The sequence below is a fragment of the Nissabacter sp. SGAir0207 genome (genome assembly GCF_005491205.1).
GTDB lineage: Bacteria > Pseudomonadota > Gammaproteobacteria > Enterobacterales > Enterobacteriaceae > Chimaeribacter.
Window position 1 is genome coordinate 3,829,499 of sequence record NZ_CP028035.1, and the last position, 57,671, is coordinate 3,887,169.

At 57.1% G+C, this 57,671-nt stretch carries 49 protein-coding genes, 1 tRNA gene and 3 rRNA genes (2 of these 53 running past the window's edge); 27 read left to right on the forward strand and 26 right to left on the reverse strand.

Translation table 11 applies throughout. The annotated features are described in order from the left end of the window. The 4 genes from C1N62_RS17220 to C1N62_RS17235 form a co-directional block, all read left to right on the forward strand. A protein-coding gene (locus tag C1N62_RS17220; RefSeq protein WP_137764770.1) for a YicC/YloC family endoribonuclease crosses the window boundary here: on the forward strand, positions 1 to 19 show its final stretch. 845 nt of this gene lie to the left of the window's left edge; only the last 19 of its 864 coding nucleotides appear in the window; the start codon falls outside the window, past its left edge; it ends in the stop codon at positions 17 to 19. Positions 20 to 188: 169 nt separating this feature from the next. Then, the gene (locus C1N62_RS17225; protein ID WP_105630449.1) at positions 189 to 1,409 is read left to right on the forward strand and encodes a site-specific integrase; all 1,221 of its coding nucleotides are present in this window, start codon (positions 189 to 191) and stop codon (positions 1,407 to 1,409) included. Further along, complete coding sequence (locus C1N62_RS17230) at positions 1,409 to 2,119, forward strand: hypothetical protein (RefSeq protein ID WP_137764771.1); 711 nt, start codon at positions 1,409 to 1,411, stop codon at positions 2,117 to 2,119. Before C1N62_RS17225 ends, C1N62_RS17230 begins: the two co-directional genes overlap by 1 nt. 385 nt (positions 2,120 to 2,504) lie before the next feature. Further along, the gene (locus tag C1N62_RS17235) at positions 2,505 to 2,711 is read left to right on the forward strand and encodes an AlpA family transcriptional regulator (protein ID WP_137764772.1); all 207 of its coding nucleotides are present in this window, start codon (positions 2,505 to 2,507) and stop codon (positions 2,709 to 2,711) included. Between the two features lie 31 nt (positions 2,712 to 2,742). On the opposite strand, the gene C1N62_RS17240 is transcribed toward C1N62_RS17235, so the two are convergent. Then, the gene (locus tag C1N62_RS17240; RefSeq protein ID WP_105630452.1) at positions 2,743 to 2,931 is read right to left on the reverse strand and encodes a toxin-antitoxin system HicB family antitoxin; all 189 of its coding nucleotides are present in this window, start codon (positions 2,929 to 2,931) and stop codon (positions 2,743 to 2,745) included. 136 nt (positions 2,932 to 3,067) lie between these two features. Between C1N62_RS17240 and C1N62_RS17245 the strand changes: the two genes are divergently transcribed. The 8 genes from C1N62_RS17245 to C1N62_RS17280 all read left to right on the forward strand — a co-directional run bounded on the left by C1N62_RS17245 (position 3,068) and on the right by C1N62_RS17280 (position 11,136). Continuing rightward, on the forward strand, positions 3,068 to 3,247 hold the full coding sequence (locus C1N62_RS17245; protein ID WP_105630453.1) for a host cell division inhibitor Icd-like protein: 180 nt from the start codon (positions 3,068 to 3,070) through the stop codon (positions 3,245 to 3,247). After that, a complete protein-coding gene (locus C1N62_RS17250) occupies positions 3,240 to 3,596 on the forward strand; it encodes a hypothetical protein (RefSeq protein WP_137764773.1) in 357 nt (118 codons plus the stop codon). The genes C1N62_RS17245 and C1N62_RS17250 overlap by 8 nt, the downstream gene beginning before the upstream one ends. A 31-nt stretch (positions 3,597 to 3,627) precedes the next feature. Next, positions 3,628 to 3,906 carry a hypothetical protein gene (locus tag C1N62_RS17255; RefSeq protein ID WP_137764774.1) on the forward strand — a complete coding sequence of 93 codons (279 nt, stop codon included), beginning with the start codon at positions 3,628 to 3,630 and terminating at the stop codon, positions 3,904 to 3,906. Beyond that, positions 3,903 to 4,277, forward strand: a complete 375-nt coding sequence (locus C1N62_RS17260) for a DUF5375 family protein (protein WP_137764775.1) — start codon at positions 3,903 to 3,905, stop codon at positions 4,275 to 4,277. The genes C1N62_RS17255 and C1N62_RS17260 overlap by 4 nt, the downstream gene beginning before the upstream one ends. A 9-nt stretch (positions 4,278 to 4,286) precedes the next feature. Beyond that, a complete protein-coding gene (locus C1N62_RS17265) occupies positions 4,287 to 6,950 on the forward strand; it encodes a DUF927 domain-containing protein (protein WP_137764776.1) in 2,664 nt (887 codons plus the stop codon). Between the two features lie 369 nt (positions 6,951 to 7,319). Beyond that, positions 7,320 to 8,036 (forward strand): hypothetical protein, encoded by a 717-nt coding sequence (locus C1N62_RS17270; protein WP_137764777.1) that lies wholly within the window; start codon positions 7,320 to 7,322, stop codon positions 8,034 to 8,036. Beyond that, positions 8,033 to 8,281: an ogr/Delta-like zinc finger family protein gene (locus C1N62_RS17275; RefSeq protein WP_137764778.1), complete on the forward strand. Its 249-nt coding sequence runs from the start codon at positions 8,033 to 8,035 to the stop codon at positions 8,279 to 8,281. The genes C1N62_RS17270 and C1N62_RS17275 overlap by 4 nt, the downstream gene beginning before the upstream one ends. A gap of 380 nt (positions 8,282 to 8,661) precedes the next feature. Beyond that, positions 8,662 to 11,136 carry a toll/interleukin-1 receptor domain-containing protein gene (locus C1N62_RS17280; protein ID WP_137764779.1) on the forward strand — a complete coding sequence of 825 codons (2,475 nt, stop codon included), beginning with the start codon at positions 8,662 to 8,664 and terminating at the stop codon, positions 11,134 to 11,136. A gap of 235 nt (positions 11,137 to 11,371) precedes the next feature. Here C1N62_RS17280 and C1N62_RS17285 read toward each other — a convergent pair whose 3' ends face one another. Continuing rightward, a complete protein-coding gene (locus tag C1N62_RS17285) occupies positions 11,372 to 12,367 on the reverse strand; it encodes an SDR family oxidoreductase (RefSeq protein ID WP_137764780.1) in 996 nt (331 codons plus the stop codon). Between the two features lie 67 nt (positions 12,368 to 12,434). Beyond that, positions 12,435 to 14,141, reverse strand: coding sequence for an NAD-dependent DNA ligase LigB (ligB, locus tag C1N62_RS17290; protein WP_137764781.1), 1,707 nt, complete (start codon positions 14,139 to 14,141; stop codon positions 12,435 to 12,437). Between the two features lie 279 nt (positions 14,142 to 14,420). Between ligB and gmk the strand changes: the two genes are divergently transcribed. From gmk to recG, 5 genes are read left to right on the forward strand one after another with little or no spacing between them, the layout of a single operon-like run. Continuing rightward, positions 14,421 to 15,044 (forward strand): guanylate kinase, encoded by a 624-nt coding sequence (gene gmk, locus C1N62_RS17295; RefSeq protein ID WP_137764782.1) that lies wholly within the window; start codon positions 14,421 to 14,423, stop codon positions 15,042 to 15,044. 54 nt (positions 15,045 to 15,098) lie between these two features. Further along, positions 15,099 to 15,374, forward strand: coding sequence for a DNA-directed RNA polymerase subunit omega (gene rpoZ, locus C1N62_RS17300; RefSeq protein ID WP_137764783.1), 276 nt, complete (start codon positions 15,099 to 15,101; stop codon positions 15,372 to 15,374). An 18-nt stretch (positions 15,375 to 15,392) separates the two neighbouring features. Continuing rightward, on the forward strand, positions 15,393 to 17,501 hold the full coding sequence (spoT, locus tag C1N62_RS17305) for a bifunctional GTP diphosphokinase/guanosine-3',5'-bis pyrophosphate 3'-pyrophosphohydrolase (protein WP_137764784.1): 2,109 nt from the start codon (positions 15,393 to 15,395) through the stop codon (positions 17,499 to 17,501). 5 nt (positions 17,502 to 17,506) lie between these two features. After that, positions 17,507 to 18,199 (forward strand): tRNA (guanosine(18)-2'-O)-methyltransferase TrmH, encoded by a 693-nt coding sequence (trmH, locus tag C1N62_RS17310; protein WP_137764785.1) that lies wholly within the window; start codon positions 17,507 to 17,509, stop codon positions 18,197 to 18,199. Further along, a complete protein-coding gene (recG, locus tag C1N62_RS17315; protein WP_137764786.1) occupies positions 18,200 to 20,281 on the forward strand; it encodes an ATP-dependent DNA helicase RecG in 2,082 nt (693 codons plus the stop codon). Positions 20,282 to 20,289: 8 nt separating this feature from the next. Here the strand turns inward: recG and gltS are convergent, their stop codons facing one another. Further along, a complete protein-coding gene (gltS, locus tag C1N62_RS17320; protein WP_137764787.1) occupies positions 20,290 to 21,495 on the reverse strand; it encodes a sodium/glutamate symporter in 1,206 nt (401 codons plus the stop codon). 238 nt (positions 21,496 to 21,733) lie between these two features. Here gltS and C1N62_RS17325 point away from each other — a divergent pair, with 238 nt between their 5' ends. Both C1N62_RS17325 and C1N62_RS17330 read left to right on the forward strand, forming a co-directional pair. Continuing rightward, positions 21,734 to 23,119, forward strand: a complete 1,386-nt coding sequence (locus C1N62_RS17325) for an NCS2 family protein (protein ID WP_137764788.1) — start codon at positions 21,734 to 21,736, stop codon at positions 23,117 to 23,119. 141 nt (positions 23,120 to 23,260) lie between these two features. Then, positions 23,261 to 25,012 (forward strand): AsmA family protein, encoded by a 1,752-nt coding sequence (locus tag C1N62_RS17330; protein ID WP_137764789.1) that lies wholly within the window; start codon positions 23,261 to 23,263, stop codon positions 25,010 to 25,012. A 54-nt stretch (positions 25,013 to 25,066) separates the two neighbouring features. On the opposite strand, the gene fabY is transcribed toward C1N62_RS17330, so the two are convergent. From fabY to typA, 5 genes are all read right to left on the reverse strand, one after another. Further along, positions 25,067 to 26,014: a fatty acid biosynthesis protein FabY gene (gene fabY, locus C1N62_RS17335; protein ID WP_137764790.1), complete on the reverse strand. Its 948-nt coding sequence runs from the start codon at positions 26,012 to 26,014 to the stop codon at positions 25,067 to 25,069. A 58-nt stretch (positions 26,015 to 26,072) separates the two neighbouring features. After that, complete coding sequence (gene dtd, locus C1N62_RS17340) at positions 26,073 to 26,510, reverse strand: D-aminoacyl-tRNA deacylase (protein WP_137764791.1); 438 nt, start codon at positions 26,508 to 26,510, stop codon at positions 26,073 to 26,075. Further along, complete coding sequence (locus C1N62_RS17345; protein ID WP_137764792.1) at positions 26,507 to 27,400, reverse strand: virulence factor BrkB family protein; 894 nt, start codon at positions 27,398 to 27,400, stop codon at positions 26,507 to 26,509. Before C1N62_RS17345 ends, dtd begins: the two co-directional genes overlap by 4 nt. Positions 27,401 to 27,428: 28 nt before the next feature. Then, a complete protein-coding gene (gene yihX, locus C1N62_RS17350; RefSeq protein WP_137764793.1) occupies positions 27,429 to 28,016 on the reverse strand; it encodes a glucose-1-phosphatase in 588 nt (195 codons plus the stop codon). 171 nt (positions 28,017 to 28,187) lie between these two features. After that, positions 28,188 to 30,011 (reverse strand): ribosome-dependent GTPase TypA, encoded by a 1,824-nt coding sequence (typA, locus tag C1N62_RS17355; protein ID WP_137764794.1) that lies wholly within the window; start codon positions 30,009 to 30,011, stop codon positions 28,188 to 28,190. 403 nt (positions 30,012 to 30,414) lie between these two features. Between typA and glnA the strand changes: the two genes are divergently transcribed. The 4 genes from glnA to C1N62_RS17375 all read left to right on the forward strand — a co-directional run bounded on the left by glnA (position 30,415) and on the right by C1N62_RS17375 (position 34,666). Beyond that, positions 30,415 to 31,824, forward strand: coding sequence for a glutamate--ammonia ligase (gene glnA / locus C1N62_RS17360; RefSeq protein ID WP_137764795.1), 1,410 nt, complete (start codon positions 30,415 to 30,417; stop codon positions 31,822 to 31,824). A 157-nt stretch (positions 31,825 to 31,981) separates the two neighbouring features. Next, the gene (gene glnL, locus C1N62_RS17365) at positions 31,982 to 33,031 is read left to right on the forward strand and encodes a nitrogen regulation protein NR(II) (protein ID WP_137764796.1); all 1,050 of its coding nucleotides are present in this window, start codon (positions 31,982 to 31,984) and stop codon (positions 33,029 to 33,031) included. An 8-nt stretch (positions 33,032 to 33,039) separates the two neighbouring features. Next, positions 33,040 to 34,452 (forward strand): nitrogen regulation protein NR(I), encoded by a 1,413-nt coding sequence (gene glnG / locus C1N62_RS17370; protein ID WP_137764797.1) that lies wholly within the window; start codon positions 33,040 to 33,042, stop codon positions 34,450 to 34,452. 106 nt (positions 34,453 to 34,558) lie between these two features. Continuing rightward, positions 34,559 to 34,666, forward strand: a complete 108-nt coding sequence (locus tag C1N62_RS17375) for a YshB family small membrane protein (RefSeq protein ID WP_240775793.1) — start codon at positions 34,559 to 34,561, stop codon at positions 34,664 to 34,666. A 34-nt stretch (positions 34,667 to 34,700) separates the two neighbouring features. On the opposite strand, the gene hemN is transcribed toward C1N62_RS17375, so the two are convergent. Both hemN and yihI read right to left on the reverse strand, forming a co-directional pair. After that, on the reverse strand, positions 34,701 to 36,074 hold the full coding sequence (hemN, locus tag C1N62_RS17380) for an oxygen-independent coproporphyrinogen III oxidase (protein ID WP_137764799.1): 1,374 nt from the start codon (positions 36,072 to 36,074) through the stop codon (positions 34,701 to 34,703). A gap of 185 nt (positions 36,075 to 36,259) precedes the next feature. Beyond that, entirely contained in the window at positions 36,260 to 36,805 is a 546-nt protein-coding gene (gene yihI, locus C1N62_RS17390; protein WP_137764800.1) for a Der GTPase-activating protein YihI, read from the reverse strand. Positions 36,806 to 37,460: 655 nt separating this feature from the next. On the opposite strand from yihI, the gene yihA reads away from it, so the two are divergent. Beyond that, on the forward strand, positions 37,461 to 38,108 hold the full coding sequence (yihA, locus tag C1N62_RS17395) for a ribosome biogenesis GTP-binding protein YihA/YsxC (RefSeq protein WP_137764801.1): 648 nt from the start codon (positions 37,461 to 37,463) through the stop codon (positions 38,106 to 38,108). A 358-nt stretch (positions 38,109 to 38,466) separates the two neighbouring features. Here yihA and polA read toward each other — a convergent pair whose 3' ends face one another. From polA to C1N62_RS17415, 4 genes are all read right to left on the reverse strand, one after another. Beyond that, positions 38,467 to 41,250 carry a DNA polymerase I gene (polA, locus tag C1N62_RS17400; protein WP_137764802.1) on the reverse strand — a complete coding sequence of 928 codons (2,784 nt, stop codon included), beginning with the start codon at positions 41,248 to 41,250 and terminating at the stop codon, positions 38,467 to 38,469. Positions 41,251 to 41,835: 585 nt separating this feature from the next. Next, entirely contained in the window at positions 41,836 to 42,459 is a 624-nt protein-coding gene (gene dsbA / locus C1N62_RS17405) for a thiol:disulfide interchange protein DsbA (RefSeq protein ID WP_137764803.1), read from the reverse strand. A gap of 28 nt (positions 42,460 to 42,487) precedes the next feature. After that, positions 42,488 to 43,477 carry a serine/threonine protein kinase gene (locus tag C1N62_RS17410; protein ID WP_137764804.1) on the reverse strand — a complete coding sequence of 330 codons (990 nt, stop codon included), beginning with the start codon at positions 43,475 to 43,477 and terminating at the stop codon, positions 42,488 to 42,490. Between the two features lie 38 nt (positions 43,478 to 43,515). Continuing rightward, positions 43,516 to 43,785, reverse strand: coding sequence for a YihD family protein (locus C1N62_RS17415; RefSeq protein ID WP_137764805.1), 270 nt, complete (start codon positions 43,783 to 43,785; stop codon positions 43,516 to 43,518). A gap of 145 nt (positions 43,786 to 43,930) precedes the next feature. Between C1N62_RS17415 and mobA the strand changes: the two genes are divergently transcribed. Both mobA and mobB read left to right on the forward strand, forming a co-directional pair. After that, positions 43,931 to 44,506: a molybdenum cofactor guanylyltransferase MobA gene (mobA, locus tag C1N62_RS17420; RefSeq protein ID WP_137764806.1), complete on the forward strand. Its 576-nt coding sequence runs from the start codon at positions 43,931 to 43,933 to the stop codon at positions 44,504 to 44,506. A 1-nt stretch (position 44,507) separates the two neighbouring features. Further along, complete coding sequence (mobB, locus tag C1N62_RS17425) at positions 44,508 to 45,017, forward strand: molybdopterin-guanine dinucleotide biosynthesis protein MobB (protein ID WP_137764807.1); 510 nt, start codon at positions 44,508 to 44,510, stop codon at positions 45,015 to 45,017. Positions 45,018 to 45,160: 143 nt separating this feature from the next. Here mobB and rrf read toward each other — a convergent pair. The 4 genes from rrf to C1N62_RS17445 all read right to left on the reverse strand — a co-directional run bounded on the left by rrf (position 45,161) and on the right by C1N62_RS17445 (position 50,184). Next, positions 45,161 to 45,276 (reverse strand): 5S ribosomal RNA (rrf, locus tag C1N62_RS17430). Between the two features lie 87 nt (positions 45,277 to 45,363). Beyond that, positions 45,364 to 48,274: ribosomal RNA gene (locus C1N62_RS17435) — 23S ribosomal RNA — on the reverse strand. A gap of 211 nt (positions 48,275 to 48,485) precedes the next feature. Beyond that, positions 48,486 to 48,561: transfer RNA gene (locus tag C1N62_RS17440), tRNA-Glu, on the reverse strand. A gap of 81 nt (positions 48,562 to 48,642) precedes the next feature. After that, positions 48,643 to 50,184: ribosomal RNA gene (locus C1N62_RS17445) — 16S ribosomal RNA — on the reverse strand. Together the 16S, 23S and 5S rRNA genes with 1 tRNA gene alongside form the textbook arrangement of a ribosomal RNA operon. 499 nt (positions 50,185 to 50,683) lie before the next feature. On the opposite strand from C1N62_RS17445, the gene C1N62_RS17450 reads away from it, so the two are divergent. After that, complete coding sequence (locus C1N62_RS17450) at positions 50,684 to 51,373, forward strand: FadR/GntR family transcriptional regulator (RefSeq protein WP_137764808.1); 690 nt, start codon at positions 50,684 to 50,686, stop codon at positions 51,371 to 51,373. On the opposite strand, the gene rbsR is transcribed toward C1N62_RS17450, so the two are convergent. The 7 genes from rbsR to kup form a co-directional block, all read right to left on the reverse strand. After that, positions 51,374 to 52,375 carry a ribose operon transcriptional repressor RbsR gene (gene rbsR / locus C1N62_RS17455; protein ID WP_137764809.1) on the reverse strand — a complete coding sequence of 334 codons (1,002 nt, stop codon included), beginning with the start codon at positions 52,373 to 52,375 and terminating at the stop codon, positions 51,374 to 51,376. Positions 52,376 to 52,378: 3 nt separating this feature from the next. Next, complete coding sequence (gene rbsK, locus C1N62_RS17460) at positions 52,379 to 53,305, reverse strand: ribokinase (RefSeq protein WP_137764810.1); 927 nt, start codon at positions 53,303 to 53,305, stop codon at positions 52,379 to 52,381. 75 nt (positions 53,306 to 53,380) lie between these two features. Beyond that, a complete protein-coding gene (gene rbsB / locus C1N62_RS17465; protein ID WP_137764811.1) occupies positions 53,381 to 54,271 on the reverse strand; it encodes a ribose ABC transporter substrate-binding protein RbsB in 891 nt (296 codons plus the stop codon). A 28-nt stretch (positions 54,272 to 54,299) separates the two neighbouring features. Further along, positions 54,300 to 55,265 (reverse strand): ribose ABC transporter permease, encoded by a 966-nt coding sequence (gene rbsC, locus C1N62_RS17470; RefSeq protein ID WP_137764812.1) that lies wholly within the window; start codon positions 55,263 to 55,265, stop codon positions 54,300 to 54,302. 6 nt (positions 55,266 to 55,271) lie between these two features. Further along, complete coding sequence (gene rbsA / locus C1N62_RS17475; RefSeq protein ID WP_137764813.1) at positions 55,272 to 56,777, reverse strand: ribose ABC transporter ATP-binding protein RbsA; 1,506 nt, start codon at positions 56,775 to 56,777, stop codon at positions 55,272 to 55,274. 7 nt (positions 56,778 to 56,784) lie between these two features. After that, a complete protein-coding gene (gene rbsD / locus C1N62_RS17480; RefSeq protein ID WP_137764814.1) occupies positions 56,785 to 57,204 on the reverse strand; it encodes a D-ribose pyranase in 420 nt (139 codons plus the stop codon). A 195-nt stretch (positions 57,205 to 57,399) separates the two neighbouring features. Further along, a protein-coding gene (kup, locus tag C1N62_RS17485) for a low affinity potassium transporter Kup (RefSeq protein ID WP_137764815.1) crosses the window boundary here: on the reverse strand, positions 57,400 to 57,671 show its final stretch. 1,597 nt of this gene lie beyond the right edge of the window; only the last 272 of its 1,869 coding nucleotides appear in the window; its start codon lies beyond the right edge, outside the window; its stop codon occupies positions 57,400 to 57,402.

A 57,671-nucleotide genomic window follows, 5' to 3' on the forward strand; every position in this document is an offset into this window, starting at 1 on the left:
GATACAGAATATCGAGTAACTTCTCATCAGTTTTCATATGACTTCATAATGACAATAAAACCCGTAGCTTACGGGTTTTATTGTCTCATCAAGAATCATCACTTCTCGCAAAATCTCCCGCTTTTACTGTACCATCTGGTGTACCAATTACCCCTTTAACCGTTATCGGTTTGGTACAAGCAGGTAGAATGGGAAAGCTATCAGACATACAGATAAAAGCCTGGCTCAGGTCTCAAGAACGCTTTGAAGGACGTTCTGACGGAAACGGATTGTACCTGTGCTACCGCAAGGAGTTTTCAATACCCAAGTGGCGCTTTCGCTACAGCTACGGAGGCAAAGCACGCGCGATGTGGATCGGTTCGTATGGGGATCTGTCCTTAGCGAAAGCGCGCGAACGGGCCAGAGAGCTATCGGCAAGGGTAGCTTTAGGCTATGACGTTGCCGGAGAGAAGCAGGAGCGTAAAGCCTCTACGCTTGCCAAAATCGAGAAAGAGAAGAATGCTCGTCGTGTTTCTGACCTTGCGCTTGAGTACTATGAGAAACAAATTGTTGGACGCTGGAAACACCCCGATATTCTTCGCAGACGCATTGAAAAAGACATTAATCCTCACATAGGCAACATAAAGGTAGAAGACGTTAAGCCCGGGGATATTGATATGATGTTACAGAGCATCGTTCAACGAGGCGCGCCAACTATCGCTAATGATGTTTTACGTTGGATAAAGCGCATATTTAACTATGGCATAAAACGTCACTATTTGAGTGTTAACCCAGCAGCAGCCTTTGATAACAATGATGCAGGTGGCCAGGAAAAATCCAGGGACCGTTTTCTTTCAGAAGAAGAGATTACGCTACTTTTCCGCGCGATGAAAATAGCTAAAGGCTTTAGCCGACAAAATGAAATAACTTTTAAATTACTTTTACTTCTTTGCTGTAGGAAAATGGAACTGTGTTCGGCCAAATGGGAAGATTTTAATCTTGAAGAAGGCATCTGGTATTTAAAAAATACTAAAAATGGCGATAATTTGGATATTCCTCTCCCTAAATTATCTTTGGTTTGGCTGAATGAGCTAAAGCAACTCTCTTTAGGCAGTGAATGGGTTCTCCCTGCAAGAAAGATGCAGAACAGGATGATACCTCATATTGCAGAGAGCACCCTTCCCGTAGCGCTGGCAAAGCTTAAACCGCATATGGAGGGAGTTGAAGGCTTTACTATCCACGACTTCAGGCGAACCGCCAGAACACATCTGGCCTTTTTAGGTATCGACCCAGTGGTGGCAGAGCGTTGTCTTAACCATCGTATCAAAGGCGTTGAAGGTATTTACAACCGACATAATTACTTTAATGAAAGAAAATTGGCGTTAGATAAAATGGCTGATTTTCTGGCTAAAATAGAGGCGGCAGTATAATGCATTTTAGTTTCTCAAAGGGTAGCGCCATTGAAAGGCTAACTCACTACCCTCAAATTGAAATAAAGGAGTTAGCAAGGGCATTAGCTAATGTTGATCCTAACATCAGAAACGATGATTTACCGGAAGATAAAACCCGCATCATTGGGGCCTATTGTGATTATCTTATTAGGGTTAACAGGAATTTATACGCCTTCCTTAAATCGCAAGGAAAGCAAAAGGAATTGGATCTATTTTACCCAAAACCTATCGCAACCAATTGCCCCATAGAGGCAACGATCCTTTTCTCATCGTGTTTTATCCTCCTTGAGGAAGATGTAACTCCAGCTGTTCTGGTAGAAAGATGCATTCAATCTCTAAGTCAAATATATAAGAGATATGGAGAAGCACTCGTTTTCCAGTGTGGTGGAGAGAAAGCGCTTCTAATCGCTAAAGAAAATGCTCAGGATAAGCGTGGCGCCCATAAAAAAAATGAGGAAAATGCATCGCTTCATAAGATTATAGGTTTGCTCGCGATCAATCTTGCTATGGAGAAATCGGCCAGTGGATCGACGAAGTGGATTAATAAAGCCGGTTATCCAAGCATTGAGCCTTTGCACAAGCTATTAAGCGACTATGCAGAATCAAACGGCATAAGCCAAAAGGGGATGGGTAAATCTTCTTTTTACGACAAGTTGCGGGCGTCGCTTACCTCACTCTATGACGAGTAATGATGCTTTAGCGCCTGGCTTCAGGATGCCTTGACATCATGTCCGGTATCGAAATGTGCCAAACAATACCTTTGTATTGCCTACATTTGCCTTTCAGTTGCCAATATTAGCCATTAATGTTGAACCTATGAGTATATAAAGGGCAATGAGGGGCAATGAGGGGCAATGAGGGGCAATCTAATCCCCTTTCAAATAAGGCACTTATAAATCATAAGCTTAAAAGTTTCACCCTTATCTCTTTAACAGTAATGAATCGGTGGAATTCACTTTTTTTAGTGGAATTTTGATTTTCTTAATGGAATTCCATTTTCAGTGGAATACATCAATGTATCTCCGTTAGTCTCATCCCACCTCAATAGTAATCAATGAGATAGGAGATCCTGCTTTGAATCAAACGCCCTACGGAATCATCCCCGAAACCGGGTTTGTCAGACAAAAACAGTTAATGCATTGCCTGCCGTTTTCGTCAGCAACGCTATGGAGGCGGGTCGCATCTGGATCGTTTCCAAAGCCAATAAAAATTTCCGCTCGTATTACTGCCTGGCGCGCCGAGGAGGTAAAAGAATGGATAGGCCAACAGCGTGCGCATTGATAAATATGCGGCGACGAGTCACCGCAAAACATCATCCTTTAGGTTCAATACCACGACGCTTAAGTTCTTGTCTGGCAACCTCTTTAAACCAGTTACCGAGTGTAGTTTGGTCTTTGGCTGCTTCGAGATCGAGTTGCTCTCTTAGTTCAGGGTTAATGCGGATCTGAAAGGTCGGCGACTTGCCGCCAGTTTTAGGAGTGCGATCTTTTGCTCTTGACATTGTACGTACCTTTTACTTTAATAAGCGCTATAAGGTACGTACCTTATACAACAAAGCATATGAAAACAAGCGGCTCTGTAAGGTACTCGCAATACCTCACAAAGCCTGACCACAAATGAACTTGGGAGTCACATACATGGCTACATCAAAGTGTACCTGGATCTTTGCCGCAATCAACCGTGCGCAGCGCTCCTGCCGCCCGGTGATGCTGCGGGTAACCGCGAACGACGAGCGCAGCGCCCGCCGTCGTCTGGCCGCCGATTACGTGCTGTTTTTTGCCGGTCGTCTGCCGTGTCGGGGAGGTCGTCATGCGTGAGTATCCGCAACCCGGCGAGCGCTGGCAGCATAAGCAGGGCTGGACGGTCTGTATTATCCGCCTGACCGCCGCGCCCTTTGCCGTAGCGGCCGCCAACCCGGCGTTCAGCCACGAGGTGCTGTATCGCCACGACAGCGACGGCCAGCTAACGTCCGGCCCGCTGGCGTGGTTTGAGGCAAGCTATCAGCGTATCGCGGCGGCACCGCGCAAGCTGACCAAAGCCACCGGCGGTAAGGGCGGCTCCGGCCCCCTGTCCCTGCATCCGTCTGTGACGCTTATTCGCCCGCGTACCGCCGATGTCAGCCCACGCCCGACACCGGGCGCAGACCACTATTCGCGCTTTCTGTAAGCCGTAACCGCATTCAGTAACGGAGTTATCCATGAACACATCAAACGGGCAGCATGCTGCTCAGGGCCGCCCCTTGCCGTTAAACCGCCGTTTCTACGCCTACGGCCTGCCGGAAGACGCATTCGAGAAGCTGGAGCGGGCCAAGGACGCCTGCGACCTGCTGCAACAGCTGTTTGCGCAGCACCCGCAAAACGACGGCCTGCCGTTCGGCGGCAGCGTGCCGGGCGTGGCCGCGCTGATGGACTACCTGTACGCCGACCTGAAAGAGGTGGCGCGCCACTGTGCCCCGCTGACGGAGGCAAAGGTATGAACCATCACGTATCGGTTTTCCCGGCGGAGCTGACCACCGCCCTGTACCGTCGCGCCATCGCTTCCGCCTGGCGGGAAAAGGTGCTGGCCAACACCGGCAGCGAGATTCTGGGGCCGCATAAGCTGTCGGTGGAGCGCATCGAAATGGCCGTCGCCCTGCACATTGAAAGCGTGATGGTGAACGAATATGGCGAGGCGCAGGGTGCCGCCGCCGCGCTGGCGCTCATGAGCGATATGGTGAGGCCGGAGCTGCTGACCGCGCCGCCGGTACTCACGGAGCGCGGCGTGCAGGTGATGACGGAGCTGTATCAGGTATTACCGGCGGCCTTCGATGATTTTTGCGATACCGGCATTTCGCTGTACGACCGGTAAGGGGGAGCCATGACTGTGACACAGATTGCCACGGCCGCACGGGGCCGCTGGCCGGTTATCCTGCCGCTGCTGGGTATTACGGTGCCGGACAACGGGCGCCATGGCCCCTGCCCGCACTGCGGCGGAGACGACCGCTTTCGCTTTGATGATATGGAGGGGCGTGGGACGTGGATTTGCAGCCACTGCGGCAACGGCGATGGCCTTGACCTGGTGAAACGGGTAACAGGCGACGGCGTGAAAAAGGCGGCGCAGGCCGTGGCGCAGGTGCTGGCGTTCCGCGACGTGCAGGACGCGCCGGTTAAGCCTGCCAGGGAAAAAGCCCCGAAGCGCGACATGGCCGCCACGGTGAATGCCTTGCTGGCAGCAGGCCACACCGGCGAAAGCGACTATCTGACCTCGAAAGGCTTTACCGGCCATCAGGTGACGCTGACCGGCCAGGCGCAGCGCATCAGCGGGACGACGTTCCCGGCGGGTTCGGTGCTGCTGCCGCTGGTGACCACGGACGGCGCGATAACCGGCGCGCAGCTGATAGCGCCGGGTGGGGAAAAAAGCCTGCTGCCGGGCAGCACCATGAAGGGCGCGTTCGTGACGCTCGCCCCGCTGCCCGCAGAGCCACCGGTGCAGGCGGTGATTACCGAAGGCTGGGCCACGGCGCTGACCGTGAGCCAGCTGACCGCCGGGTACGTGGTGGCGGCCGTGTCGGCCGGGAACCTGCCGAACGTGGCGCAGGCGCTGCGCGCCCGCTGGCCGGAGGTGAAAATCATTCTCGCCGGGGACAACGACTTTCAGGACGGCGGTGAGAATCCGGGCAAGGCGTTCGCGGAAAAGGCGGCGAAGGCGGTGGGCGGTTGGGTGACGCTGCCGCCGGGCGAAATCCGCGCCGACTGGAACGACTTTCACCGCCAGCACGGCGTGACCCGCGCCCGCGAAGCCTTCCGTAACGGTCTGGTGATGTCCGGTGAGGGCCGCACGCGTCTGCCGCAGGGGTTCCGGCTGACTCAGGATTACCTCTGGTATGAAAAGCAGGTGCAGCGCAACGGCGAAACGGAAATTCAGAACGTGAAAATCTGCAACCCGCTGCGCGTCACCGCCATTACCTGCGACGCCGACGGCGGCAACTTTGGCCGCCTGCTGGAGTGGGAGGATACCTGGGGCGAGCGACGTAAATGGGCGATGCCGATGGAAATGCTGAGCGGCAGCGGCGAGGAGCTGCGCCGGGTGCTGCTGGTTAACGGCCTGTCGTACATCAGCACCACCGGCGAGGCACGCGCCCGGCTGATGGAGTATATCTCGCTGTGCAAGCCGGAGCGGCGCGTCACCTGCGTGAGCCGCACCGGCTGGCACGGGCAGGTTTACGTGCTTCAGGACGAGGTGAACGGCGAGGACGCGGAGGGCGTCATTCTTCAGACCACCTCGGTACAGGGGCGCGACTTCCGGGTGGCGGGCACGACGGAGGAGTGGCGCGAGCACGTCTCCCGCTACTGCACCGGGAACTCCCGCGTGGCCTTTGCGGTGAGCCTGGCCTTTGCCGCGCCGCTGCTGCGCCTGATTGGCATGGACGGCGGCGGCTATCACCTGAAGGGCGAATCCACCGACGGTAAGACCACCACCATGAAGGCGGCCACCTCGGTATGCGGCGGCCCGGACTACTGGCAGACGTGGCGGGCTACCGGTAACTCGCTGGAAGGCTCCGCCAGCCGCCGCAACGACGCGGCGATGATGCTCGATGAAATCCGCGAGGTGGACGGGCGCGAGGCGGGCAACATTGCCTACATGCTGGCAAACGGCCAGGGCAAGGGCCGGGCCGGAACGGACGGCGAGCTGCGCACCCGTAAGCAGTGGCGGCTGTTGTTCCTGTCCACGGGCGAGCTGTCGCTGACGGAGCACGCCGCGAAGGCGGGCGAGCGCACCTTCGCCGGGATGGAGGTCAGGATGATACAGATACCCAGCGACTCCGGTAAGTTCGGCGTGTTTGAGGAGCTGCACGGCTTTGAGAGCGGCAAGGCGCTGGCGGAGCATCTGGAATGGGCCACCGCCAGCTACTACGGTTCGCCGTTCCGCGAGTGGCTGAAGGCGCTGACCGCCGACCTCAACGGGCTGACGGCGCAGGCAAAGGCGCTGATGAAAGAGTACACCGCCGCGCTGGCCCCGCAGGACGCAGGTAATCAGGTGGGGCGCGCAGTCAACCGCTTTGCCCTGGTGGCGATGGCCGGGGAGCTGGCGACGCGCATGGGTATCACCGGCTGGCCGGAGGGCGAAGCGCTGCGGGCAACGCGGGTCTGCCTGAACGCCTGGCTGAAAGACCGGGGACACACGGCCAACCAGGAAGACATGGCCGCGCTGGAGCAGGTGCGCACCTTCTTCACCGCCAACCAGTACAGCCGCTTTGCCGACTGGCACGACGAACGCAACCGCCCCGGCAACATGGTGGGATGGCGCAGGGTGGAGAAAGGCAACGCCGCGCAGGGCCGGGAAACGGTGACCACCTTCTACGTGATGCCGTCGGGCTGGAAGGAAATCTGTCGGGGCTTTGACCCGCGCAAGGTGGCCCGACTCTGTGCGGACAAGGGTTACCTGCTGGCGGCCAACGACGGCAAGCTACAGACCAGCATTCGCCCGCCAGAGATGAACGTGCGCAGGCTTTACGTCTTTAACAGCGAGGTGCCGGGCTAATGGTGCGCGAGTCTTATTTCTTAAGGGTAACAGAGGTAACAGGTGTAACAGCCGCGCCAGACGGGCGCTGGCGCTGTTACACCGCATAAAAGTAAAAGGGTAACAGGTGTAACACCGCATCTGTTACCCGCTGTAACCCGTAATGTTACACAGAGCTACCTCATAAAAATTCAGTTAAAACAGCAATGTAACCCATGTTACCCCTGTTACACCCCACTGCCGACAGAGACGCGGGCAACGCGCCTTTCCGGGCCTTTTTCCTGGCGGGCCACCGGGTTTGTTTGCTGAGCCACGAGCAGACGGGGAAAGCAGGCGTTGTCCGCTGGGCCACGGCAGAATACAAACATCCTTTACAGAGAGAGAATTATCATGAGCGAGAATAAAAGCCCCGCCGTCATCCGCCTGAGCGAAGCCAGAGCCGAACACACCGCGCAGATGATGAAAATCAACGACATCACCGCCGCCATTGCCCGCAGCAAGAAAGAGCGCGAGGCGGCCATTGAGAACGGGAAGGAAGCGGAAACGAACTGGCGCACCCGCTTTCGCAGCCTGCGCGGCAACCTTACCGACGAGCTGAGGGCGCAGCACAGCCAGCGCATCGTCAGCCGCGAGCTGGCCGAAGAGTTCACCGGCCTGATTGAGGAGCTGGAGTTTGAGCATGAGGGGGAGATGATAAAGGCCGTGCGTACCGGTCACGCCTACGTTAACGCGCACAATGTGGCCTTTACGCAGTACGTGGAGGGCCAGTGGGAGGCCGCCATGCGCAACCTCAGCCCGACGCTGGTACGCGCCGTCCGTCTTAAGCTGCTGTCGCTCCGGCTCAACGACCGGGGACGCCATACTGACCCGCGTCATCAGGAGCCGGAAGCCATACTCGCCCGCGAGGTCGGTAAGGTGCTGGCCGATAAGGCGGAAGCCGCGCGGCTGGATATGGACGCGGAGCCTGTCGTGTCGGAGATTGGCGTTTATCGCCCGGCGCTGACCGGCGTGGATATGAAGCTGTATAACAGTCCGTGCTCCATTCAGGTGCGGTTACAGGAGTGTAATAAGAAGCTTGAGAAACAGCAGAAGGAGAGCCAGGCATGATGCACTGCCCGTACTGCAAAAGCCCGGCGCACGCCAGGTCGAGCCGCTACATGTCCGAACAGGTTAAGGAACGTTATCATCAGTGCACCAATCTCGACTGTTCCTGCGCGTTCAAGACCAGCGAGAGTATTACCCGTGTGATTACCGCGCCGCCGCAGCCCGAAGTCTGCGAGGCGCCGCCTCCACCGCCGCCTCAGCGCCAGTCACAGACGCTGGGCCGCTACGGAAGCGCCTTCCGGCACTGAACCAGAACCTCACACTCTCCCTGCCATCCGGCGGGGATTTTTTTTACGCAAAGCTAAAGATCTTCTGCACGGTGACGAGTATAAATAGTGATGCATGCAAGAGCTGCATGGATTTGCATGCAAATAATGCGTGTGAGAAGTACAGGCAGGGCCAGTAATGGCGTGGCCTAAGCCTGTGCCTGCAACTGCATGAAAAGCGATGTACGAAGCGGGCAGGCGAGGCGGGGATAGCATTGCGCGCGTAATCAAACAATTGAAGATATGAACACTAAGGAGAAACTCTAAATTTTGATGAACTCAAATAATAGCTACCATATAAAACCGGGCGCTATCATGAAGTAAAAATCACAATCACACACGGAAATTACAGGATAAATAAAATGATAAAGTGCTTTCTTTCACACAGTTCTAAAGACAAAAATCATTATGTCAGGAAAGTAGCTAGCCTCATTAGAAAAGAAGTAAGAATATTTGACGAAGAAACGTTTGAAAAAGGAATGCCTACTATTGATGAAATATATAGAGGACTTGATGAAACCTCGTTATTTATTCTTTTTATCTCAGAGCACTCTTTAAAATCTCCGTGGGTTCAAAAAGAGATAATAGAAGCTGAAGATAAAATATTAAATAATGATCTAAAAATATTCTACCCAATCATAATTGATGAAAACATAAGCCATCGCGATGAAAGATTACCGCTATGGATGAAGGAAAAAATAAATATACAACTCATATCAAAACCGGAAGTGGCAGCAAGAAAAATAAACTCTCGGCTTATCGAGTTATCATGGAGAATACATCCAAGACTTAAAGAGCGAAAACAAATTTTCGTCGGAAGAAACGAGAAGATAAAACAGATTGAAGAAAGAATAGATGACTTTTCCATGCCATCACCTACAGTTATAATCTGTTCAGGATTGCAATCCATAGGCAGGAAGACATTATTAAATCATTCCCTAGCCAAGGCAAACATAGTCAGAGAGTATTACGAATTCCCAACAATCTCATTATCGTCGCAAGATAGCATCGAAGACTTCATCTTGAAGATAAACGATCTAGGTTTTACCGAAGTTGCAAAAATAGCGGATGTAATAAAAGGTAGCATCGAAGAAAAAATCGAGTTAGGAAAAAAATTATCTGAAACAATTCAGCGAGAAGATGAAAGAGTTCTTATTGAAGACAACGGGGTATTAGTTCAAGGTGATGGAAAAATTGTAGATTGGTTTGTAGAAATCGTAAACAAGATAAGTAAAAAAGAATACTTAACATTTATTGTAGCCAGCCGAAATAGAGTGAACTTATCAATAAATAGAGAACATCCTTTCTTCTATGCATTGTCCCTTGCAGAGTTAGAGCAAAACGAAAGGAACGGATTACTTAAAAGATATGCTGAATTCGAGAAGCTAACACTAAATCGAGAAGATATATCTTTTTTTGCAGATATCCTCACTGGATACCCTGAACAAGTTTTTTTTGCAGTGGATACTATTAAAGAAAAAGGTATAAATGAAACAAAAAAACAGTCGCACATTATACAGCAATATGGCGCAGATAAGGCAAAAATAGTTTTAGATTATTTCAAGGATGATAATGATACTCTTGACCTTATTTATTTGATATCAAGGTTTGAATTTATAAGCTATGGGCTACTATTTGAAATAGTAGATGAAAAAAAATATGCCCCTTTTCTTGATAAGCTTTTCCGTTCTTCTGTATGTGAAAGAGTTGGCTCTACCCCAGATTATTTTCGCATCAGTGAAGTAATTCGCGATTATGTCAGTAGAAATAATTTTGGAAAAAGTAGTATATTTGAAAAAAAGATTAGAGAGCATATAAACTCTTTTATGGAACAGATGAAAAATGAATCTGAGAATTATGACATCTCTGACTATTTATTCTCAGCACAAGAGAGTTTAAAAAATGGTGATAAAGTTCCTGACAGTCTTCTAATACCATCCGTATTTGTTAAAACCATAAGGCAACTTTATAATGAAAAGAAAAATTACCAAGATGCTTTAGTACTAGCCAATAGAATATTGGTTAAGGAAAAAACAATTCATCAAAATACAATCTCTCAAGTAAGATATATTAAGTGTCAATGCTTAGCTCGGCTGAAAGATAGTGAGTTCTTTTCAGAAGTTAGGAAACTAAACGAGCCTGATGCATCATTTTTACATGGTTTTTATTATCGTTTAGCAGGGAATTTTTCAAAAGCCTTTGACTCTCTGAGTAGAGCTTTAGAAAAAGGGAGACGTGACCCAAAAGTTTTAAGTGAATTAATATTGGTACACATGCTTAACGAAGAATATGATCTCGCATATAACCTGGCAAAAGAAAACTATGAAAACCGCCCAAGTAATCCTATAAATGCCAATAACTATTTCACATGTTTGATTTCCAGAGATAAAAACCAAGAAAACTTAAAAGTATTAAAGTCTATAATTCAAAGGCTTGAAATTGACTCTTCACCTAGAGCGCAAGAGATGTTGGAATCAGCGAGAGCTAGACTTATAGCTTATTTTGATTCAAATGAAGAGGAAAGTTTGTCTATAATAGATGAAGCAATCCTTTCTTTCCCTGATGTCACATATCCAGCATTAACTAAAGCAGAAATATCTGCTCATTTTAACAATAAGGTAAAACTTAAAGAAGCGATTGACCATTTAGATAAAATTCAGCGAAAATACTCCTCATCTTTACGTACTAGCGCTAAATATAAAGCAGTATTACTAGCAATGGAAGGACAGATTGAAAGAGCCAAAGCCATGGTTCTTAAAGAATTAAGCGGACTTTCAAAAAATTCCCAAGATAGACTGTTAGAAAAGCTAAAGATCCATTATGAAAATAATAAATAATTTAGGGAAATGCGTTTTCCCTTATAAGCCTATTAATTGTCATTAAGAGGGTCATAACAGTACTAAGTATTCATAACGTGTACCAATAAATGTACCAAAAGTTAAGCAATTACATATAAGCAATATAATTCAGCAAGTTAGAGTTATAAATAGATACAGATACAGAATATTGAGTGATCCCTAAGAAAGACGCAGTGAATAAAAAGCCCGCCCTAGGCGGGCTTTTTTTATTGCCTCAGCGGCGGCGTTTGCGGCCGCAGGTCAGGGCGGCGATGCCGACACCGAGCAAAGTAACGGCGGCGACGCCAAACAGGTTGGAGTCGACGGAAATGGCGCGCTGTTTGGCATTTTCATTAAAGCGGCCGTGGGTGCGGTGCAAATTGACCACCGGCTCATAGAGGTAGTCCGGGCGAGCCTGATCTTCCGGCTCTTCGGTCATCTGGCCGCTGTAAGCCTGTTTCGCCAGCAATTTATCCAACAGGCCGGGGAAGAACATATTGCCGACGATGGATTGCAGCGTCGCCTTGCCCAGCCAGATTTCGCGCGGCGCGCGCTGGGCGGCGTCAAAGATTGCTCTGGCGGCCACTTCGGGCTGGTAGATGGGCGGTACTGGCTGCACCCGGTGATCTAATTTGTTGCGCGACCACTCAAACTGCGGGGTGTTGATGCCGGGCAGTTGCACCATGCTCAGGCGAATGCGGCTCTTGTCATGGATCAGCTCACTGCGCAGTGAGTCGGTAAAGCCGCGAATGGCAGCCTTCGCCGCGCAATAGGCAGATTGCAGTGGGATGGAGCGGTAGGCCAGCGCCGAGCCAGTCTGCACAATGGTGCCACGGTTGCGGGCGCGCATCCGTTTCAGTGCGGCCAGCGTGCCGTTCACCGCTCCCAGATAGGTCACCTCGGTGACACGCTTGTACTCTTCCGCCGTCGTCTCCACCACGGGTGCCACCACGGTGTTCATCGCCACGTTCACCCAGACCTCAATCGGCCCCAGCGTCTGCTCGATCTGCTCGGCGGCCTGCTCCACCTGCTCGGCGTCCGCGACGTCTACTGGCAACCCCAGCGCCTTGTGGCCAAAAGCTTCCAATTCAGCCACGGTCTCCTGTAGCCCCTCCTCGCTGCGGGCGAGCACCGCCACCTGATACCCCTTCTGTGCAAAATGGCGTGCAGTGGCGCGACCCACGCCGGCCGTTCCGCCCGTCACTACAACAACACGTGTTTGATCAACCATCTGTTCTGCCTCTTTTCTCCATGAATGGGAAAAGCATAGCAGCCCGATGGTTTTCTACAGGGGCCAGCTACGCGCCACTGTTGGAGTGCGCTGGCATAAAGGCAGGCACCTGCCCACGTTGCAGATCGTCGATGATGCGCTGCATGGCCGGATGGTGCAGCAACGCCCACAGTTGCGCCGCGCGCTTGGCACCAATGCCAGCATACTGGCTCCACTGTTGCTCACTGCGTTGCTGGATAACCGGCCACGGCTCATCTTTCAGCGTTGCAAGGGCGTAGGGCGGAACGCCCAGCCCGCTTAGCCACGGTATCAGGCCCTTCTGCCGCGCCAGTTGCAGGCTGGCGTAGAGCTTCTCCGCCTGTTTCAGGCTGATGCCCATTTTTTCCTGTAACTGGGGCAGGGAGAAGGCAAGCCAGCCGGTCAGGGAGTCCAGCCCGCCCTGCGTGATTAATGTACGCCAGCCTTGTGGCCCAATGCCGCTGACCTGCACGCCCTGCGGCCCACCCAGCCAGACCAGCCGTGCCAAAAACTGTGAGTGGCAGGCTGGGGTCAGGGTCAGGCAACTGAATGCATCAAACTGGCTGGCGTCAGGGTAGTCGATGGGCTTGCGCTCTTTCACCCGCCAGGCCACCTCCTCCAGCCTTGGAATGCCCTGACCGGCCAGCGAGATCACCACGCGGTCGCCCTCGGCAATCTCCCATGCTCTCAGCCGCGCCACAGATCCGACATTGACGCGCCGCACCCATTTATCATCCAGTTTCACCGGGCGCAGGTTCAGCACCGGGGCAATTTTACCGGTGCGGCCAACGGTGAAAGCAATGCTCTCCACCTCCGCCACCTGCTGAGCCGGGGCATATTTCCAGGCCACCGCCCAGCTTGCCGGAGTATTGCGCCAGAACTTGCCTGCCGGACTCTGTTCTTCACGCACCACTACACCATCCGTGACAAACGGCAGTGGCGCATTGAACCAGCGCTCACGCTGGGTAGCGACCTCTGCCAGCGTGGTCACCGGCAGGGTGTAGCGCGCCGTCAGCGGGAAACCGAGCATGGTCAGAGCCTGAAGGCGCTCCGCCATCCCTGAGGGGCCGTCCGGCCACTCCCAGACAAACAGCCCAAGCTGATCCAATGCCGGTGAGGGCTGACGACGCATCAACAGGCCAGCGGCCCGGTTGCGGGCATTCAGCCCGCCCTGCTGTTTCTGCTGATGACCGTTCATCTTCAGGAACAACTCCCCCTGTAGGGTCACATCCTGCCAGCGGCTCTCCTTCGGCAGCACCGTTGGTAGCGACGTTATCTGCCGCACGGCTTCCGTCCACTCCTCCCCGACCCGGCCATTGCCGCGGCTAATTGCTGAGGCGAGCCGCCCATTCCGGTAGGTCAGGGTCACCGCGACGCCATCGACCTTGGGTTGGATCCAGAGCGGCCCTTTGCCCGCCATCCAGGTAGCGAGCGCGCGTTCATCGCCCAGCTTTTTCAGGCCAGTCTGGGCAACGGGGTGGGCCACCTTGCCGGCGGGCAGGAGCGGCTCCTCGACTATCGCACCCGCGCACATCTGCCACTGGCCGAGGGTGGCGCGTAGCTGGTCGTAGAGTGCGTCCTCCATCAGGCTGACGCCCTGTTGGTAGTAGGCCCGGTCGCATGTTTCTAGCCGCTGCGCCAGCGCCGCGATCTCCTGCTTCAGGCGCAACACGCCCCAGTCTGGGCATGAGGTTGAGGCCAAGGCCGGGGAGCAGCCTGATAGAAGCAGCCCCACCACAATAATGAGTGCACGCATAACTCCTCCTTTTTTGGGCGGCAGTTAAACGCGCCGGAGGAAGAAATTCGAGGGGCAAAACGTGATTCTGGAAGCGGGATCGAAAGGAAAAACGCGAGGTTGCAACGCAAAGATTTTCTTTGGAATCTTCCGCGAACAATCGGTGAAATAGATGGCTTAGGCGCTGAATTTCAGGTGAAATAAACGCGAACGCTGCATCCAGGCGGGTAGCCGTGTATACTGTGCGGAGAAGTTCTCTTCCGCATCGACATATCAACCGTTACAGCTGAAACATCATCTATGGCTCAAGGCACGTTATACATTGTCTCTGCACCGAGCGGCGCAGGGAAATCCAGCCTGATTCAGGCTTTGCTGAAAACGCAACCGCTCTATGACACGCAAGTCTCCATCTCCCACACCACGCGCGCCAAGCGCCCAGGTGAGAATCATGGTGAGCACTACTACTTTGTGTCAGAGGCTGAGTTCTGCGACATGATTGAGAAAGAGGACTTTCTTGAGCATGCGCAGGTGTTTGGCAACTACTATGGCACCTCCCGTGCCGCCATTGAGAAGGTGCTGAAAACCGGTGTCGATGTGTTCCTGGATATCGACTGGCAGGGCGCCAAGCAGATCCGCGAAAAGATGCCCGCCTCGCGCAGCATCTTTATCCTGCCGCCGTCGAAGGATGAGCTGGACCGCCGTCTGCGCGGCCGCAACCAGGACAGCGAAGAGGTCATCGCCAAGCGCATGGCGCAAGCCGTGGCAGAGATGAACCACTACGCCGAGTACGACTACCTGATCGTGAATGATGACTTTGATCTGGCGCTGCTGGATTTAAAAACCATCATTCGTGCGGAACGTCTGCGTCTGGGCCGCCAAAAGCTCAAGTATGACGCTTTAATCACCAAATTATTGGCAGACTGAAGTCACTTTCAGTATCATGGCCAGTCATTTCGTCACCTGTGGAGTAGCACTTATATGGCACGCGTAACTGTTCAAGACGCTGTAGAGAAAATTGGTAACCGTTTTGACCTGGTGTTGGTCGCTGCTCGTCGCGCACGCCAGATGCAAGTTGGCGGCAAGGATCCGCTGGTTCCGGAAGAGAACGATAAGTACACCGTTATCGCTCTGCGTGAAATCGAAGAAGGTCTGATCAACAACCAGATCCTCGATGTGCGTGATCGTCAGGAACAGCAAGAGCAGGAAGCCGCCGAGATCCAGGCTGTGACCGCCATTGCTGAAGGCCGCCGTTAATTAGAGTTTAAAAAGACCTTGTACCTGTTTGAAAGCCTGAATCTGCTGATTCAAAAATACCTGCCTGAGGAGCAGATCAAGCGCCTCAAACAGGCATACCTCGTTGCGCGCGACGCGCATGAAGGTCAGACCCGCTCCAGCGGTGAGCCTTATATCACTCACCCTGTGGCGGTCGCCTGCATTCTGGCGGAGATGCGCCTCGACCACGAAACGCTGATGGCGGCCCTGCTGCATGACGTCATCGAAGACACACCTGCGACCTATCAAGATATGGAGCAGTTGTTCGGCAAAAGCGTCGCTGAGCTGGTTGAGGGCGTCTCCAAGCTGGATAAGCTGAAATTCCGTGACAAGAAAGAAGCGCAGGCGGAAAACTTCCGCAAAATGATCATGGCGATGGTGCAGGATATCCGCGTCATCTTGATCAAGCTGGCCGACCGTACGCACAACATGCGTACCCTTGGCTCGCTGCGGCCGGACAAGCGTCGCCGCATTGCGCGCGAGACGCTCGAGATCTACAGCCCGCTGGCGCACCGCCTGGGTATCCATCACCTGAAAACCGAGCTGGAAGAGCTGGGTTTTGAGGCCCTCTATCCCAACCGTTACCGCGTGATCAAAGAGGTGGTGAAAGCTGCCCGCGGCAACCGTAAAGAGATGATCCAGAAAATCCTCTCGGAGATTGAGGGACGGCTGACTGAGGCGGGCATTGAGTGCCGGGTCAGCGGACGTGAGAAGCACCTCTACTCGATCTACTGCAAGATGCACCTGAAAGAGCAGCGCTTCCATTCCATCATGGATATCTACGCGTTCCGCGTCATCGTGAAAGAGGTCGATACCTGCTACCGCGTGCTGGGTCAGGCGCACAGCCTGTACAAGCCGCGTCCGGGCAGGGTCAAAGATTATATCGCCATTCCCAAGGCCAACGGCTATCAATCCCTGCACACCTCCCTTATCGGCCCGCACGGCGTGCCGGTGGAGATCCAGATCCGCACCGAGGATATGGACCAGATGGCAGAGATGGGGGTGGCCGCCCACTGGGCCTATAAAGAGCATGGCGAGTCCGGCACCACTACGGCGCAGGTTCGTGCGCAGCGCTGGATGCAGAGCCTGCTGGAGCTGCAACAGAGCGCTGGCAGCTCGTTTGAATTCATCGAGAGCGTGAAATCCGATCTCTTCCCGGATGAGATCTATGTCTTTACGCCGGAAGGGCGCATCGTGGAACTGCCGGCCGGTGCCACGCCGGTTGACTTCGCCTATGCGGTTCACACTGACATTGGCCACGCCTGCGTCGGCGCGCGCGTCGATCGCCAGCCCTATCCGCTCTCGCAGCCGCTGACCAGCGGCCAGACGGTTGAGATCATCACCGCACCGGGCGCACGGCCAAACGCCGCCTGGCTGAACTTTGTCGTGAGTTCCAAAGCGCGCGCCAAGATTCGCCAGATGCTGAAAAACCTGAAGCGTGATGACTCGGTGTCATTGGGCCGCCGCCTGCTGAACCATGCGTTCGGCAATGGCCGCAAGCTAGCGGACATTCCGCAAGAGAACATCCAGCGTGAGCTGGACCGGATGAGATTGGCGAGCGTGGATGACCTGCTGGCGGAGATTGGTCTCGGCAACGCCATGAGCGTGGTGGTCGCGACCAACCTGCTCGGCGATCACGCCACCATCGGCTCCTCCGGGATGCGCAACTTGCCCATCAAAGGCGCAGATGGCGTGCTGATCACGTTCGCCAAGTGCTGCCGCCCGATCCCTGGCGACCCGATTATCGCGCACGTCAGCCCCGGCAAGGGTCTGGTGATCCACCATGAGTCCTGCCGCAACATCCGCGGCTACCAGAAAGAGCCTGAGAAATTCATGGCGGTGGAGTGGGATGATCACGGGCTGGATCAGGAGTTCATCACCGAAATCAAGGTGGACATGTTCAACCATCAGGGGGCGCTGGCCAACCTGACCGCGGCGATTAACGCGGCGGAGTCCAACATCCAGAGCCTGAGCACCGAAGAGCGCGATGGCCGGGTCTACAGCACCTTTATTCGCCTGACCGTGCGCGATCGTATCCATCTGGCGAACGTAATGCGTAAGATTCGTATTATGCCGGATGTGATCAGAGTGAACCGAAACAGAAACTAAGGCTGATGACTCCACAACGTTACGCGCGAATCCGCGAAATGCTGACTGCCAGACAACCGGATCTCACGGTATGTATGGAGCAGGTGCACAAGCCCCACAATGTCTCGGCCGTGATCCGCACGGCCGATGCGGTTGGCGTCCACCAAATCCATGCGGTGTGGCCCACCAACCGTATGCGCACCCTGGTCTCCTCCGCGGCCGGCAGCAACAGCTGGGTGCAGGTCAAAACCCACAAAACCATCGTTGAGGCGGTCACCGCCATGAAACAGCAGGGGATGCAGGTGCTCGCCACCCATCTCTCTGACAAGGCAGTGGATTTCCGCGAGATCGACTACACCCGGCCCACCTGCATCCTGCTCGGGCAGGAGAAAACCGGCATCACCGCTGAGGCGCTGGCGCTGGCCGATCAGGACATCATTATCCCGATGGCTGGCATGGTGCAGTCGTTGAACGTCTCGGTTGCCTCGGCGCTGATCCTGTATGAAGCCCAGCGTCAACGGCAAAACGCCGGCATGTACCATCGCGATGCCTGTATGCTCGATGATGAGGAGCAGCAACGGCTGCTGTTTGAGGGCGGCTACCCGGTGCTGGCGAATGTCGCGAAGCGCAAGGGGCTGCCGCGCCCACATATTGATGATCAAGGCCAGATTGTGGCGGAGCCTACCTGGTGGGCCGCCATGCAAGCCATGGAGCGCTAAATGAAAGGACGCCTGCTGGATGCCATTCCGTTAACGTCACTGTCCGGGGTTGGGGCCAGCCAGGCGGGCAAGCTGGCAAAGCTTGGTCTGGAGACCATTCAGGATCTGCTGCTGCACTTGCCGCTGCGTTACGAAGACCGCACCCACCTCTACCCAATCAATGACCTTCTGCCGGGCATTTTCGCCACGGTAGAGGGTGAAGTATTGCGCACGGATGTCAGTTTTGGCCGTCGGCGCATGATGACCTGCCAAATCAGCGACGGCACCGGCGTCCTTACCCTGCGTTTCTTCAACTTCAATGCCGCGATGAAAAACAGCCTGGCCACCGGCCGCCGCGTCACCGCCTATGGTGAGATTAAGCGTGGGCATCATGGCGCGGAGATCATCCACCCGGAGTATCGCCTACAGGGCGACCACAGCGAGGTGGTGGTGGAAGAGTCCCTGACGCCGGTCTATCCGGCGACCGAGGGGGTTCGACAGGCCACGCTGCGCAAGCTGACCGATCAGGCGCTCGATTTGCTGGATACCGTGCCCATTGAGGAGTTGCTGCCGGAGGAGTTGCGGCGCGGCATGATCTCGCTGCCGCAGGCGCTGCATCTCTTGCACCGCCCACCGCCGGATGTGCGGCTGGAAGATCTGGAGAAGGGGCGCCACCCGGCGCAGCGTCGCCTGATCATGGAGGAGTTGCTGGCGCACAACCTCAGTATGCTGGATGTGCGCGCGGGCACCCAGAGCTATCAGGCGCTGCCGATTCCCCATGACACGGAACTCACCAGCCGTTTCCTCGCCTCCCTGCCCTTCCAGCCGACCGGCGCACAGCGGCGGGTAGTGGCGGAGATTGAGCAGGATCTGGCGAAAGGCTTCCCGATGATGCGGCTGGTGCAGGGCGACGTTGGCTCTGGCAAGACGCTGGTGGCGGCGCTGGCGGCGTTGCAAGTGATCGCCCAAGGCAAGCAGGTGGGGCTGATGGCACCGACCGAACTGCTGGCGGAGCAGCACGCCAATAACTTCCGCCAATGGTTTGAGCCGCTCGGCATCCAGGTTGGTTGGCTGGCCGGTAAACAGAAGGGCAAGGCGCGTCAGGCGCAGCAGGAGGCGATTGCCAGCGGCCAGGTCTCCATGGTGGTCGGCACCCACGCCATCTTCCAGGAGCAGGTGCAGTTCAACGGGCTGGCGCTGGTGATTATCGATGAGCAGCACCGTTTTGGCGTCCACCAGCGGCTGGCACTGTGGGAGAAGGGGCTGGTGCAGGGCTATCACGCGCACCAGTTGATCATGACCGCTACCCCCATTCCGCGCACGCTGGCGATGACCGCCTACGCCGATCTCGACACCTCCGTGATTGATGAGCTGCCGCCGGGCCGTACCCCGGTGACCACCGTCGCGATTCCCGATAGCCGCCGTGAGGACATCATTCAGCGGGTAAAAAATGCCTGCGAGCAGGAGGGGCGGCAGGCCTATTGGGTCTGCACCCTGATTGAGGAGTCCGACATGCTGGAGGCACAGGCGGCGGAAGCGACCTGGCAGGGGCTGAAGGAGGCGCTGCCCGGCCTGAACATCGGGCTGGTGCATGGCCGCATGAAACCGCAGGAGAAGCAGGCGGTAATGCAGTCATTCAAGCAGGGGGAGATCCAGTTGCTGGTGGCGACCACGGTGATTGAGGTTGGCGTGGATGTACCGAACGCCAGCCTGATGATCATTGAGAACCCGGAGCGGTTGGGGCTGGCGCAGCTTCATCAGTTGCGTGGCCGCGTCGGCCGCGGCGCGGTGGCTTCCCACTGCGTGCTGCTCTACAAAACGCCGCTGAGCAAAACGGCGCAGCGGCGGCTTCAGGTGCTGCGTGACAGCAATGACGGCTTTGTGATTGCCCAGCAGGATCTGGAAATCCGTGGGCCGGGCGAGTTGCTCGGCACCCGCCAGACCGGCAGCGCCGAGTTCCGCGTTGCCGATCTGCTACGCGATCAGGCGATGATTCCGGAAGTGCAGCGGGTGGCGCGCCATATCCACCAGCGCTACCCGGAACATGCCAGGGCGCTGATTGAGCGCTGGCTGCCGGAGCGCACCCGCTACACCAATGCCTGACGTGCCCGCTACAGGGCGAACGCTGGCAGCAGCAGGAACAGCTTAATCACCAGCGCGTTGACGATATCCATAAAGAACGCCCCGACCATCGGCACAATTAAAAAGGCGAGATGTGAGGGGCCGAAACGCCCGGTGATCGCCTGCATATTGGCGATGGCCGTGGGGGTCGCCCCCAGCCCAAAACCGCAATGGCCCGCCGCCAGTACCGCCGCATCATAATTCGCCCCCATCACCCGGTAGGTCACAAACACCGCATACAGCGCCATCGCCAGCGTCTGCGCCGCGAGGATCACCAGCATCGGCAATGCCAGCGCTGACAGCTCCCAGAGTTTTAGCCCCATCAAGGCCATCGCCAAAAACAGTGACAAACTGACGTTGCCGACGACCGACACCGCGCGGTCAAAGACCCGGTAGAGGCCCGAGGCAGAGAGGATGTTGCTGAGCACTACGCCGACAAACAGCACGCAGACAAATGTCGGCAGCTCGAAGGCGGTACCATGCAATTTCCCAGACAGGAAACTGCCCACCGAGAGGCAGATGGCGATCATGGCGATGGTTTCAATCAGCACCAGCGGCGTAATCAGTCGGCCGGTCAGCGGTTTCTCGAAGGCGCTGGGCGTCTCCAGATCCTCCGGGCGCCCCTCCGGCGTCATTGAGTGCCTGACCAGATAGCGTGCCACCGGCCCACCAACCAGCCCCCCCAATACCAAACCAAAGGTGGCACAGGCCATCGCCACCTCAGTGGCGTTGCTAAACCCATAGCGCTCACTGAACATCTTGCCCCACGCCGCGCCGGTGCCGTGGCCGCCTGACAGGGTAATGGAGCCGGAGAGCAGGCCGGTCAGCGGGTTCAGCCCCATCATGCTGGCCAGCCCAAGGCCAATCACGTTTTGCAGCACCAGCAGCCCCACCACCACAAACAGGAAGGTGACCAGCGAGCGACCGCCCTGACGCAGGCTGCCGATATCCGCATTCAGGCCGATGGTGGCGAAGAAGGCCAGCATCAGCGGCTCTTTCATGGTGCTATCGAAGCGGATCTCCCAGCCGGAAAGCTGCTTCACCAGCAGCAGGCCCAACGCCACCAGCAGGCCACCGGCCACTGGCTCCGGGATGGTGTAGCGGTTAAAGAGGGGAATGCGCTGGACGCACTTGCGCCCCAGCAGTAGCACCAGTGTTGCGGCGACCAGCGTGCCGAAGTTATCGAGTTCAATCATCAAAACACCCCAAAAAAGATAAAAATATATAAAAGATCAATTGGTTATTTTTATGCCAATCCCTTATGCGGGGCGGGCGATCCGAATTAAAAACCCAAAACCTTACCAAAGGCAAGGTTAAGCGTAACGGCGCGGCACGTCTGGGCGTGAAAGAATTTATCGACTGCATTCGCAAACGTTTGCTTTTGGGCTGGCAGGCTCATTAAAATGCCCCCTTTGCCGCCCCGGGAACCCTGATATGAGCGTACACACCGCCGAGCGGGAGTCTGGCACTGCCGCCACTCCCCACAATAGTGAATTGATCTACCGCCTGGAGGATCGCCCGCCGCTGCCGCAAACCCTGTTTGCCGCCTGCCAGCATCTGCTGGCGATGTTCGTGGCGGTGATCACCCCGGCACTGCTGATTTGTCAGGCGCTCGGCCTGCCCGCGCAGGACACCCAGCACATCATTAGCATGTCGCTGTTCGCCTCCGGCTTGGCTTCCATCCTGCAAATCAAGACCTGGGGGCCGGTGGGGTCTGGGCTGCTCTCCATTCAGGGCACCAGCTTTAACTTCGTCAGCCCGCTGATCATGGGCGGCATGGCGCTGAAAAACGGCGGCGCGGATGTGCCGACCATGATGGCGGCGCTGTTCGGCACGCTGATGGTCGCCTCTTGTACTGAGATTGTGCTGTCGCGCTTCCTGCATCTGGCGCGCCGCATCATTACCCCGCTGGTCTCCGGCATTGTGGTGATGATCATTGGCCTCTCCCTGATTCAGGTGGGACTGACCTCCATCGGCGGCGGCTACGGCGCGATGGCCGATCACACCTTCGGCGCGCCGAAAAACCTGCTGCTGGCCGCCTCGGTGCTGGTGGTAATCATTGTGCTGAACCGCCAGCGCAACCCCTACCTGCGCGTCGCCTCGCTGGTGATCGCCATGGCGGTCGGCTACCTGCTGGCCTGGGCGCTGGATATGCTGCCCGTCACCGCTGGGGCCACTTCGCAGAGCTGGATCATGCTGCCGACGCCGCTCTACTACGGGCTGGGCTTTGACTGGAACCTGCTGCTGCCGCTGATGCTGATCTTTATGGTGACCTCGCTGGAGACCATCGGCGACATTACCGCCACCTCTGACGTCTCGGAGCAGCCGGTCGCTGGCCCGCTCTACATGAAGCGCATCAAGGGCGGCGTGCTGGCGAATGGCCTCAACTCGTTGCTCTCGGCGGTGTTCAACACCTTCCCCAACTCCTGCTTCGGCCAGAACAACGGCGTGATCCAGTTGACCGGCGTGGCCAGCCGCTACGTCGGTTTTGTGGTGGCGCTGATGCTGGTGGTGCTCGGCCTGTTCCCCGGCGTCAGTGCACTGGTGCAGCACATTCCTGAGCCGGTATTAGGCGGCGCGACCATCGTGATGTTCGGCACCATCGCCGCCTCCGGGGTGCGCATTGTGTCGCGCGAGCCGCTGAACCGCCGCGCGATCATGATTATCGCCCTGTCGCTGGCCGTAGGATTGGGCGTCTCCCAGCAGCCGCTGATCCTGCAATTCGCCCCGGACTGGGTGAAGAACCTGCTCTCTTCCGGCATCGCCGCCGGTGGCATCACCGCCATCGTGCTGAACCTGGTCTTCCCACAAGAGAAGTAACGCCTTTCCCCCTGTCCTGCCGCGGCCAGTGTGATCACACACTGGCCGTTTTTTATGGAATGTGTTGGCCCTATCTATTGTGATAGCGGGCTGATTGCGGCATAAACAGGGTTACTTTGCGGGTAAGGGGTAGTGAGAGCGATGAAATTTCTCGGGAAAGTGCTGGCAACCGTGCTGTTGCTGTGTGTGCTGATCGTGGTGATAGGGTATCTGGTGTTACAGACCCCGTGGGCAGCTGGCTGGGTCAGCCGCTGGATCAGCGCCAACAGTGATTACCGGCTGGCGATTGGCAAGATTGACCATGAGTGGTCTTCTCCCATGGCGCTGACCCTGCATGATGTGCGGCTGACACCGGCGAACCAGCCCGCGCTGCTGGACGCTGGCGAAGTGAGCCTGGCGTTTAATTGGCACCAGCTCTCCCAGCCCGGCCACTTTGAGCGCCTGACGCTGCGCAACGGTAGCCTGAACCTCGGCAGTGGGCAACGCGCACTGCCGGTGGAGGCGGATCTGTTGCAGCTGAGCAATATGCGGCTGAACGCCAACGTCGATCGCCTCGCCATTGCTGCCCAACAGGTCAACGCGGGCGTCGCCCCGTGGCGGCCCACTGCCGCGCAGCCGCTGGGCAACGATGCCGAGTTCCAGTTGAGCGCCGGGGCATTGACGCTGAATGACATGCCCGCCTCGCAGGTGCTGATTCAGGGGCGTATCCAGCAAAACCGGCTGCTGCTGAATACCGTCGGCGCGGATTTCGCCCGCGGCCAACTGACCGCCAATGCCAGCCGTGACGCCGAGGGCAACTGGAACATCAACGCCCTGCGCCTGAGCAATATCCGCCTGCAATCGCCGCACACCCTCGCCACCTTCTGGCAGGATTTTCAGGCGCTGCCGAAAATGACCCTGAAGCGACTGGATGTGATTGACGCGCGCGTGCAGGGGCCGGACTGGGCCTTCAACGACCTTGACCTGACGTTGCAGGAGATCACCTTCGATCACGGCAACTGGCAGAGCGACGATGGTTCGCTCGCCTTCAATGCCAGCGACCTGATCAACGGCGACCTGCACTTCACTGACCCGATTGTCGATCTGGCTTTCGATAGTCAGGGCATCACCCTCAAGCAGCTCAGCACCCGCTGGCAGAACGGCCTGCTGCGCACCAGCGGCCACTGGGCGCGCGCCGACCAGCGCCTGCAACTGGATGAGCTGGTGGTGGCGGCGCTGGAGTACACCCTGCCCGCCAACTGGCGCGAACGCTGGATGCAGCCACTGCCGTCGTGGCTCTCTGGTGTCGGCGTCAGCAAGCTGACCGCCAACCGCAACCTGATCATTGATGTGACGCCGGACTTCCCGTTCCAAATTACCGCCGTGGATGGCATCGGCACGGATCTGGTGCTGGCGCGTGACCACCAGTGGGGCATCTGGGGCGGCAAGCTGACCCTGAACGCCAGTGACGCCACTTTCAATAAGATCGACGTGCGTCGCCCATCGCTGACCCTGACGGCGGATGACAACCAGATTGCCGTCACGGAGTTGAGTGCCTTTACCCAAGATGGGTTGCTGGAGTCAACGGCGACCGTCGGCCAACAGCCGCAGCGTCCCTTCAACCTCACCCTGACCGGGCGCGGCGTGCCGTTGCCGCTGGTACAGAACTGGGGATGGCCGGTGCAGCCGCTCAACGGCAGCGGTGCCCTGAGCGTGCAGTTGCAGGGGCAACTGGCAGCCGGGACGCCGTTGAAAAGCGGCCTGACGGGCCGCCTGACCGCCACCAACGCCGAAGGCCAGCAGGTGACGCAGGATATGGCCAATGGCGAGGTGATTGCCGCGCCGGTCGCGCCTGAGCCAGCCACGCCCGCCCCGACGGAGAGCGCGCCTCCTGCGTCCTCCCCGCAGCCCTAAAACGCGCAAAAAAAACGGGTGGCCTTGGCCACCCGTTTTCATTCCAACGCCGTGCTACTCGGCACGCAGCTCGGAGCCGCCCTTCTCCAGCGGTTCGTAGGGCATCGCCGGCAGCACAATGTAGGTGCCATCAAACACCGCGCCCTTCTCCTCATCGCCATACAGCGCCACCTCCAACTGCACCCGCGCCTTGCGGCCGCGCGCCAGCCGGTCGAGATCGCCGCTGATGGAACTGAGATCGGCCACCGCCCGCGGACGGCCGGTCACGGGTTTGCTGTAGCGGATGTGGGCATCCGCCAGAATGATGGTGCCGCCGAGGTGGCGCTCGCGCAGCAGCAGCCAGATCAGCCCCCAGCCGGTCAGGGTCGCCAGCGAGAAGAGACTGCCAGCGAACAGCGTGTGGTGTGGGTTCTGGTTGCCGGTCTCCGGCATGGTAGTGACGAAGCGCTGGCCGGTGTATTGGCTGATGCGCACGCCCATCTTTTCACTCAGCGGGATATGCTCATACCACGCCTGCTGGAGTTGGCCGCACCAGTCAGGACGGTGCAGGATGTCATCCAGCGTCACGACCGGCTTAATCATCAGGAAGTGGCGCACCGGCGTGGTCTGCGGGGCAAAAATCTCCCCTTGGTTGACGAAGCCCAGTTTGGCGAAGAACTCCACGGCGTCCTCGCGGGCGCTGCACACCACCCGTTTAACTCCCTCCTGGCGCGCCACGGACTCCAGCGTCATCGCGACCAGCGTGCCCAGCCCTTTGCCCTGTACCGCCGGATCGACCGCCAGAAAGCGGATGGCGGCCTCATTGTCGGCATTGATGTAGAGTCGGCCAATGGCGACGGTTTTGCCATGCTCATCCACCACCATCTGATGGTGGGCCATGGCGTCATAGGCATCTTTCTCCGATCCCAGAGGCTGGCGCAGCGGCTTGCGCAGCATCTCCCAGCGGAACTGGTAGTAGGCTTTCAGCTCCTGTTCAGTCACAGGTACTCGCAGGTGATACATAAAAGTCTCTCGTTGAATGGGTCAGTCAGCACCGACACCGCGCCCGGTTCTCTTCCGGCTACACCTGCAACCAGAAGGTCACTGGCCCATCGTTGACCAGCGACACCTTCATGTCGGCGGCGAAGCGGCCGGTTTCCGTGGCGATGCCGCGCTCCCGGCACTGGCCGGTAAAGTAGTCATACAGCCGTTTGGCTTCATCAGGCACCGCCCCGCGCGAAAAGCTTGGGCGCATCCCTTTTTGTGTATCTGCCGCCAGTGTGAACTGCGACACCACCAGCACGCTGCCACCGGCCTGCTGGACGTTGAGGTTCATCTTGTCATTCTCATCGCTGAAAATGCGGTAGCCCAGCACCCGCTCACAGAGGCGCGTCGCTTTCTGCTCGTCATCCCCCTGCTCGACCCCCAGCAGCACCAGCAGGCCCGGCCCAATCTCGCCGCACACCTCGCCCTCTACCGTGACGCTGGCCTGCAGTACCCGTTGAATCAATGCAATCATTGCTCTTTTCTCTCATATCTGGCGACGATGGCTTCGGCACGGCGCTGGCTACGGTACTCGCCGAGCGAGACCGTGATCTCCGCCCCCAGCAACACGATACACCAGCCGACATAAACCCACAGGAACAATATCGGGATTACCGCCAGGACACCATAGATCAGCTGGTAGGAGGGAAACAGCGTGATGTAGAGGGCGAACAGCTTTTTGCTCAGCTCGAACAGTATCCCGGCCACCAGCGCGCCAGCCAGCGCATCGCGCATCGGCACGCGCACCGTCGGCACCAGACTGTAGAGCAGCCAGAAGGAGATCCAGGAGAGCAGCAGCGGCAGTACGCGCAACAGCTGATCCACCATGCTGTGCAGCCCGTGGGTATTGGCCCAGTTCAGCGAGAGCAGGTAGGAGCTGATCGCCACGCTGGCGCCCACCAGCAGCGGCCCCAGCGTCAGCACCATCCAGTAGACGGCAAAGGAGTAGACGAAGGGCCGTTTGTTCTGGCTGCGCCAGATTTTGTTCAGCACGCTATCCACGGCGGCAATCAACAGCAGCGAGGTGACAATCAGCCCGCAGGTGCCGACAGCGGTCATCTGGCTGGTGTTCGACATAAACTGCTCCAGATAGCGCTGGAGGTTATTGCCGGCCGCTGGCATGAAGTTGCTGAAGATAAAGCCCCGCACCTGCGCGCTGATTTGCGAGAAGACCGGAAAGATGGAGAGCAGGGAGAAGGCGACAGTAACCAGCGGCACCAGCGACAGCAGCGAGACATAGGCCAGGTGGCCAGCCAGCAGGGTCAGGCCGTCGTGGTCGACGCGCTTTACCAGGATTTTCAGGTAGCGCACGCTGAAACGGAAGATTGCCAGCGTGCGCTCCGGTCTAAAGGTCAGCTTCACCATAAGCAATCAGACTCCTTCCGGCCCCGCCTCAGGAGAAGTAGGCCGGCACGGTATGGCTGTCGGTCACCAGCACCCCTTCGATGCCCAATGCCCGCGCGCCCTCGACATTGTCCAGCGAGTCATCAAAGAAGACCGCCTGATCGGGCTTTACCCCCTCCTGTTGCAGCACATGCTGGTAGATGCGCGGCTCCGGCTTGCGCATACCCAGCTCCTGCGACAGGTAGATGGCATCGGCGGCGGCGCGTACCTCCGGGTACTGTTCCGGCCAGTAAGTGCTGTGCAGCCGGTTGGTGTTGGAGAGCACCACCACCCGATGCCCCTGCTGGCGCAGGCGCTGCATGATGGCAATCACCTCTTTGCGCAGGCCAACGAACACCTCCTGCCAGCCGGCGGAGAACTGCTCGTAGCTCAGCGCGATGCCCAGCTCGTCACACAGCAGCGCGGCGAACTCCTCATCACTGATCTCGCCGCGCTCATGGCGGTGGAAGGCGTCCCCTTGGGTGAATCCGGCGCTCAGGGCGGCCAGCGGCACGCCGCTCAGGTTGCTCCACACGCCCAGTACACGCCGGAAGTCGATATCAACAATCACATTCCCTAAATCAAAGATATACAACATGGCACACTCCTGATTTTGCGATGCGGTTTTCCACTGTAGCGGGAAAGTTTAGCCCTGAACAGGGCGAAAGGCGGACGGAAATGCAGGAAAGATCCCAGACGGGAAGTGCGGGCATAAAAAAAGGACGCCCTAAGGCGTCCTTTTTGTCTCATGCAGCGAGGCGGCGGAGGATTAACCCTCTTTCGGGCCGCGGCTTGCACGTTTACGGTCGTTCTCGGTCAGGTGACGCTTACGGATACGGATGGAGGTTGGGGTCACTTCCACCAGTTCGTCGTCATCGATGAACTCCAGAGCCTGCTCCAGGGACATCTTGATCGGCGGAACCAGAACCGTTGCTTCGTCCGTACCGGACGCACGCATGTTGGTCAGTTTCTTACCGGTCAGGCAGTTCACGGTCAGGTCGTTGGAACGGGAGTGAATACCGATGATCTGGCCTTCATACACTTCCGCACCGTGGCCCAGGAACAGCTTGCCGCGATCCTGCAGGCTGAACAGGGCGAATGCCACTGCCTTGCCCTGGCCGTTGGAGATCAGCACGCCGTTCTGGCGCTGGCCGATTTCACCCGGACGCACGTCGTCGTAGTGGCTGAAGGTGGAGTAGAGCAGACCAGTACCAGAGGTCATGGTCATGAACTCGGTACGGAAGCCGATCAGGCCACGTGCCGGGATCAGGTAATCCAGACGGATACGGCCCTTGCCGTCAGGGATCATGTCCTTGACGTCGCCCTTACGCTCACCCATCGCCTGCATCACAGAACCCTGATGCTGCTCTTCGATGTCCAGCGTCACGTTCTCGAACGGCTCTTGCGTGCGGCCGTCGATTTTGCGGTAGATAACCTTCGGACGGGATACGGCCATCTCGAAGCCTTCACGACGCATGTTTTCGATCAGCACCGACAGGTGCAGTTCGCCACGGCCGGAAACGCGGAACGCGTCAGCGTCTTCGGTCTCTTCCACGCGCAGTGCCACGTTGTGCACCAGCTCTTTGTTCAGACGCTCAAGGATCTGACGGGAAGTGACGTACTTACCTTCTTTACCGCAGAACGGCGAGGTGTTGACGTTGAAGTACATGGTCACGGTCGGCTCATCCACGCTCAGCGCTGGCAGCGCTTCCACGCTCTGCGGGTCGCAGATAGTGTCGGAGATGTTCAGCTCGCCCAGGCCGGTGATAGCAACGATGTCGCCAGCTTCAGCCAGTTGGGTGTCGATACGCTCCAGGCCCAGGTGGCCCAGTACTTTACCGACTTTACCGTTACGGGTTTTGCCTTCGCTGTCGATAACCGTAACCTGCTGGTTCGGCTTCACTTTACCGCGCTTGATGCGGCCGATGCCGATTACGCCCAGGTAGTTGTTGTAGTCCAGCTGGGAGATCTGCATCTGCAGCGGGCCGTCGAGGTCAACGTTCGGTGCAGAAACGTGGTCAACGATCGCCTGATATAGCGGGGTCATGTCTTCCGCCATGTCATTGTGGTCGGTGCCCGCGATGCCCTGCAGCGCAGAAGCATAGATCACCGGGAAGTCGAGCTGCTCGTCAGTCGCATCCAGGTTAACGAACAGGTCGAACACCTGATCGACAACCCAGTCCGGACGCGCGCCCGGGCGGTCAACTTTGTTGATGACCACGATAGGTTTCAGACCGTTGGCGAAAGCCTTCTTGGTCACGAAACGGGTCTGCGGCATCGGGCCATCCATTGCGTCAACAACCAGCAGCACCGAGTCTACCATGGACATCACACGCTCTACCTCGCCGCCGAAGTCGGCGTGCCCTGGGGTATCCACGATGTTGATGCGGTAGTCGTTCCAGTTAATGGCGGTGTTTTTTGCGAGGATGGTAATCCCACGCTCTTTCTCCAAATCGTTGGAGTCCATTACACGCTCGGTTGCTTCAGTACGTTCGTCGAAGGTACCGGACTGTTGCAGCAACTTATCAACCAGGGTGGTCTTCCCATGGTCAACGTGCGCAATAATGGCGATGTTACGCAAATTTTCGATCACAGCTTTGCCTCAGGCATTAGAAATAGCGCGCTATTGTACACGTATTAATCGAGGTTCTAAACAAGATCACATCGCACAACGTAAAACAACATGACTCCGGTTAGTTTGTGATCCCTTTCACGGTGCAATGTTTACAAATTCGCCCTTTTGCGCACCAAAACAGCGCACACTTTTCGCCCGTACGCACCTTTTTGGTGCAAAAATCCCATGCTGGTGCATACTGGTGGGGGAGTAAAGGCACGAAAAGAGGGATAAATCAGCGCTTCGAAAAGTTGGCACACTTCTCGCTTATATCTACACAGAGCGAAAAGCGAATCAGGGTGAAACGCCTGGCAAAAGGCGAGCCGCTACTCTGCAACGGGAATTCGTTCCACGACGACAAAAAAATCCGGGAGAAACTAGTATGTCCGCTGAACATGTTTTGACGATGCTGAATGAGCATGAAGTGAAATTCGTTGACCTGCGTTTCACTGATACCAAAGGTAAAGAGCAGCACGTCACTATTCCAGCCCACCAGGTAAACGCTGACTTCTTCGAAGAAGGCAAAATGTTTGATGGTTCTTCCATCGGCGGCTGGAAAGGCATCAACGAATCCGACATGGTGCTGATGCCGGATGCCAGCACCGCGGTGCTTGACCCGTTCTACGAAGAGTCAACCCTGATTATTCGCTGCGACATTCTTGAGCCGGGCACCATGCAGGGCTATGACCGCGACCCGCGTTCCATCGCCAAGCGCGCCGAAGAGTTCCTGCGCTCCTCTGGCATCGCCGACACCGTGCTGTTCGGGCCAGAGCCGGAGTTCTTCCTGTTTGACGACGTGCGTTTCGGCAGCAGCATCGCCGGTTCCCACGTGGCCATCGATGACATCGAAGGCGCCTGGAACTCCTCCACCAAATACGAAGGCGGCAACAAAGGCCACCGTCCGGCCGTGAAAGGCGGCTACTTCCCGGTTCCGCCGGTTGACTCCTCCCAAGACCTGCGCTCCACCATGTGTCTGACCATGGAAGAGATGGGCCTGGTGGTTGAAGCGCACCACCACGAAGTGGCGACCGCTGGTCAGAACGAAGTGGCAACCCGCTTCAACACCATGACCAAGAAAGCGGACGAGATCCAGATCTACAAATACGTGGTACACAACGTGGCCCACGCATTCGGCAAGACCGCGACCTTCATGCCGAAACCGATGTTCGGTGACAACGGCTCTGGTATGCACTGCCACATGTCGCTGTCCAAAAATGGCAACAACCTGTTTGCGGGCGACAAGTACGGCGGCCTGTCTGAAATGGCGCTGTTCTACATCGGCGGCATCATCAAACACGCGAAAGCGATCAACGCCTACGCCAACCCGACCACCAACTCCTACAAGCGTCTGGTCCCGGGTTATGAAGCACCGGTCATGCTGGCGTACTCCGCCCGTAACCGTTCCGCCTCCATCCGTATCCCGGTGGTGGCAAGCCCGAAAGCGCGCCGCATTGAAGCCCGCTTCCCGGATCCGGCTGCCAACCCGTACCTGGCGTTCGCTGCCCTGCTGATGGCTGGCCTTGATGGCGTCATCAACAAGATCCACCCGGGCGATGCGATGGACAAAAACCTCTATGACCTGCCGCCGGAAGAAGAAGCAGAAATTCCAAAAGTGGCCGGTTCCCTGGAAGAAGCGCTGGCCTGCCTGGATGCAGACCGCGAGTTCCTGACCCGTGGCGGCGTATTCACCGATGACTCCATCGATGCCTACATCGCGCTGCGCAAAGAAGAGATGGACCGCGTGCGCATGACGCCGCACCCGGTTGAGTTCGAACTCTACTACAGCGTGTAATCGCCCAGGTCAGACGATTTTTTGTTGCCGTGGAAACTTTCAGCCCATCTTCGGATGGGCTTTTTTCTCCACGCTCTTGCCTGCAATATTCCGCTAATCGGTAATAATTACCGCCAGGACAGATAATTCGCACCACTCTGGTGCAGGAGACTGCTTTATGGCAACTGGCAAGCTGCCCGATGCTGGGCAGATCCTGAACTCCCTGATCAACAGCATCCTGCTGCTGGACGAGGAGCTCGCCGTTCACTATGCCAACCCGGCCGCGCAGCAATTGCTGGCGCAAAGCTCGCGCAAGCTGTTTGGCACTCCCCTCCCCGAATTGCTGGGCTACTTTTCGCTGAACATCGGACTGATGCGCGAGAGCCTCAATGCCGGGCAAGGTTTTACCGACAACGAAGTGACACTGGTGGTGGATGGGCGCGCGCACATCTTCTCCCTGACCGCACAAGCGTTGCCGGAAGGATTTATTCTGCTGGAACTGGCCCCGATGGATAACCTCCGCCGCCTGAGCCAGGAGCAGTTGCAGCACGCCCAACAGGTCGCCGCGCGCGATCTGGTGCGCGGGCTGGCCCATGAGATTAAAAACCCCCTCGGCGGTTTGCGCGGCGCGGCACAGCTCCTGTCAAAGGCGCTGCCCGACCCGATGCTGAATGAGTACACCAAGGTGATCATTGAGCAGGCCGACCGCCTGCGCAATCTGGTGGACCGCCTGCTGGGGCCTCAGCGGCCCGGGCAGCACATTACCCAGAGCATCCATCAGGTGGCCGAACGGGTCTGCCAATTGGTGTCGCTGGAGAAGCCCGCGAATGTCACGCTGGTCAAGGATTATGACCCGAGCCTGCCGGAACTGGCGCACGATCCGGATCAGATTGAACAGGTGCTGCTGAACATCACCCGCAATGCCTTGCAGGCGCTGGGTGAACAGGGTGGCACCATTACCATCAGAACCCGCACCGCCTTCCAGATCACGCTGCACGGCGTACGTTATCGTCTGGCCGCGCGGATCGATATTGAGGATGACGGGCCGGGCGTGCCCTCACTGTTGCAGGATACGTTGTTCTATCCCATGGTGAGTGGCCGGGAAGGAGGGACAGGTCTGGGCCTGTCCATTGCACGGAATCTGATCGATCAGAATTCAGGGAAAATTGAATTTAACAGTTGGCCGGGCCATACCGAATTTTCGGTTTACCTGCCTATTCGCCAGTGAGGTTTGCTATGCAACGAGGGATAGTCTGGATCGTCGATGATGATAGCTCCATCCGCTGGGTGCTGGAACGCGCACTCACCGGGGCGGGCCTGAGCTGCTCCACCTTTGAGAGTGGCAGTGAAGTGCTGGATGCTATTGCCACTCAAACCCCTGACGTGTTGCTGTCAGATATTCGGATGCCGGGAATGGATGGGCTGGCGCTGCTGAAGCAGATTAAACAGCGCCACCCGATGCTGCCGGTGATTATCATGACCGCCCACTCTGATCTGGACGCGGCGGTCAGCGCCTACCAGCAGGGGGCATTTGATTACCTGCCCAAGCCCTTTGACATCGACGAGGCGGTGGCGCTGGTAGAGCGCGCCATCAGCCACTACCAGGAGCAGCAGCAACCGCCGCGCAGCCAGCCGGCCAGCGGCCCGACCGCCGACATCATCGGCGAAGCGCCGGCGATGCAGGATGTCTTCCGCATTATTGGACGGCTGTCGCGCTCCTCGATCAGCGTGCTGATCAACGGGGAGTCCGGCACCGGCAAAGAGCTGGTGGCCCATGCGCTGCACCGCCACAGCCCGCGCGCCAAGGCGCCCTTTATCGCGCTGAACATGGCTGCCATCCCGAAGGATCTGATTGAGTCCGAGCTGTTTGGCCATGAGAAGGGGGCATTTACCGGTGCCAACCAGATCCGCCAGGGGCGGTTCGAACAGGCGGACGGCGGCACCCTGTTCCTCGATGAGATTGGCGATATGCCGCTGGATGTGCAGACCCGCTTGCTGCGCGTGCTGGCAGATGGCCAATTTTACCGGGTCGGCGGCTATGCGCCGGTCAAGGTGGATGTGCGCATCATCGCCGCCACCCACCAGAACCTGGAGCTGCGCGTGCAGGAGGGCAAGTTCCGTGATGACCTGTTCCACCGCCTGAACGTCATCCGCGTCCATCTACCGCCGCTGCGCGAGCGCCGCGAGGACATTCCACGGCTGGCGCGCTACTTCCTGCAAGACGCGGCCAAGGAGCTGGGCGTGGAGGCGAAAAACCTCCACCCGGAAACCGAGGCGGCGCTGACCCGCCTGCCGTGGCCGGGCAACGTGCGCCAGCTGGAGAATACCTGCCGCTGGCTGACAGTGATGGCCGCCGGGCAGGAGGTGCTGATTCAGGACTTGCCGGGCGAACTGTTTGAAACCAGCGCGCCGGAGAGCGGCGGGCCGTCGCTGCCGGATAGCTGGGCGACGCTGCTGGCGCAGTGGGCCGACCGCGCGCTGCGTTCCGGCCACCAGAACCTGCTCTCTGAGGCGCAACCGGAGATGGAACGCACCCTGCTGACCACCGCCCTGCGCCATACCCAAGGGCACAAGCAGGAAGCGGCCCGCCTGCTCGGCTGGGGACGCAACACCCTGACGCGCAAGCTGAAAGAGCTGGGCATGGAGTAGCACGCCAACGGCTCACATTGTGCGATTTTTGTCCTTTACTTCCCGGTGCGGCGTATTAAGATTTAGGCGCTAAACCGGGAGATAGACGATGACTCATGCAGTGTGGATGTTTCTGTCGCAAGGCGCTGAAGTGACATCGGCAACCGTCAGCCACTCCCCGCAAACGGTCGCGGCGGCGGTGCTCTGTTATGCGCTGATGAGCCTCTTTCATTGAAAAAACAGCCGCTGATGCGGCTGTTTTTCTATCCTCAAATCACCCGTGAGAACTGGCTCTGTCGCGCCTGCTGGCGCAGGTAGGGGTCAAAGCACATGCAGACGTTGCGGATCAGCAAGCGCCCGCGCGGCGTCACGCGGATCGCCGCGTCCGTCACCTCCACCAGCCCATCCGCCGCCAGCGGGGCCAGCAGCGCCAGATCCTCCGCGAAATAGTCACGGAAGCGGATGCCGTACTGGTGCTCCAGCGCGGGCATCTCCAGCCGGAAGTGGCAGATCAGCGTGCGGATCAGGTCGCGTCGCAGGCAATCATCTTGCGTTAGCGCCAGCCCACGCCACAGCGCGTCCTCCCCGGCATCCAGCCGCGCGTAGTAGGCCTTCAGCGTCTTCTCATTCTGCGCGTAGCTGTCACCGAGCATACTGATGGCCGAGACGCCCAGCCCCAGCAGATCGGCGTCGCCCTGGGTGGTGTAGCCCTGGAAATTGCGGTGCAGCCGCCCCTCGCGCTGGGCGATTGCCAGCTCATCATCTGGCTGGGCAAAGTGGTCCATGCCGATGAACTGGTAGCCCGCGCCGGTCAGGGTGGCGATGCTCTGTTGCAGGATGGCCAGCCGCTGCGCCGGTGTCGGCAGATCCGCCTCCTTGATTTTGCGCTGGGCGGCGAACAGCGTGGGCAGGTGCGCATAGTTAAAGACGCTGAGACGATCGGGGCCGAGTTCCGCCACCCGGTGCAGGGTGTGGGCAAAGCTCTCCGGCGTCTGCTTCGGCAGGCCGTAAATCAGGTCGATGTTGGTGGAGCGGAAGCCCAGCGCCCGCGCCCGTTCCACCAGCGCAAAGATAAACGCCTCATCCTGTTCACGGTTGACCAGCCGCTGTACCTCTTTGTTGAAGTCCTGCACGCCCATGCTGAGGCGGTTAAACCCCTCGGCACGCAAGTGGTCCAGCATCTCCAGCTCGATTTCGCGCGGGTCTACCTCCAGCGACTGCTCCACCTCCGGCAGGAACGTGAAGTGTTCACGCAGCAGCGCCATCAGCCGGCTAACCTGCTGTGGGCTGAGGAAGGTGGGCGTACCGCCGCCCCAGTGCAACTGGCTCACCTGCCGGCCGGCAAACAGCGGCGCGCGGAGGCGGATCTCTTTCTCCAGATAATCGAGATAGATCTCGGCCTTGTGCGATTGGCGGGTGACGATTTTATTGCAGCCACAGAAGTAGCAGAGCTTGTGGCAGAACGGAATGTGGACGTAGAGGGAGAGCGGGCGTTCAGGGTAACGGGCCGCGGCCTGTTGGAAGGCATCGGCGCCAAAGCCAGAGTGGAACTCCAGCGCCGTGGGGTATGAGGTGTAGCGTGGCCCTGACTGGTTATACTTCTGGATCAGGGCCGAATCCCAGATAACCGCCTGTTCAGACATATCACTCACTCCTTACGGGATCGTTGCCTACCGCGTCGGGGGAGAGGTGAAGACCTCATCATTCTGACTGCGGTGGCGCTGCGCAATCGGGCTTTGCGTTGCGACAGCCGCCACAGTTTACTCAATAACCCTACCAGATAACACATAAGCAGTAGGGCTATTGCCGGGATAATCCAGCTCACGGCTTAGAAGGCGTCTTTCGGGTTCCCACGCTTGAGCAGCTGGAACATGTCCTCTTTCGGCTCTTCTTCGTCGATCTCGTCGTCTTCATCATCGCCCAGTTCAATACCCAGCAGCTCCATCAGCACGTCGATGCGATCCAGGGTCTGGTCAACGAACGCCTGATCTTCTGCGCTCAGGGTCTCGCCGTCGTCCAGCTTGTCGAGCAGGGCGTCCAGACGCGGATCGTTCTCCAGCATCGCCAGCTCCTCTTCCGGAGACAGACGCGGCTTATTCTCTTTCTGGGGGGCTGGTTTCTTCTTGGCATTGCCGTAGACCGTCTCTACCACCAGCGGAACCGGCTTTTTGCTGCCCAGACGCGGGTCACGCTTCTCTTGCGCGGCCGCTTTGCTCTGTGCGCTCTCCGGGTTGGCGCGGGAGCCGGCAACCAGGCCACGGCGTTTTTTCTGACGCTTGCGTTCGCGCGCTTCTAAATCCAGCTCGACACGACTTTTCTTCTTGGTTTTGGGTGCCGCTGCTTTCGCGCGTGGCGCTTTGGATGACTGGTTCATAGCATCTGCTCTCAGGGAAAGGTCACTTTCAGTATAGAATTGCGCCGGAATCTAGCAGAAAGCGGCCAAATAAAAAAGGCGACAGGGGGCCCTGACGCCTTTTTATCTGCTTCCCAGTCTGAGAAGCGATGTTTTTACCCAGCCACCCGGCAAAATATCCTTTTTTGCCGGTCTGGGATCGCCCCCCGCTCCGCCTGATCCTTCAGGCGCTGGCGCTGGGCGCGACGAGTAGGAGCATCCTGCCAGCGTCATCCTGACGGTCCCTTTCCTGTGGATGCCGCCCCCGGCAGCATTGATGCACTCCCTGCCTTCACTCCCTGGCGATCGCGCTTCCCTATCCTGCGATCGCGGCGCTCCTGCGCCTCCACTGCTCCTGCCCTGACTACTCTACGGATTTCATTCGGTGTCACAACCCACCGCACGGGGCGGCAGGCTGGCGGCTTTTACTAATTCATTGAATATATTGTTTTTGATGAATCATTAACTCAAATTATAAGTAAAAACTGCCGGCACGCATGGCAGATCTCTCACACGCGCGAGGTGAATTCCTTGCAATCTGGCTGCGAGCGGGGAGAAAAACCGACAAACATGCCGCTTTTGGCAACGATGCAGTTATAATCGCCAGCCAGATACTCAGCCTTACGGAGACCCCATTTTGACCAGCCAAACTTATAACTATCAGGTGACCCATTTTGTCACCAGTGCTCCGGACATCCGGCATCTGCCTGCGGATGAAGGCATCGAAGTGGCTTTTGCCGGCCGCTCCAACGCAGGGAAGTCGAGCGCGCTCAACACCCTGACCAACCAAAAAAACCTGGCCCGTACCAGTAAGACGCCGGGCCGTACCCAGCTGATCAACCTGTTTGAGGTTAAGCCCGGCCTGCGTCTGGTTGACCTGCCAGGCTATGGCTACGCGGAAGTCCCGGAAGAGATGAAACGCAAATGGCAGCGGGCGCTGGGTGAATACCTGCAAATGCGCAACTGCCTGAAAGGGCTGGTGGTGCTGATGGACATTCGCCATCCGCTGAAAGATCTGGATCAGCAGATGATTCAGTGGGCGGTCGCCGTGGAGATCCCGGTGCTGGTGCTGCTGACCAAGGCCGACAAACTGGCCTCTGGCGCGCGCAAGGCGCAGCTGAACATGGTGCGCGAGGCCGTGCTGCCCTTTATGGGCGACGTGCAGGTTGAGGCGTTCTCCTCCCTGAAGAAACTGGGCGTGGACAAACTGAGCCAGAAACTCAATAGCTGGTTCAGCGAACTGCCGCCTGCGGTAGTGGAAGAGTCAACGGACGACGCGGAGTAACCCTCCCCGTCCGATCAAAAAAGGCAGCCCGTGGCTGCCTTTTTTGTTGCCGCGGGCGACGCGCTTTTTGCGGGAAAAAGCGGCCACGTTGCTGGCGCGGCCCAATAAAAAACGCCCCAGTCAAAACTGACTGGGGCGGCTAATATTCAGCCAAATCCGATTACGTGAAGTAAAAGGTCTGAAAGATAGAACATCTTACCTCTGTACCCTACACCGTTAACTCTACAACATTTTTTCAGAGCACAAAAGAATTTTTTGTAGTTTACTTACACAAAATCGCGGCTTTTAGCGGCATATAGCGTCAGATCTTCTGCTTATGGTGTAGCTTAATTACAAAAAGTGCTTAGGATCTGCCCGTTTAGTGCGCCTGATCCCAGTTATCACCCACGCCCACTTCCACTTGCAGCGGCACATCCAACGCCATGCTCTGCTCCATTAGCGAGCGGATCTTCTCAGAAGCCTCCTCCAGCACCGACTCATGCACCTCAAACACCAGTTCATCGTGCACCTGCATAATCATACGCACGTGCGGATCCTGCTGCTGTTGTAGCCACTCATCCACGGCGATCATCGCGCGTTTGATGATGTCGGCCGCGGTGCCCTGCATCGGGGCGTTGATCGCGGCACGCTCGGCACCCTTACGGCGCATGGCGTTCTTGGAGTTGATGTCCGGCAAGTAGAGGCGGCGGCCATCCAGCGTAGTGACGTAGCCCTTCTCCGCCGCCAGCTTGCGTGTGCTGTCCATGTAGGTCAGCACGCCCGGATAGCGCTCGAAGTAGAGATCCATGTAGCGCTGGGCCTCGTGGCGCGGAATGTTAAGCTGGCGTGCCAGACCGAAGGCGCTCATGCCATAGATCAGGCCGAAGTTGATGGCTTTCGCGCTGCGGCGCTGATCGCCCGTCACCTTCTCCAGCGGTGCGCCAAACACCTCCGCCGCGGTGGCGCGGTGAATGTCCTCACCGCCGGCAAACGCATCCAGCAGCCCTTTGTCCTGTGACAGGTGGGCCATGATGCGCAGCTCGATCTGCGAGTAGTCCGCCGCCACGATTTTGTAGCCCTCAGGTGCAATAAACGCCTGACGGATACGACGCCCCTCTTCGTTGCGCACCGGGATGTTTTGCAGGTTCGGATCGCTGGAGGAGAGCCGCCCGGTCGCCGTCACCGCCTGATGGTAGGAGGTGTGCACGCGGCCACTGGCCGGGTTGATCATCTGCGGCAGCTTGTCGGTGTAGGTGGATTTCAGCTTCGCCAGGCTACGGTGCTCCAGGATGACCTTCGGCAGCGGGTAGTCGAGCGCCAGCTCCGCCAGCACCTCCTCATTGGTTGAGGGGGCACCGCCGGGGGTTTTCTTCAGGATCGGCAGCTTCTGTTTGTCATACAGGATTGCCTGTAACTGTTTGGTGGAGGAGAGGTTGAATGGCTCCTCCGCCAGCTCATGCGCCTGAGTCTCCAGTTCATTCAGCCGCGCCGTCAGCTCCTGCGAGTGCGTCGCCAGAATGGCTTTGTCGATCAGCACACCGGTGCGCTCCATCCGCGACAGCACGGGCACCAGCGGCATCTCAATCTCATTGAAGACCACGGGCAGCCCTTCGCTGGACTCAATCTTCGGCCACATTGCCTGATGCAGTTGCAGCGTGACATCCGCATCTTCCGCCGCATAGTGGCTGGCCTGCTCCAGCGCGATCTGGTTGAAGGTCAGCTGGTTTTTGCCTTTGCCAGCGATCTCCTGGAAGGAGACGGTTTTATGGCCCAAGTGGCGATCGGCGAGCGTATCCATGTCATGGCGGCTGGATACGCTGTCGAGCACGTAGGACTCCAGCATGGTATCGAATGCCACGCCGCGCAGCTCAATGCCATAGCGCTTCAGCACGCCCTGATCGAACTTCAGGTTCTGGCCAATCTTCAACGCCTTGTCGCTCTCCAGCAGCGGTTTCAGCTTTTGCAGTACGCTATCCAGATTCAGCTGATCGGGCGCATCAATGTAATCGTGCCCGACGGGCAGATAGGCCGCTTTGCCCGGTTCAATGGCGAACGACAGACCCACCAGATTGGTGGTCAGGGTATCAAGGGAGTCGGTTTCGGTGTCAAAGGCGAACTGCCCGGCGGCGGTCAGCTTCTCCACCCACTCATCCAGCTCTGCCTCCGTCAGGATGGTGACGTACTCATCCTGCGCCAGCTGGTTACGCGGCACCTCCGGCGTGGCGGCTTCCAGGCTGGCCGTACCGTTGGCGGCTGGCGCTTTGCTGTTGGTCAGCCATTTGCCAGCCTCCAGATCGCTCAGCCAGCGTTTAAATTCGTAACGGCTGAACAGCGTATGCAGTTCGTCGACGGCGGGTGCCATCACGTGGAGCTGATCACCATTTACCTCCAGCTCGACATCCGTCTTGATGGTTGCCAGTTTGTAGGAGAGGTAAGCCACCTCTTTGTTCTGCTCCAGCTTGGCAGCCATGGTTTTCGCGCCACGGAAGCTCAGGCCGGCGATGGCATCCAGATTGGCGTACAGATCATCCAGCCCGCCAATGCCTTGCAGCAGCGCCTGAGCGGTCTTTTCACCGACACCCGGCACGCCCGGAATGTTATCGGAGGAGTCGCCCATCAGCGCCAGATAGTCGATGATCAAGTTCGGCGGCACGCCGTATTTGGTAATCACCTCATCCGGGCCGAGGATCGCATTATTCATGGTGTTGATCAGCGTAATATTGGGCGTCACCAGCTGTGCCATATCTTTATCGCCGGTGCTGATCAGCACCGCGTGGCCAGCATGTTCCGCCTGAAGCGCCAGCGTGCCGATCACGTCATCCGCTTCTACGCCAGAGACCGCCAGCAATGGCAGGCCCATGGCTTTCACCATCTCATGCAGCGGCGCGATCTGCGCGCGCAGATCGTCCGGCATCGGCGGACGGTGGGATTTATACTCGGCGAACAACTCGTCGCGGAAGGTTTTGCCTTTGGCGTCAAATACCACGGCCACGTGGCTGGGTTGGTACTGCTGCAACAGGCTCTTGAGCATGTTGATCACGCCGTACATCGCGCCGGTTGGTTCGCCAACGGAGTTGGTCAACGGCGGGAAGGCATGGTATGCGCGGTAGAGGTAAGAAGAACCATCAACCAGGATCAGGGGATTTTCTGCAATATGTGCCATAGCGACTCTTTTTCGTCTTCGGTCAATCTTCTAAGGATGCCATAGCTGGCCAGAAAGGCGAACCATTGGCAGGACATCCATCAGGATCAATTCACCCCGTGGGGCGGCGATCGCCAAGATCAGTGCTGTGGATAACTTTGTGCATAAAAGATCGCGCTTTTGCAACCATTTCCAGATCCACGCGCGGATCGACGTTTTTATCCTTATAGTCCAGACACTTAAATACGATCCTGGCACCCTGATGGCAAATTTTTAAAGTATTGCCAATGTGGATATAAGTTTAGAGAGATTTTTACCTTTCGCGGAACAGGGAATATTCACCCTGGTTTTTATCTCCCTTTTTTGTGGCACTGGCACCCCAATGCATTTCCCTTTTTTCAGCCGTCAGACTCTTTTCCATGTGCTTTAGCCGCGGTCAGCCGCAATACATTATCCAGAGCAAGGCAAAGGCTTCCCGGAAATAGCGGACGGTAATCTCTCCAGCGACAGGGCAATAGTAAGCGTAACGGGTATGGGGAGTTTGGCAATCACAGCGTGGGAGGGGGAACACAATGCCGGCCGGGCCGACATTGTGTGAGGGAGGCGTTATTTCTGGGTCAGCAGGAAATTGACCACATCAGAGAACTGTTTGGCGTAGATATCCATAGAGCTCATGTCCAGGCCATCATTTTTCACCAGATATTTACCGTTCACAAACACTGACGGCACACCGCGCAGCTCCATGTCAGCCGCCGCTTTTTCTTGCTGCACGACCATCGATTTCACCACAAAGCTGTTCCAGGCAGAGTCATACTGCTCTGCGGTCACGCCAGCTTGCAGGAACACCTTCTTGATATCGTCCGCAGTCTGCACGGTCTGGGTTTTCTGCACCGCGTCAAACATCAGCGGGGTGACTTTTTCCTCAACGCCCAGCGCCATGGCCACGGCCCACGCCTGGGTCATCTCTTTGCCCAACGGCCCCAGGAATTCAACGTGATATTTGGTGACCTTAACGTCCGACGGCAGGTTTTTCTTAATGGTCTCAGAGATGTGATAAACATTTTCAAACTGGTAACAGTGCGGGCAATAGAAGGAGAAGAACTCCAATACCTTAGGCTCGCCAGAAACAGGTTTATCCAACGTGACATACTGATCGCCACTGGTGAACTGCGCGGCTGAAGCGCTGAAAGCCAGCACCATACCCACCAACGCCAAAAATATCTTTTTCATAATTCCTTGTTCTCCGTTGATTCAATCATTAATACATCGGCATTAATTGCAGCGGGGGTTCCTGCAATTGAATAATCTGCTCCCTGAACGTGAGCATCTGGCGCTCCCAGAAATGGCTTTCCGTCATCCAAGGGAAGCTGCGGGGGAAGGCCGGATCCTGCCAGCGACGCGCAACCCACGCCAGATAATGTACCATGCGCATCGCGCGCAGAGGTTCGATCAGCGCCAGCTCACGCTGATCAAAGTCGGTAAACTCACCATAAGCCTCCAACAGGATGTCCAGCTGGATCCGCTGCTCGGCTTTGTCACCGTGCAGCAGCATCCAGAGATCCTGCACTGCCGGGCCATTACGCGCATCATCCAGATCGACGAAACAAGGGCCATCACGCCACAGAATATTGCCCGGATGGCAGTCACCATGCAGCCGGCGCGATTGCCATTCAGGCTGCCAACGTTGCGCGGTCGCCTGAATCAGGTCATCTGTTGCCGCCAGAAATGCGCGGCGCTGGCCGTCTGGGATCAGCTCGCTGCTCTCCAGTACCTGACGCGGCTGTGTTAGGTACTCTTCCAGCCCAATGGTAGGCCGGGCAGTGAACAGACGCTCACCGCCCACCTGATGAATGCGCCCAAGATAGCGGCCAACCATTTCCAGTTGGTCCAGGTTGTCCACCTCATAGGCTCGCCCGCCAGCGCTTGGGAACAGCGTGAAGAAGTAACCCTGATAGTGATGCAAGGTTTCGCCCGCTACTGCAAGCGGCGCAATCAGGGGGATCTCCCCCTCATTCAGCTCAGCGGCAAACTCATGCTCCTCACGCAACTGCGCCTCATTCCAACGCTCTGGCCGATAAAATTTCACCACGTAGCGTTTACGTGACTCATCCATAAACTGAAAGACGCGGTTTTCATAGCTGTTAAGTTCGGTCAGGCCAGAGTCAACGTAGATCCCGGTCTGTTGCAGGGCGTCCAGAATCAGATCCGGCGTGAGGGCGTGAAAATTAAAAGCAGGGGTTGTCGTCATAATGGTCTTCAGTGAAGCGTTCAAAGGGAGGGGGAAGGCTAATCCTTAATGACGCCACGGGCCCGCAGAATGGCAGTTTTAAAGTCTTCTTCATAATCTTTCTTCAGGCCGGGAATCTCTTCCGTCGTGTCACTGCCACGCATCTTCAAATGATAGATCAACGTATCATCACTGAGATCGGCCAGTTCGCCTTGATATCCGCTCTCCTGCGCCAATTTTTGCAGGAATTGCAGTAGATTGAGATCGGCATCTTGCTGCCATGCCGGTTGAAGCAGTGCGATCAGTTCATTCACCCGATGGCTATTCATCACCCTATCCCTCTTTCGTAAGAAACCGACAAAGTAGCAGGGATGCCGGCCCAGTGAAAGGGTCGCAGTTGTCAATAAAAGTAAATGCCGCGCCACCGACTATCGGCGCTACAATCAGTGCCACGACGTATTTAGAGAGATGAATATGGAAGCGTTATCCATAACAGGCGTGATTCTTTGCGGCGGACAGGGCAGCCGGATGGGCGGTGAAGACAAGGGACTGGTGCGATTGGCCGGCAAACCGCTCTTTCAACATGTCGCGGAGCGGCTGGCACCACAGCTCGATCACATCATGATCAGCGCCAACCGTAATCTGGAGATCTACTCTGCCGCCTACCCAACCTTTCGCGATACCTTCCCTGGCTTTGCCGGCCCGTTGGCGGGAATGCTGGCGGGGCTGCGGAACAGTAGCACTGACTGGGTGGCATTTGTGCCATGTGATGTGCCCTTTCTGCCAATTGACCTGATTACCCGGTTATGGTCAGGGCGCCATCAGGCGATGGCAGCCTATGTCCATGACGGCCAACGGGCGCATCCAACGCTCTGTTTACTGAACCGGCGTGTCGCCGACCCATTGGAGCAGTTTTTACGTAACGGCGATCGTAAGTTGATGCTCTTCTTTGAGCAGCTTGATGCTCAGGCTGTCACTTTCCCACAGGCCAGTGCGTTCCGTAATATCAACTCTCCAGCAGATTTACCAAGTCTTCCAACGGCGGATTAAGATGAATACGCGTCCCCTTCTAGGCATTGTCGCTTACAGCGGTACCGGCAAAACCACGTTGCTAAAACAGCTTATCCCCTTACTGGCGCAATGCGGGGTAAGGGTTGGGCTGATTAAACATAGCCACCATGATGTTGATGTCGATACACCGGGCAAAGACAGCTATGAACTGCGTAAGGCAGGCGCCAATCAGACAATGGTAGCCAGCGGGCGCCGGTGGGCGTTAATGACAGAGACGCCTGATAATGCTGAGGAGCCAGATCTGGCGTATCTCGCGAGCCGTTTTGATGGCAACAAAATCGATCTGATTTTGGTAGAGGGATTCAAACATGAGCCGATTCCCAAGATCGCGTTGTACCGCGCAGCCGTAGGACGTTCATTGGAGAGCCTGATCGATCAGCATGTGATTGCAGTAGCGAGTGATAGCTTGGTAGACGGGATCGTGGCTTTGGATCTCAATCAGCCAAGAAAAATAGCAGAGTTTATTCAACAGTGGCTGGTGCGACAGTAGACGATTCAACGCAGAGAAGGGCAGATAACACGCTTGTTAATGCCCTCTAAAGGCGAGGCCCGTACAAGTTTGCACTGTTTTTTGAAATTTAGACAAACAAAAAAGCCCCATGCTTATCGCATGAGGCTGTTTTGTGAATGGATGCCTGGCAGTTCCCTACTCTCGCATGGGGAGACCCCACACTACCATCGGCGCTACGGCGTTTCACTTCTGAGTTCGGCATGGGGTCAGGTGGGACCACCGCGCTCGTGCCGCCAGGCAAATTCTGTGCTCTGACCGCCCAACGGGCCATCAGATATCTGAACCAAGCTGAATATCGCGTCTCTGAAAACACCTTCGGTGTTGTAAGGTTAAGCCTCACGGGTCATTAGTACCGGTTAGCTCAATGCATCGCTGCACTTACACATCCGGCCTATCAACGTCTTCGTCTTAAACGTCCCTTCAGGGGACTCAAGGTCCCAGGGAAGACTCATCTTGAGGCAAGTTTCGCGCTTAGATGCTTTCAGCGCTTATCTTTTCCGCACTTAGCTACCGGGCAGTGCCATTGGCATGACAACCCGAACACCAGTGGTGCGTTCACTCCGGTCCTCTCGTACTAGGAGCAACCCCTCTCAATCTTCCAACGCCCACGGCAGATAGGGACCGAACTGTCTCACGACGTTCTAAACCCAGCTCGCGTACCACTTTAAACGGCGAACAGCCGTACCCTTGGGACCTACTTCAGCCCCAGGATGTGATGAGCCGACATCGAGGTGCCAAACACCGCCGTCGATATGAACTCTTGGGCGGTATCAGCCTGTTATCCCCGGAGTACCTTTTATCCGTTGAGCGATGGCCCTTCCATTCAGAACCACCGGATCACTAAGACCTGCTTTCGCACCTGCTCGAGCCGTCACTCTCGCAGTCAAGCTAGCTTATGCCTTTGCACTAACCTCACGATGTCCGACCGTGATTAGCTAACCTTCGTGCTCCTCCGTTACTCTTTAGGAGGAGACCGCCCCAGTCAAACTACCCACCAGACACTGTCCTCACCCCGGATAACGGGGCCGAGTTAGAACATCAAACATTAAAGGGTGGTATTTCAAGGTTGGCTCCATGCAGACTGGCGTCCACACTTCAAAGCCTCCCACCTATCCTACACATCAAGGCTCAATGTTCAGTGTCAAGCTATAGTAAAGGTTCACGGGGTCTTTCCGTCTTGCCGCGGGTACACTGCATCTTCACAGCGAGTTCAATTTCACTGAGTCTCGGGTGGAGACAGCCTGGCCATCATTACGCCATTCGTGCAGGTCGGAACTTACCCGACAAGGAATTTCGCTACCTTAGGACCGTTATAGTTACGGCCGCCGTTTACCGGGGCTTCGATCAAGAGCTTCGCGTTGCCGCTAACCCCATCAATTAACCTTCCGGCACCGGGCAGGCGTCACACCGTATACGTCCACTTTCGTGTTTGCACAGTGCTGTGTTTTTATTAAACAGTTGCAGCCAGCTGGTATCTGCGACTGGCTTCAGCTCCGGGAGCAAGTCCCTTCACCTACATGCCAGCGTGCCTTCTCCCGAAGTTACGGCACCATTTTGCCTAGTTCCTTCACCCGAGTTCTCTCAAGCGCCTGAGTATTCTCTACCTGACCACCTGTGTCGGTTTGGGGTACGATTTCGTGTTACCTGGAGCTTAGAGGCTTTTCCTGGAAGCAGGGCATCAGCTACTTCACCACCGTAGTGGCTCGTCATTGCGCCTCAGGGTTAACAAGAAAGCGGATTTACCTGCCTTCTCCCCCTACACGCTTAAACCAGGACAACCGTCGCCTGGCCAGCCTAGCCTTCTCCGTCCCCCCTTCGCAGTAACACCAAGTACAGGAATATTAACCTGTTTCCCATCGACTACGCTTTTCAGCCTCGCCTTAGGGGTCGACTCACCCTGCCCCGATTAACGTTGGACAGGAACCCTTGGTCTTCCGGCGAGCGGGCTTTTCACCCGCTTTATCGTTACTTATGTCAGCATTCGCACTTCTGATACCTCCAGCAGACCTCACAGTCCACCTTCGCAGGCTTACAGAACGCTCCCCTACCCAACAACGCCTAAGCGTCGCTGCCGCAGCTTCGGTGCATGGTTTAGCCCCGTTACATCTTCCGCGCAGGCCGACTCGACCAGTGAGCTATTACGCTTTCTTTAAATGATGGCTGCTTCTAAGCCAACATCCTGGCTGTCTGTGCCTTCCCACATCGTTTCCCACTTAACCATGACTTTGGGACCTTAGCTGGCGGTCTGGGTTGTTTCCCTCTTCACGACGGACGTTAGCACCCGCCGTGTGTCTCCCGTGATAATATTCTTCGGTATTCGCAGTTTGCATCGGGTTGGTAAGCCGGGGTGGCCCCCTAGCCGAAACAGTGCTCTACCCCCGAAGATAAATTCACGAGGCGCTACCTAAATAGCTTTCGGGGAGAACCAGCTATCTCCCGGTTTGATTGGCCTTTCACCCCCAGCCACAAGTCATCCGCTAATTTTTCAACATTAGTCGGTTCGGTCCTCCAGTTAGTGTTACCCAACCTTCAACCTGCCCATGGCTAGATCACCGGGTTTCGGGTCTATACCTTGCAACTAGACGCCCAGTTAAGACTCGGTTTCCCTACGGCTCCCCTATACGGTTAACCTTGCTACAAAATATAAGTCGCTGACCCATTATACAAAAGGTACGCAGTCACCCTGATAAATCAAGGCTCCCACTGCTTGTACGTACACGGTTTCAGGTTCTATTTCACTCCCCTCGCCGGGGTTCTTTTCGCCTTTCCCTCACGGTACTGGTTCACTATCGGTCAGTCAGGAGTATTTAGCCTTGGAGGATGGTCCCCCCATATTCAGACAGGATGTCACGTGTCCCGCCCTACTCATCGAACTCACAACTTGTGTATTTTTGTGTACGGGACTATCACCCTTTACTGTGCGACTTTCCAGACGCTTCCACTAACACACAAACTGATTCAGGTTCTGGGCTGTTCCCCGTTCGCTCGCCGCTACTGGGGGAATCTCGGTTGATTTCTTTTCCTCGGGGTACTTAGATGTTTCAGTTCCCCCGGTTCGCCTCACTGCACTATGTATTCATGCAGAGATAGTGTGACGTATCACACTGGGTTTCCCCATTCGGGTATCGTCGGGTATAACGCTTCATATCAGCTTACCGACGCTTATCGCAGATTAGCACGCCCTTCATCGCCTCTGACTGCCTAGGCATCCACCGTGTACGCTTAGTCGCTTAACCTCACAACCCGAAGATGTTTCCATCAGGGTGTGATTATTTGAGAGACTCTCTTACATGCGCCATCTCTCAAGACTTCTACGGAGAGAGACAGGGCTGTAAGGTTTCAATTTTCAGCTTGTTCCAGATTGTTAAAGAGCAAATATCGTAAACCTGACTCGTAAGTCAGCTTTAAGATATCGGTTGATAATGTCTTTCACCCATCATCAGCAAGTGGCGTCCCCTAGGGGATTCGAACCCCTGTTACCGCCGTGAAAGGGCGGTGTCCTAGGCCTCTAGACGAAGGGGACACGTGGTCAGCTTCGCAGACGCTTTGCTCGTACATCTATCAGACAATCTGTGTGAGCACTGCACAGTCAAATATCTCTAGGTAAGGAGGTGATCCAACCGCAGGTTCCCCTACGGTTACCTTGTTACGACTTCACCCCAGTCATGAATCACAAAGTGGTAAGCGCCCTCCCGAAGGTTAAGCTACCTACTTCTTTTGCAACCCACTCCCATGGTGTGACGGGCGGTGTGTACAAGGCCCGGGAACGTATTCACCGTGGCATTCTGATCCACGATTACTAGCGATTCCGACTTCATGGAGTCGAGTTGCAGACTCCAATCCGGACTACGACGCACTTTATGAGGTCCGCTTGCTCTCGCGAGTTTGCTTCTCTTTGTATGCGCCATTGTAGCACGTGTGTAGCCCTACTCGTAAGGGCCATGATGACTTGACGTCATCCCCACCTTCCTCCGGTTTATCACCGGCAGTCTCCTTTGAGTTCCCGACCGAATCGCTGGCAACAAAGGATAAGGGTTGCGCTCGTTGCGGGACTTAACCCAACATTTCACAACACGAGCTGACGACAGCCATGCAGCACCTGTCTCAGAGTTCCCGAAGGCACCAAGGCATCTCTGCCAAGTTCTCTGGATGTCAAGAGTAGGTAAGGTTCTTCGCGTTGCATCGAATTAAACCACATGCTCCACCGCTTGTGCGGGCCCCCGTCAATTCATTTGAGTTTTAACCTTGCGGCCGTACTCCCCAGGCGGTCGATTTAACGCGTTAGCTCCGGAAGCCACGCCTCAAGGGCACAACCTCCAAATCGACATCGTTTACAGCGTGGACTACCAGGGTATCTAATCCTGTTTGCTCCCCACGCTTTCGCACCTGAGCGTCAGTCTTCGTCCAGGGGGCCGCCTTCGCCACCGGTATTCCTCCAGATCTCTACGCATTTCACCGCTACACCTGGAATTCTACCCCCCTCTACGAGACTCTAGCTTGCCAGTTTCAAATGCAGTTCCCAAGTTAAGCTCGGGGATTTCACATCTGACTTAACAAACCGCCTGCGTGCGCTTTACGCCCAGTAATTCCGATTAACGCTTGCACCCTCCGTATTACCGCGGCTGCTGGCACGGAGTTAGCCGGTGCTTCTTCTGCGAGTAACGTCAATCGGTAAGGTTATTAACCTTACCGCCTTCCTCCTCGCTGAAAGTACTTTACAACCCGAAGGCCTTCTTCATACACGCGGCATGGCTGCATCAGGGTTTCCCCCATTGTGCAATATTCCCCACTGCTGCCTCCCGTAGGAGTCTGGACCGTGTCTCAGTTCCAGTGTGGCTGGTCATCCTCTCAGACCAGCTAGGGATCGTCGCCTAGGTGAGCCATTACCCCACCTACTAGCTAATCCCATCTGGGTTCATCTGATGGCGCGAGGCCCGAAGGTCCCCCGCTTTGGTCTTGCGACGTTATGCGGTATTAGCTACCGTTTCCAGTAGTTATCCCCCTCCATCAGGCAGATCCCCAGACATTACTCACCCGTCCGCCGCTCGCCGGCAAAGTAGCAAGCTACTTTCCGCTGCCGCTCGACTTGCATGTGTTAGGCCTGCCGCCAGCGTTCAATCTGAGCCATGATCAAACTCTTCAATTAAAAGCTTGATGTGCTACACAAGGTAGCGATGCTCAAAGGTTACTGTTTGAATTTTACTTCAGTTAGTCACTCTTCAAGACTTAATATTTTGTGCATCCGAGGATGCTTGATATTGTCTTGTGAGTGCCCACACAGATTGTCTGATAAATTGTTAAAGAGCAGTCGTTACCGTTTCGTTTCGGTAACGTGGGAGGCACATATTACGCTTTCCCACCGGAGAGTCAAGCACTATTTTCTAGTGTTTTCAGCGTTTCCGCTGAGGGCCTCTCCGCTGACCCGGCGACGTGTTGGTCGTTGTTCCCGGTCAGTGGAGGCGCATTATAGGGAGTTCTCGGCAGGCCGCAACCCCTAATTTCAAAAAAAGATTCAAGCGGCGAATGTTTAGCCGTCTTGCACTATAAAGCAGCAGATTTATGCTTTTTATTACCCTCTTTGGCCAGATCTGCCCATAATCGCCGGTATCAACGCCGCATTTGCGCGGTGAGCCAGGACGATAATTATGCCCATCAATGCGCAGCAACAGGCTGCCCAGCGTAACCTTTCATACCTTCTTGCGGAAAAACTTGCCCAGCAACTGCTGGCGGGCGTCTATAAAGAGGGGAGCATTCTGCCGGGAGAGATGGAACTGGCTGAGATCTATCACGTCAGCCGTACCGCATTGCGCGAGGCCGTGAAGATTCTCGCGGCGAAAGGGATGCTCCTGCCGCGCCCACGTATTGGGACACGGGTGATGCCTCAGGCAAATTGGAACTTCCTCGATCAGGATCTGCTGACCTGGTGGATGAAGCAGGCAAACAGCGAAGAGGTGATGCAGCACTTCCTTATTATGCGTACTGCGCTGGAGCCGCAAGCCTGCTCTCTGGCCGCAAGCCTGGCGACTGCGGAACAGAAGCAGCGCCTCTCCTTATATATGGCAGAGATGCGCGCGCTGGATGATAACTTTGATCGCGAACGCTGGATAAAGGTGGATAGCCACTTCCACCAGCTGCTGTATGAGGCCAGCGGCAATCCGTTCCTGACCTCTTTCGCCAATCTGTTTAGATCGGTCTATCACCGCTATTTCGAAACCATCACAGATAATGAAGTGATCAAGCTGGCGCATCACCACGCGATAGTCACCGCCATATTAGAGGGTGATGGTGAGGCGGCGCGCATGGCTTGCCTGACACTCCTGACCGAGGCGCCCTGACTAGCGACGCGTGACCGAGTCGCGTACCACCAGCTCAGGCGTCAGCACCAGCCGCTGCGGTTCAGCCGCCGGGTTGTTCAAGCGGTGCAGCAGTGTATCTACCGCCAGTTCGCCCAGATCATCCTTGGGCTGGTGCACTGTAGTCAGTGGCGGTGTCATGTAGCGCGCCAGCTCAATGTCGTCATAGCCGATGACCGCCACATCCGCTGGCACTGACAGTCCCTGTTGGTAAAGCGCCTGATACGCGCCGACCGCCATCGCATCATTGCTGGTGAAGACCGCCTCGGGCGGGGAAGGGAGCGCCAGTAACTCCGTCATGGCGGCCATTCCCCCCGCGAATTCAAAATCGCTATAGATGAGGTACTCCTCCGGCACGGCCAGTTGCGCCTGTTGCATGGCGCGCTGGAAACCCGCCAACCGCGCACGGGCGGGCGTCTTGTCCTGCGGGCCAGCAATGCAGGCGATGCGCCGGTAGCCCTGTTCGATCAAATAGCGGGTTGCCAGCTCACCGCCCAGCAGGGAGTTATCCTGGATAATGTCATTGGCATCCGGGAACGGTGCCCAGTCCATCATCACAATCGGCAGGGAGGGGTAGCGGCGCAGCGCATCCTCAGAGGGGAGATGGGTTTCGGTGCACATCAGTAGCAGCCCATCGACCCGCTTTTGCAGCAGCATCTCCAGATTGCGGTTCATACGCTCCACGTCCCCTTCGGTATTGCAGATGATCAGACTATACCCGCGCTCATAACAGCTGCGCTCCACGCCACGCACCAGTTCGGCGTAGAAGGGGTTGCTACTGGCGGTCAGCAGCATGCCGATGGTGTGGGTCTGGTTCATCTTCAGGCTACGGGCGAGGGCGGAGGGGGCATAGTTGAGCGACTCTACCGCCGCCAGCACCTTTTCGCGCACGCTGTCGCTAACGAAACGGTTGTTATTGATGACATGGGAGACCGTCGAGGTGGAGACGCCCGCCAGGCGGGCGACATCTTTCATGGTGGCCAAATGTCACCCCTGTTGTTGTAGGAAGGCATCGATCTCCTGACGCCACGGCACGGAAGGTTGCGCGCCCGGCCGGGTCACGGCAATCGCCGCCGCCGCATGGGCGAAGCGTACCGCCGCTTTCAGCGGGCGTTGCTCCAGCAGGGCAGTCAGCAACGCGCCATTAAAGGTATCGCCAGCGGCGATGGTATCCACGGCTTGCACTCGGAAGCCAGGAATCAGCTCGCCCTTGCCCTGCTCACTGAGCCAGACGCCGCGACTGCCAAGGGTGATCAGCACTGTCGCAATCCCTTTGTCGTGCAGGATGGCAGCGGCACGGGCGGCATCCTGATCGTTACGGATGGCGATGCCCGTGAGCAGCTCCGCCTCGGTCTCATTGGGCGTAATCATGTCCACACAGGCCAGCAGTGCATCCGGCAGTTCACAGGCGGGCGCAGGGTTGAGGATCACCTGGGTCTGGTGCGCTCTCGCCAGCGTGGCGGCGGCGGTCACGCTCTCCAGCGGCGACTCCAACTGCATCAGCAGCGCGGAGGCGTTTTTGATTTCATCCTGATAGCGCTCGAGATAGGCGGGGGTCAGGGCGGCGTTGGCACCCGCGTGGATGCCAATCATGTTTTCGCCCTCACCGTTAACAAAGATCAGCGCGACGCCGGTGGTGGTCTCCTCAATCGCCTCAATCGGCCGGGTATCGATGTTGTCTGCCGCCAACTGCTGGCGGATGCGCTCCCCGATATCATCCGCGCCCACGCAGGCAATAAAGGCGATCTCCGCGCCGCTGCGGCCAGCCGCCACGGCCTGATTGGCCCCCTTGCCGCCAAAGGCAACCTGATACTGCGACCCGATCAGCGTTTCGCCGGGACGCGGAAAGTGCGCCGTATTGAGAATATGGTCAGCGTTGATGCTGCCCAGAACCACTAGTTTGCCGTTCTTCATGATGCTTCCCGCCACTCCTGACATGTCATTACCGCTTCCACAGGGCGGGCGCGATGCACGCCCGCCACGGCAGGTTTATTTCGCCACCAGCTCCAGATCGACTGGAATGATCGCCGCTACCTTTTCACCTTTCAACACTTTATCGGCGGTCTGGACGCCAATCACCCCAATCTGGTCAGGGCGTTGTGCCACGGTGGCCGCCAGTTTGCCGCCTTGTACGGCCTTCACGCCGTCGGCGGTGCCGTCGAAACCGACAATGATCACGTCGCTTTTGCCAGCGGTTTGCAGCGCGCGCAGGGCACCCAGCGCCATCTCATCATTCTGGGCGAATACCGCCTGCACATCCGGGTGGGCCGTCAGCAGGTTCTGCATGACGTTCAGGCCCTTGGTGCGGTCAAAGTCGGCGGGCTGGCTGGCGAGCAGGGTGAATTTATTTTTCTCTTGCGCCTGCTTGAAGCCTTTGCCACGTTCACGCGCGACGGACGTCCCGGCAATGCCCTCCAGCTGGATAACCTTCGCGCCGTTGCCCAGTTTCTTCGCGATGAACTCCCCGGCCATATTGCCGCCAGCACGGTTATCGGAGGCGATGTGGCTCACCACGTTGCCATGTGTCGCAACGCGGTCGAGGGTGATCACCGGAATGTTGGCCTGATTCGCCATCTTCACCGCATTGCCAACCGCGTCGGAGTCAGTGGGGTTAATCAGCAGCAATTTCGTGCCGCGCACCGTCAGATCCTGCACGTTGGCCAGCTCTTTCGCCGGGTTGTTCTGCGAATCCAGCACCACCAGGTTGTAGCCGAGTTTGTCTGCCTCCTTCTGCGCGCCATCTTTCAGCGTCACGAAGAAGGGGTTATTGAGGGTAGAGACCACCAGCGCCAGCGTATCTTTCGCCAGAGCCTGAGTGGAGAAGGTCGCGCTCAGGGCCACGGCGGAGATCAGGGTCGCCAACTTTTTCATCTTTGTCATGTGTGTATCCTCTAAACGTATCGGAAAATTATTTGCTTTTGTTATCCACCAGCACCGCCAGCAGTATCACCACCGCCTTGACGATCATCTGGTAATAGGAGGAGACGCCGAGCAGGTTCAGGCCGTTGTTCAGGAAGCCCAGAATCAGCGCGCCAATCAGGGTGCCCATGATGCGCCCCTTGCCGCCAGCCAGGCTGGTGCCGCCCAGCACCACCGCGGCGATCGCGTCCAGCTCATAGCCAGTACCGGCGGTCGGTTGGGCGGAGGAGAGGCGTGCCACCTCAATGATGCCAGCCAGCGCCGCCAACATGCCGCTCAGGGCATAGACGATGATTTTGACCTTATTGACGCTGATGCCGGAGAGGCGCGTCGCCGCCTCGTTGCCGCCCAGCGCATAGATGTAGCGGCCCAAGCGGGTGTGGTGCAGCATGTACCAGGCGGCAAGGAACACCAGCGCCATCAGCCAGACCGGTGCCGGAATACCCAGCGGGCGGCCGATGCCAAACCAGCCAAAGGTGTCGGCGGCATCAGAGAAACCGGTGTTGACCGGGCTGCCGTTGGTGTAAACCATGGTGACGCCGCGCAGCAGCAGCATCATCACCAGCGTGGCGATAAATGCCTGCACCCGCCCCTTCGCTACAATGACCCCGGTGCCCGCGCCCACCAGCGCGCCCAGTCCCAGCGCTGCCGCGCCTGCTAGGAAGGCGTTGACCTCCATGCCCACCAGCGAGGCAGCGACCGCGCCGGTCAGCGCCAGCAGTGACCCGACAGAGAGGTCAATGCCGGAGGTGAGGATCACCAGCGTCATGCCGACCGCCATGATGGCGTTGACCGAGGTCTGTTGCAGGATATTGAACAGGTTGTTCAGGCTGAAGAAGTTGGGGCTCATTGATGACACCACGGCGATCAACACCACCAGCGCGATCAGTGATTTCTGCTCCAGCCACCATGTTTTGTTGAACCAGCGCTTGGCCGGCAGTGCTTGACTACTCATCTCTGCTTATTCCTGTGTTGCGCTGTGTTGCTTGCCGACGGCCGCGGCCATCAGCACCTCTTGTGTCGCCTGCCCACGGGCAAACTCGCCGCTGATACGCCCTTCATGCATTACCAGAATGCGATCGCTCATGCCGATCACCTCCGGCATCTCCGAGGAGACCAGAATGATGCTTAGCCCCTCCTGCTTGAACTGGTTAATCAGCTGATAGATCTCTTTCTTCGCGCCGACATCCACCCCGCGCGTCGGCTCATCCAGAATCAGCACCTTTGGGCGCGTCATCAGGCCGCGGGCGATGGCCACCTTTTGCTGGTTGCCGCCGGAGAGCAGGCCAATCGGCTGCTCCATTGAAGGGGTTTTGATATTGAACAGCCGGATAAAGTCGCTGACCGCCTGCCGCTCGTCGGCATGGCGCAGCCGTCCGACCTCTTTGCTGAAGTAGCGCAGGGCGGTCAGCGACATGTTCTCTTTTACTGACATGCCGAGCACCAGCCCGTCACGTTTGCGGTCTTCAGAGATGTAGACGATGCCAGCCGCCAGCCCCGCCTGTGGGGTACGCGCCGTGACGGGTTGACCATCCAACTCCACGCTGCCGCCGGTACGGGGCAGCGCGCCGTAGAGGATCTTCATCAGCTCGGTGCGGCCCGCGCCCATCAGCCCGGAGATGCCGAGGATCTCGCCGCTGTGCAGGGTAAAGCTGGCCTGTTCCACCCCCGGCCCACGCACGCCATTTACCACCAGCCGCGTTTTGCCGCGTGGTTGGGAGAGGTGCGGGTACTGGTCTTCCAGCTTGCGGCCAACCATCATCTCAATCAGTGACTCCTCCTCCAGCGAGGAGACCGCGCGCTCAGCGATAAACTGGCCGTCACGGAAGACCGTCACGTCATCGCAAATCTCGAAGATCTCCTTCATCCGGTGGGAGATGTAGACGATGCCGCACCCCTGACTGCGCAATTCGCGGATGACGCTGAACAGCGAGGCGGTTTCGGTATCGGTCAGGGCGTCGGTCGGCTCATCCATGATGATGACCCGCGAGTTGAAGCTCAGCACCTTGGCGATCTCGACCATCTGCTGGTCGCCAATCGACAGCTCGCCCACCAGCCGGTGGCTGCTGTGGCGCACGTTGAGGCGCGCCAGCAGCCTGCCGGCCTCACTGTGCATACGCGCCCAATCGATGCCACCAAACCGGTTTACAAACTCGCGGCCTAAAAAGATGTTCTCCGCAATGGTCAGCTGCGGGATCAGGTTCAGCTCCTGATGGATGATGCCGATGCCTGCCTCCTGGGAGGCTTTCGGCCCGGCAAAACGGGTCTCCTCTCCCAGATAGCGCAGGCTGCCTGCTTCCGGCTGGTAGATGCCGGTCAGCACTTTCATCATGGTGGACTTGCCAGCACCATTTTCGCCCACCAGCGCCATCACCCGGCCCGGATAGACGGAGAGCGCGGCGCCCGACAGCGCCTTGACGCCGGGGAAGGATTTCTCAATGCCTTTAAGTTGCAGTAACGCGTCCATAAAGACCTCAGAAGGTGACGCCAGCACAGAGAATGACGTTGGCATAGGGCGAGCACTCCCCGGTGCGCACGATGGCGCGGCTCTGGGCACTCTGCGCCTTGAATGCCTCGTGGTGGATGTAGTCGACCACCACCGCCTTGCCCTGCCGTTCGCCCAGTTGCTCCAGGTGGCTCAGCAGTTGCTGGTGGATGACCGGGTTCTGCTCGACCATCTCGACGGCCAGCAGCGCGCGCTCAACCTGCATCTCTTGGGTAATCACCCCGAGAGTGGTGATGAAATCAGGCACGCCGTGGGTCAGCGCCAGGTCAATGCGCCACGCGCTATCCGGGATAGGCAGGCCAGCGTCGGCAATTACCAGCTGGTCGGTATGCCCAAGCTGGGCAACGGCATAGGAGAGATCGGCATTCAGTAGGGCGCTCTTTTTCATTTTTTGCTCCGGCAGCGAAACGTTTCGATGGTGGAGTGTAAAAAATCGGCGTCAGAAGGCAAAAGGATTGAGAGAGAAGTGTGATCGCCATCGAAACGTTTCGCTGGCAGCAGGGGAACACGCGGCAAAATTTGACTTAGTGCCACTTCGCCTGACGACAGGCATGAAAAAGGGCCTCCGTGGAGGCCCTCGTCACTAAATCTCGACCTGGGTGCCCAGCTCGATCACCCGGTTGGGCGGGATCTGGAACTGGTCTGGCGCACGCAGGGCATTGCGGCTCAGCGTCATGAACAGTTTGCCGCGGATGCGCAGATACCACGGGCGTTTACCAAGGATCAACGATTCGTGGGACATAAAGAAGGAGGTCTCCATCATCCGGCAGGGCAGTCCCTCCAGCCCGCAGCGGTGGAAAATCTCCTCGACGTTCGGCGTCTCCTTAAACCCGTAGCTGGCCACCACCCGCCAGA

What these genes read in the sequence shown, in the direction of transcription:
- C1N62_RS17225 (WP_105630449.1), top strand. Translation starts at nt 189, where the DNA reads ATGGGAAAGCTATCAGACATACAGATAAAAGCCTGGCTCAGGTCTCAA.
- C1N62_RS17230 (WP_137764771.1), top strand. Translation starts at nt 1,409, where the DNA reads ATGCATTTTAGTTTCTCAAAGGGTAGCGCCATTGAAAGGCTAACTCAC.
- C1N62_RS17240 (WP_105630452.1), bottom strand. Translation starts at nt 2,931, where the DNA reads ATGTCAAGAGCAAAAGATCGCACTCCTAAAACTGGCGGCAAGTCGCCG.
- C1N62_RS17245 (WP_105630453.1), top strand. Translation starts at nt 3,068, where the DNA reads ATGGCTACATCAAAGTGTACCTGGATCTTTGCCGCAATCAACCGTGCG.
- C1N62_RS17250 (WP_137764773.1), top strand. Translation starts at nt 3,240, where the DNA reads ATGCGTGAGTATCCGCAACCCGGCGAGCGCTGGCAGCATAAGCAGGGC.
- C1N62_RS17255 (WP_137764774.1), top strand. Translation starts at nt 3,628, where the DNA reads ATGAACACATCAAACGGGCAGCATGCTGCTCAGGGCCGCCCCTTGCCG.
- C1N62_RS17260 (WP_137764775.1), top strand. Translation starts at nt 3,903, where the DNA reads ATGAACCATCACGTATCGGTTTTCCCGGCGGAGCTGACCACCGCCCTG.
- C1N62_RS17265 (WP_137764776.1), top strand. Translation starts at nt 4,287, where the DNA reads ATGACTGTGACACAGATTGCCACGGCCGCACGGGGCCGCTGGCCGGTT.
- C1N62_RS17270 (WP_137764777.1), top strand. Translation starts at nt 7,320, where the DNA reads ATGAGCGAGAATAAAAGCCCCGCCGTCATCCGCCTGAGCGAAGCCAGA.
- C1N62_RS17275 (WP_137764778.1), top strand. Translation starts at nt 8,033, where the DNA reads ATGATGCACTGCCCGTACTGCAAAAGCCCGGCGCACGCCAGGTCGAGC.
- C1N62_RS17280 (WP_137764779.1), top strand. Translation starts at nt 8,662, where the DNA reads ATGATAAAGTGCTTTCTTTCACACAGTTCTAAAGACAAAAATCATTAT.
- C1N62_RS17285 (WP_137764780.1), bottom strand. Translation starts at nt 12,367, where the DNA reads ATGGTTGATCAAACACGTGTTGTTGTAGTGACGGGCGGAACGGCCGGC.
- ligB (WP_137764781.1), bottom strand. Translation starts at nt 14,141, where the DNA reads ATGCGTGCACTCATTATTGTGGTGGGGCTGCTTCTATCAGGCTGCTCC.
- gmk (WP_137764782.1), top strand. Translation starts at nt 14,421, where the DNA reads ATGGCTCAAGGCACGTTATACATTGTCTCTGCACCGAGCGGCGCAGGG.
- rpoZ (WP_137764783.1), top strand. Translation starts at nt 15,099, where the DNA reads ATGGCACGCGTAACTGTTCAAGACGCTGTAGAGAAAATTGGTAACCGT.
- trmH (WP_137764785.1), top strand. Translation starts at nt 17,507, where the DNA reads ATGACTCCACAACGTTACGCGCGAATCCGCGAAATGCTGACTGCCAGA.
- recG (WP_137764786.1), top strand. Translation starts at nt 18,200, where the DNA reads ATGAAAGGACGCCTGCTGGATGCCATTCCGTTAACGTCACTGTCCGGG.
- gltS (WP_137764787.1), bottom strand. Translation starts at nt 21,495, where the DNA reads ATGATTGAACTCGATAACTTCGGCACGCTGGTCGCCGCAACACTGGTG.
- C1N62_RS17325 (WP_137764788.1), top strand. Translation starts at nt 21,734, where the DNA reads ATGAGCGTACACACCGCCGAGCGGGAGTCTGGCACTGCCGCCACTCCC.
- C1N62_RS17330 (WP_137764789.1), top strand. Translation starts at nt 23,261, where the DNA reads ATGAAATTTCTCGGGAAAGTGCTGGCAACCGTGCTGTTGCTGTGTGTG.
- fabY (WP_137764790.1), bottom strand. Translation starts at nt 26,014, where the DNA reads ATGTATCACCTGCGAGTACCTGTGACTGAACAGGAGCTGAAAGCCTAC.
- dtd (WP_137764791.1), bottom strand. Translation starts at nt 26,510, where the DNA reads ATGATTGCATTGATTCAACGGGTACTGCAGGCCAGCGTCACGGTAGAG.
- C1N62_RS17345 (WP_137764792.1), bottom strand. Translation starts at nt 27,400, where the DNA reads ATGGTGAAGCTGACCTTTAGACCGGAGCGCACGCTGGCAATCTTCCGT.
- yihX (WP_137764793.1), bottom strand. Translation starts at nt 28,016, where the DNA reads ATGTTGTATATCTTTGATTTAGGGAATGTGATTGTTGATATCGACTTC.
- glnA (WP_137764795.1), top strand. Translation starts at nt 30,415, where the DNA reads ATGTCCGCTGAACATGTTTTGACGATGCTGAATGAGCATGAAGTGAAA.
- glnL (WP_137764796.1), top strand. Translation starts at nt 31,982, where the DNA reads ATGGCAACTGGCAAGCTGCCCGATGCTGGGCAGATCCTGAACTCCCTG.
- glnG (WP_137764797.1), top strand. Translation starts at nt 33,040, where the DNA reads ATGCAACGAGGGATAGTCTGGATCGTCGATGATGATAGCTCCATCCGC.
- C1N62_RS17375 (WP_240775793.1), top strand. Translation starts at nt 34,559, where the DNA reads ATGTTTCTGTCGCAAGGCGCTGAAGTGACATCGGCAACCGTCAGCCAC.
- hemN (WP_137764799.1), bottom strand. Translation starts at nt 36,074, where the DNA reads ATGTCTGAACAGGCGGTTATCTGGGATTCGGCCCTGATCCAGAAGTAT.
- yihI (WP_137764800.1), bottom strand. Translation starts at nt 36,805, where the DNA reads ATGAACCAGTCATCCAAAGCGCCACGCGCGAAAGCAGCGGCACCCAAA.
- polA (WP_137764802.1), bottom strand. Translation starts at nt 41,250, where the DNA reads ATGGCACATATTGCAGAAAATCCCCTGATCCTGGTTGATGGTTCTTCT.
- dsbA (WP_137764803.1), bottom strand. Translation starts at nt 42,459, where the DNA reads ATGAAAAAGATATTTTTGGCGTTGGTGGGTATGGTGCTGGCTTTCAGC.
- C1N62_RS17410 (WP_137764804.1), bottom strand. Translation starts at nt 43,477, where the DNA reads ATGACGACAACCCCTGCTTTTAATTTTCACGCCCTCACGCCGGATCTG.
- C1N62_RS17415 (WP_137764805.1), bottom strand. Translation starts at nt 43,785, where the DNA reads ATGAATAGCCATCGGGTGAATGAACTGATCGCACTGCTTCAACCGGCA.
- mobA (WP_137764806.1), top strand. Translation starts at nt 43,931, where the DNA reads ATGGAAGCGTTATCCATAACAGGCGTGATTCTTTGCGGCGGACAGGGC.
- mobB (WP_137764807.1), top strand. Translation starts at nt 44,508, where the DNA reads ATGAATACGCGTCCCCTTCTAGGCATTGTCGCTTACAGCGGTACCGGC.
- C1N62_RS17450 (WP_137764808.1), top strand. Translation starts at nt 50,684, where the DNA reads ATGCCCATCAATGCGCAGCAACAGGCTGCCCAGCGTAACCTTTCATAC.
- rbsK (WP_137764810.1), bottom strand. Translation starts at nt 53,305, where the DNA reads ATGAAGAACGGCAAACTAGTGGTTCTGGGCAGCATCAACGCTGACCAT.
- rbsB (WP_137764811.1), bottom strand. Translation starts at nt 54,271, where the DNA reads ATGACAAAGATGAAAAAGTTGGCGACCCTGATCTCCGCCGTGGCCCTG.
- rbsC (WP_137764812.1), bottom strand. Translation starts at nt 55,265, where the DNA reads ATGAGTAGTCAAGCACTGCCGGCCAAGCGCTGGTTCAACAAAACATGG.
- rbsA (WP_137764813.1), bottom strand. Translation starts at nt 56,777, where the DNA reads ATGGACGCGTTACTGCAACTTAAAGGCATTGAGAAATCCTTCCCCGGC.
- rbsD (WP_137764814.1), bottom strand. Translation starts at nt 57,204, where the DNA reads ATGAAAAAGAGCGCCCTACTGAATGCCGATCTCTCCTATGCCGTTGCC.